We start from the raw sequence: 56,563 nt of genomic DNA, 5'->3' as shown, positions 1-56,563 counted from the left end.
TCGGGCAAGACCCTGACGGCGTTTCTGGCGGTGCTCGATGACTTGGTCCACCAGGGGCTGGCCAACGGCGGCGAACTGCCGGATGAAACCCTGGTGGTGTATGTGTCGCCCCTCAAGGCGCTGTCCAACGACATCCAGATCAACCTGCAAACCCCGCTGGCGGGCATCACCCACCATTTGCAGCAACAGGGCTTGCCACCGCTGGCGATCCGCACCGCCGTGCGCACCGGCGACACGCCGCAAAAAGACCGCGCGCAGATGCGCAAACGCCCGCCGCATATCCTGGTGACCACCCCGGAATCACTCTACGTGCTGCTGGGCTCGGACTCCGGCCGGCAGATGCTCGCCACCACGCGCACGGTGATCGTCGATGAAATCCACGCCATCGCCGCCGGCAAGCGCGGCAGCCACCTGGCCTTGAGCCTGGAGCGTCTGCAAGGCTTGTGCGGCGAACCGCTGATGCGCATCGGCTTGTCGGCCACGCAAAAGCCCATCGAGGCGGTGTCGCGCTTTTTGGTGGGCACGGGCCGGCCCTGCGCCATTGTCGACATCGGCCACGCGCGCCCCCGCGACCTGGACATCGAAGTGCCGCCGGTGCCGCTGTCAGCGGTGATGGCCAACGATGTCTGGGAGCTGGTCTACAACCGCCTCGCCGATCTAGCGCGCGAGCACCGCACCACGCTGATCTTCGTCAACACCCGGCGTCTGGCCGAGCGCCTGGCCCGGCATCTGAGCGAGCGCCTGGGCAAAACCGCAGTGGCCGCCCACCACGGCAGCCTGGCCAAGGAGATGCGCCTGGACGCCGAGCAACGCCTCAAGGCCGGCGAGCTGCAAGTGCTGATCGCCACCGCCTCCCTGGAGCTGGGAATCGATATCGGCGACGTCGACCTGGTGTGCCAGATCGGCTCGCCCGGGTCCATCAACGGGTTTCTGCAACGGGTCGGGCGCTCCGGCCACCACGTGGGTGGCACACCCAAAGGCCGTTTGTTCGCACTCACCCGCGATGATTTGATTGAGTGCGCCGCCCTGCTCGACTGCGTGCGCCGAGGTGAGCTGGACACGCTGCACATCCCCGTTGCACCGCTGGATGTGCTGGCGCAACAGATCATCGCCGAGGTCAGCGCCCAGGAGTGGTCGGAACACGCCTTGCTGGCGCTGATCCACCGCGCCGCGCCTTATGCCGAGCTGGATGAGCGTCACTACCAGGCGCTGCTGCACATGCTCGCCGACGGCTATAACGGGCGCCAGGGCATCCGCAGCGCCTACCTGCACCGCGATGCCGTGACCCACACCCTGCGCGGCCGACGTGGCGCACGGCTGACCGCTGTGACCAGCGGCGGCACGATCCCGGATAACGCCGACTACAGCGTCTTGCTCGAACCCCAGGGCTTGAACATTGGCAGCGTCAACGAGGATTTCGCGGTAGAAAGCATCGCCGGGGATATCTTCCAACTGGGCAATACCTCCTACCGAATTCTGCGGGTCGACGCCGGCAAGGTGCGGGTGGAAGACGCCCACGGCCAACCGCCGACCATTCCGTTCTGGCTGGGCGAAGCGCCGGGGCGCAGCCATGAGTTGTCGGCCGCTGTGGCGCGTTTGCAGGGGCATTTGGACAGCCTGCTCGGCGCCACTCCCGGCGACTTGAGCACGGCCTCGACCTGGCTCACCCAGACCTTGGGCCTGAACCGCGCCAGCGCCGAGCAGATCCTCGATTACCTGGCCCGCGCGCGCCAGGCCCTGAGCGCGCTACCGTCCCAGGACACGCTGATCATGGAGCGGTTTTTCGACGCCTCCGGCGGCACCCAATTGATCATCCACACGCCCTTCGGCAGCCGCATCAACCGCGCCTGGGGCTTGGCCCTGCGCAAACGCTTTTGCCGCACGTTCAACTTCGAATTGCAGGCGGCGGCCAGTGAAAATGCGATCGTGCTGTCGCTGTCCACCAGCCACAGTTTCCCGCTAGACGAAGTATGGCGTTACCTCAACAGCCAGACTGCCGAACACCTGCTGATCCAGGCCGTGCTCGACGCGCCGCTGTTCGGCGTGCGCTGGCGCTGGAACGCCGGCGTGGCCCTGGCGTTACCGCGCTACACCGGCGGGCGCAAGGTGGCGCCGCAGATCCAGCGCATGAAAAGCGAAGACCTGATCGCCAGCGTGTTCCCCGACCAGATCGCCTGCCTGGAAAACCTCGCCGGCGAGCGTGAAGTGCCGGAACACCCGCTGGTGGAACAAACCCTCGATGATTGCCTGCACGACGCCATGGACAGCGCCGGTTGGCTTGCCCTGTTGCGGCGTATGGAAAGCGGCCAAGTGCGCTTGATCAGCCGCGATCTGCCGGCGCCTTCGCCCATGGCCGCTGAAATTCTCAGCGCACGCCCCTACACCTTTCTGGATGACGCGCCGCTGGAGGAGCGACGTACCCAAGCCGTGCTGAACCGCCGCTGGAGCGATCCGCAGAGCACCGACGACCTGGGTGCTCTGGATGCAGAAGCCATCGCTGGCGTACGCGAAGAAGCCTGGCCGGCGCCTCAAGGCATGGATGAGATGCACGAAGCGCTGATGAGCCTGGGCGGCATCGCCCCCAGCGAAATCACACCAGCCTGGGCCACCTGGCTGCAAGCACTGGCCAAAACCGGGCGCGCCCATTGTTTGCCCAACGGTCTGTGGGTGGCGGTGGAGCGCCTGAATATCTGGCAGGCGATCATTCCCCACCACCTGGCGCTGTTGCCCGGTTTCGATGAGCCTTGGATTCATGAGGACGCCCTCGCGGAAATACTGCGCGCACGGCTCAGTGGGTTCGGCCCGCAGACCCTGGCCGAGATCGCCGCGCCCCTGGCCTTGCCGGCCACCGACATCGCTCAGGCCCTGGCTCGGCTGGAACAGGAAGGCTACGTGCTGCGCGGCTACTTCAGCCCCGGGGCCGACGGCGAACAATGGTGCGAACGGCACCTGCTGGCGTGCATCCATCGCTACACCGTCAAGCGTCTGCGCCGGGAAATCGAACCGGTGGCGCTGCAAGACTTCATGCGGTTTCTGTTCGATTGGCAGCACTTGTCCGATGAAACCCGTGGCCAAGGCAGCGCCATGCTGGCGCAGATCGTCGGGCAATTCGAAGGCTATGCCGCCGCCGCGTCAGCGTGGGACAGCGATCTACTCAGCGTTCGACTCAAGGATTACTCGCCGACTTGGCTCGATGAGCTATGCCGCAGCGGCAAATGGGTCTGGATGCGCCTGACCGACAAACACAGCGCCAGCGCCCAACGCAGCACGCCGGTGGTGGTACTGCCGCGCAGCCAGGTGGGCATGTGGAGCGGCCTGACCGATGCGGCCGACAGCAGCACGCTGTCGCCCAAGGCGCAGAAAGTCCACGGAGCGTTGCGTGAATACGGCGCGCTGTTTTTCGACGAGCTGGTGCACGAAGCCCATCTCTTGCGCAGCGAGCTGGAAACCGCGCTGCTGGAACTGGTCGGTGCCGGTTTGGTGAATGCCGACAGTTTTGCCGGCCTGCGCGCACTGACCACCCCCGCCAGCAAGCGCCAGGCGCGCAGCAGCCGACGCGGACGCGGGGCGTTTATCGGCGGCATGGACGATGCGGGGCGCTGGGCGCTGATCCGTCGCCCTCCGAGCGCCGCCGGCCCGCACTCGGCCGAAACCCTGGAGCATGTGGCAATGACCCTGCTGCGTCGCTACGGCGTGGTGTTCTGGCGTTTGCTGGAACGCGAGGCCGATTGGCTGCCAAGCTGGCGCGAACTGCTGCGCACCTTCCACCGCCTGGAGGCCCGAGGGGAGATTCGCGGCGGACGGTTTGTCAGCGGTCTGGCAGGTGAACAATTTGCCTTGCCGGAAGCCATCCCATTACTGCGCGAAGTGCGGCGTCGGCCCCATGATGGGCGCCTGGTGGCCGTGTGCGGTGCGGACCCGTTGAACCTGGTGGGGACGTTATTGCCGGGCAATAAAGTGCCGGCGGTGAGTGGCAATCGCATCGTGTATCGCGACGGGCTGCCGGCAGCGGTGAGGGTCGGCAGCAAGCAGCAATTGCTGGTGGAGGAAGATCAGCTGGCGGTGCAGGAGAAGTTGATCAAGCTGTGAGTGTTAGGGCCCTATCGGGGGCAAGCCCCCTCCCACAGTGGCGGCCAAAATGTGGGAGGGGGCTTGCCCCCGATGAGGCCCTAACAAACACCATCAAGCAACCGGCGCCTCAGCATCCGGCGCATCCAGTTGCACCCTACGATTGGGCAGCAACACCTGCTGTGGATAAGTCTGCGCAAAGTGCACCTCATCACAGTTATCCACAAGCTTTTTCAAGCGCTGGTTGAACGCGCGGCTTACCGCATACTGCCCGCCCGAGACGGTGCGAAATTGCGCGGTCAGCACCACGCCGTTGAGGTCCATTTTGTCGACGCCGAATACTTCCAGCGGGCCTTGCAGGTTGTATTTGAGGAACACGTCGTCGCGGATCGACTGCCCCGCCTCGCGGATCAGCTCCACGGCCTTGTCCACATCGGTGTCATAGGTGAACTGCACCGAGAAAAACGCATAGGCGAATTGCCGCGATTGGTTGGTCACCGCCTTGATCTGCCCGAACGGCACCGAATGCACAAAGCCCTTGCCGTCGCGCAGGCGCAGGGTGCGGATGGTCAGGCCCTCGACGGTGCCGGCATGGCCGGAGTCGAGCACCACCCAATCGCCGATCGACAGCGTGTCTTCGATGATGATGAACAGGCCGGTGATCACATCCTGCACCAACTGCTGGGAACCAAAACCAATCGCCAGACCGACCACACCGGCACCCGCCAGCAGCGGCGCGACGTTGATGCCAAGGTTGGCCATAGTGGTGATCGCGCAGATCACCACCAGGATGATCTTCACCGCATTGCGCAGCAGCGGCAGGATGGTTTTGACCCGTGTGCTGGGTTGGCGGCTGGAGCGTTTGTTTACCGGCGGCTTGAGCGCTTCCTGGATCGCCGTGTCGAGCACCACCCAAAACAGCCATGTCACCAGCAGGATCAGGCCGATGCTGCTTAGGGAGTCACTGATCGCCCGGCCCACCGAATTGCGTTGGGCGAATTCAAACAGCGACACGCCCCAGATGCGCCCAAGAATCTCGATAAAGGCAATCGCCATGACGATGCGCAGGACCGCGTGCAGCAGGCTGAGGAAACGCTCCTTGTAGGCGCTGCTGCGCTGGATTGCCACCTGACTGCGGGACTTGAACAGGTGTTGCAGCACCGTGCTGAGAAACACCGTGCCGATCAACAAAATGGTGGTGAACAGCGCGCAACGCAGGGCTTTCTGGTTATCGTCGCCGGCACCGATCAGGTTGATCGCCGAGACCAACACCATCAACAGGATTGGCCAGTACCACAACCCGGAAAACACCCGCAGCGACTGCTGCAACGCCGGATGCTTGAGGCGCTGGGCCAGCGGCCGATTCCGGATCAGATGCGCCACCGGCCGGCGCAGGCGCACCACCAGCACGCCAAAAATCACCGCCGCGAACAGGCCGGTGAACACCGCGATGCTGCTGGTGATATTGCCGCCGAACTGCCGTGCGATCTGTGGGCTGGTCAGTGCATCGCTGAGCGCGGCGAGAAAACCGATCAGGAACAGCGGCTTTGGGCAGTACTCGCGAATAATCCGCACCGCGCGCCGTTTATGCCCGAGGTTGAACATGACAATCACGCACAGCAGCACCGAGGTAGAGAAGATGCCGCTGCTGGTCGCGTAGGCAAAACACAGCGCCAGCGCGCGACCAATAGACGGAGAAAGAAAATGGCTGACGTAGAGGGTCAGCGGCAGACAGATCAGTGCCGGAATCGTATAGGGCACGACATAACTGAGCACGCCCAACAGGCGCTCACGCCGCTCGAAGAAAGAACGCTGGCCAAGACGCCGCACGATCAGCCGACCGAGTAAGGTCAACAGGGTAAAGGCGCCGATCCACACACCGGACAGCAGCAGAAAGTCCCCGGCGACGCTCCACGGCGAACGTTGCGCGGTCTGGTTGACCAGGCGCCCGACTTCATCGGCAGCGCGGTCCGCGCGCAAGCGCCAGGCATCGATAAGGTTCTGATTGAGATCGAGCTTGTCCTGCACCTCATCGAGGCTGGAGCTGATCGCGCCGAGAAGGCCGCCCTCCACCAGCAATTCCGGCTTGGCCGGGGCTTCGGGTTCAGGCGCGGTAGCCGCGGCGTGCAATGCGCCGCTGCCACACAACAGCAGCGCACCAAGCAGTAATGCAGTCTTTGAATTCAGCAAAACACCGGGCTCCTTCGCGTAGGTCTGTAAGGAACTGACGGGTTTGCTTCCTGATCGTTCCCGAGAATGTGCCGTCTGTAGGAATCGCGAAACTTTCCGCCAAATCCGGCAGTCATCCAACAACGCAGGCAAACCGGCCTGGCATTGACAGGAGCAACCATGGCGGCGATTCACATCGGCATATCCGGCTGGCGCTATACGCCCTGGCGCGGGGACTTCTACCCCGAAGGGCTGCCCCAGAAACGCGAATTGCAGTTTGCGTCACGCGCCGTCAACAGCATTGAGATCAACGGCTCGTTCTATGCGCTGCAAACGCCCAAGCGCTATGCCGAGTGGTACGCCGATACGCCTGAAGGTTTTATGTTCAGCGTCAAGGCCCCGCGCTACATCACCCACATCCTGCGCTTGCGGGATGTGCATAAGCCAATGGCGAATTTTTTTGCCTCCGGGGTGCTGGAGCTGAAAGAAAAACTCGGTCCGGTGCTCTGGCAGTTTCCACCCAGTTTCAAGTTCGAAGCGCCGCTGTTCGAGGCGTTTCTAAAGGAGCTGCCCACCGACACCCAGCAAGCCGCCACCCTCGCCCGCCAGCATGAGGCGCGCCTGAACGGCAAGGCGAGCATGCAGGCCCACGGCAAGCGTGCGCTGCGCCATGCGGTGGAGATCCGGCATAAAAGCTTTGTCACCCCCGAGTTTGTAAAGCTGCTGGCACAGCACAACGTAGCGCTGGTGGTGGCCGACACCGCCGGCAAGTGGCCGTATGCCGAGGACGTGACTGCCGACTTTGTGTACCTGCGCCTGCACGGCGACAAGCAGTTGTACGCCAGCGGTTATACCGATGCAGCACTCAAACGCTGGGGCGAGCGCATCGACTGCTGGCGCCACGGCAAACAGTCTGCCGATGCTCACCTGATCGACCCGCACCACACGCCACCGGCACGTAAGCAACGCGACGTGTTCTGTTTTTTCGACAATGACATCAAGGTGCGCGCGCCTTTCGATGCCCGCCAATTGCTGCAGCGTTTCGCGCTGGACAAACACTTGGCCACCGCACCCGGACAACTGCCGGAACCGGGAGTGTTGCCATGACCCACCCTGAATTGATCCCCATCACCCCCACGGCGCCGATCACGCGCTTTACCGTGCTGACGGTGAATATCCACAAGGGCTTCACCGCACTCAACCGCCGCTTCATCCTGCCCGAGCTGCGCGAAGCGGTGCGTAGCATCGGCGCCGACATGGTGTTTTTGCAGGAGATCCACGGTACCCACGAGCAACACCCGCAGCGCTACAGCAACTGGCCGAACATGCCGCAGTACGAGTTCCTCGCCGACAGCATCTGGCCGCAGTTCGCCTATGGGCGTAACGCGGTCTACCCCCACGGCGACCACGGCAATGCGCTGCTGTCGAAATTCCAGATCGTGCGCTACGACAACCTCGACATCTCCCAGAGCGGCCACGAAAACCGTGGCCTGCTGCATTGCGTGCTGCGCTTGCCGGGCACGGGTCAGGAGGTGCACGCGATCTGCATCCACCTGGGCCTGCGTGAGGTGCATCGTCAGCAGCAATTGCGCCTGCTGGAGCAACGCATCGCGCAAATTCCGGCGGATGCACCGTTGCTGGTGGCGGGGGATTTCAACGATTGGCGGCAAAAAGCCGACTTGAGCCGCAGCGGTCTGACCGAAGTATTCGTCGGCGCCCACGGCAAACCGGCGCGGACCTTCCCGGCGCGCCTGCCGTTGTTGGCGCTGGACCGCATCTACGTGCGCAACCTCACCGCCCATAACCCCCGGGTGCTGACTACACGGCCCTGGTCCCATCTGTCAGATCATGTGCCGCTGTCGGTGGAGATCGAACTATGAACATTGCGGTAGAACACATTTCCACCGATCAGCCGCCGGACGAAGCCAAGGCCCGCGACCTCGATTACGGCTGGCAGAGCGGCAATCAAGTCGAGCTGCTGGAGAATGGCGAAGCGTACTTCCCCAGGGTGTTCGAAGCCATGCGTCAGGCCCAGCGCGAGATCCTGCTGGAGACCTTCATTCTGTTCGAAGACAAGGTGGGCAATGAGCTGCAGAGTATTTTGATCGAGGCGGCGCAACGGGGCGTCAAGGTGGTCGCCAGCCTCGACGGTTTTGGCAGCGGCGAGTTGAGCCCGGCGTTCCTCGGTGCGTTGGCGGATGCGGGCGTGGCGGTGCAGATGTTCGACCCGGCGTCCAAGACGTTGGGCATTCGCACCAACTGGTTTCGCCGTCTGCACCGCAAGATCGTGGTGGTGGACGCTACCGTGGGGTTTATCGGCGGGATCAATTTTTCCGCCGACCACCTCGGCGATTTCGGCCCGGAAGCCAAACAGGATTACGCGGTGCAAATTACCGGCCCGGCGGTTGCCGACCTGCATCATTTCGCATTAGCGCAAAGCGGCCGCCAAGTGCGCACCCGACGTGGCTGGCGGCGGCGCCAGCAACGGCCCTCGGTATGGCCGACCGAGCAAGGTGACGGTCAGGTGCGCCTGATTTACCGCGACAACCTGCAACACCGAGACGACATCGAAGAGGCGTATATCCATGCGTTGAGCAAGGCGCAAAAACGCGCGGTGATCGCCAACGCTTATTTCTTCCCCGGTTACCGGCTGCTGCGTGAGATCCGCAACGCCGCGCGGCGCGGGGTGCATGTGCAATTGATCATGCAGGGCCAACCCGATGTGCTGCTGGCCAAGCTGGCGGCGCGCATGCTCTACGACTACCTGCTCAAGGACGGCGTGGTGATCCACGAATACTGCCAGCGCCCACTGCACGGCAAAGTGGCGCTGGTGGATAACGAATGGAGCACCGTCGGTTCGAGCAACCTGGACCCGCTGAGTCTGGCGCTCAACCTGGAAGCCAACGTGCTGATCCGTGATCGTGCGTTCAACCAGCAGTTGTACGAACGCTTGGAGGCACTGGCGAACAACCACTGCAAGACCATGCCGGAGAACCGCAAGCCACGCCTGTGGCTGTGGCGCCTGACCGTGGGTTTCCTGGTGTTCCATGTGATGCGCCATTTCCCCGTGCTGACGGGTTGGCTGCCGGCCCATAAACCGCGTTTGAAACCTTTCGAGAGCCAGGCCCATGACCACTGAAACCGGCGGTTCACGCTTCAAGCGCTGGAAAAAACCGCTGACCATCGCGTTCTTCCTGCTGCTGATCGTGCTGTTCACGATGCTCGCGCGCCGCATCGACTGGAGCGAAGTGGTGCAGACCTTGGGCGACTTCAAGCTACGCACCCTGCTGATCGCCAGCGCGTTGACCCTATGCAGTTTCATCGTCTACGCCTGCTTCGACCTGATCGGCCGCACCTACATCCGCCAGCCGTTGCGCTGGAAACAGATTTTGCCGGTGGGCATTATCAGCTACGCGTTCAACCTCAACCTCAGTGCGTGGGTGGGCGGTATCGCCATGCGCTATAGGCTGTATTCGCGGCTGGGGGTGAGCACCAGCAATATCGCCAAGATCCTTGGTCTGAGCCTGGCCACTAACTGGTTCGGTTACATGGCCCTGGCCGGCGTGGTGTTCAGTAGCGGTCTGGTGACTCTGCCGCCGGGCTGGAAGTTGAGCAGCGGCGCCTTGCAGGGTGTGGGGGTGTTGCTGGTATTGGCGAGCCTGGGCTACCTGGCGGCCTGCCGGTTCTCGAAGAAGCGCGCGTGGTCGATCCGCGGTATCGAAATCAACCTGCCGTCGCTGCGCATGGCGTGCCTGCAATTGGCATTGGGTGCACTGAACTGGTCGTTGATGGCGGCGGTGATTTTCACCCTGTTGCCGGGCAAGCTGGACTACCCGCTGGTGCTCGGCGTGCTGCTGATCAGCGCGATTGCCGGGGTGGTTACGCATATCCCGGCCGGGCTCGGGGTGCTGGAGGCGGTGTTTATCGCGCTGCTGCAACACGAGGCATCGCGCGGCAGCCTGCTGGCCGGGCTGATTGCGTACCGGGCGATCTATTTTATCTGCCCGTTGCTGATTGCCTTGGTCATGTACTTGGGCGTTGAAGCCAAGGCCAAGGCGCTGCGGGTGAAGAAAACACCCGCATAGGCTTAGCGCGACTGGATGATGCTTAAGCGCTCGCCCACCACCATCTCGGTGATCCAGTCCACCAGGATCGAGGTATAAGCCTGCTGGGACACCGGATCGCTGAGGGAATGGTCGGCACCGTCGATGATGCGGTGGGTCAGCGAGTGAGTATGCCGGCATGCCGCGCGGTAACTCATGATGGTGGCATGGGGCACGTGGTCGTCGGTTTCCGATTCGACGATCAATACATCCCCGGTAAACACCGAGCACGCGTGCAGGGCACGATTGGTCTCGGCCTGCACCAGGGTGCTGCGGTAATCCATCAAATCAGCCTTATCCAGGTCGCGCTTGGGCTTGAGCCACTCCTGATCGCGGTACAGCGCCGGTACCCGCAACGCCAGCCAACGCACCGGGCGTAACGAGGTGAGGATTGCCGCCAAGTAACCGCCGTAGCTGGTGCCTACCACCGCCACCGCCGAGGTGTCGATGGCCGGGTGCGCGATCAGCCGGTCGTAGGCGGCCAGCAGGTCGCGCAGGTTGTCTTCGCGCGTCACCCGCGACAGCGGAATACCGGTGCCGGCGTGACCTCGCAGGTCGAAGGTCAGGCACACACAACCCAGGCCCGCAATACCTTTGGCCCGCTCCAGGTCACGCTCCTGACTGCCGCCCCAGCCGTGCACAAACAACACGCCGGGCACTTTGGATTTGGGGCTCAGGAACGTGCCGCTCATTTGTTCGTCGTCGATATCGATCGCAATGCTTTCGCTTCTAGCCGTCATAAGAATTGACCGTTACGTACTTGAGAAGAAATTCGCTGTGTTCCGCCGGGCCTCGGTACACCTCGATGGCATCCGCCGGCAGCGCTTGATCCTCGTAAGTCTCCACCGAGGACACGTAAATAGCCTTCAGGCCCGGATGGTTGATAAAGCTCTGTAGCGCGGCGACTTCCGCGCTGCTGGCGCCGCCCATGCGCCACGACTGTTCGAGTACGCCGCTGCGGCGCTGGCCCTGGCTATCCAGGCCTTGGGCGATATCGTAGTTGCGCCGCGAGGCGTAGAACCCTGGGTAACATTGGTCGGCGGCGGCGTCGAATACCCTGGCCTGCTCGACCGCCAGGCGCACGTCGTCGGGCAGCGCCAGTGCAAGCAGGTCGGCATAGTCCCCAGGCACCACGAGCAGGTTAGAGCCCCCGTAGACCTCTTCGCCCTGCCCGTCCCGCGTCAGGTATTGCTGGCCGCAGTAACTGAGCACGTAATCGCCGATAAAGCTCTGGCCCACGCTGTGAGTGACGACGTCGTGCAGGTCCTGCTCCAGCACCACGCCGTTGTTGAACATTACCGCTGCTTCCGGGCGCGCCAGCACGGTATCCAGTTCGTCGAGGCTACGGATTACTTGTTGACCGCGCCCTGCGCAGGCATGCACGGGTTTCAGGCGAATCGGCCCGCTGTACAGCAGGCGCGTGGCAGCCTCCCGCGCATCGCCTAAGGCAAATACGCTGAGGCCGTCGAGCACCACATCGCGCACTTGCTCGCAGAACTGCGGCGACCAGCCCTCCGGTGCCTTGGCATCCGGGCCGAGCAAGCCATGGCTGATGGCTTTGGTGCAGATGAAAGCGTGATCCACATATCCGCCCCACAGATCGTCCGGACCTTGGATATTCAAAGCGCGGGCCTGTTCTTGGCCAACAATGGTTTGCGTGGGTAATAAGTAGAGATCGCGCCCCGCATGCTGCTGCGGGTCAAAGCTGCCCGCAAACTTGAGCCCAAGGATTTGCGCCAGCCAACGAGCCAGGGCGCGATTGGTGTCGACTTCATGCTGGGGCGCTCCATCGCGCGTGGAATGCGCCGCCACAGATTTTTTGCGTTGAATCGGGGTCATGCGTCCCCCTTGGCCATCCTGCCATGTGTGTAGAAGGACAGTTGCAGGGATCAGGCCAACCCCAAGTAGAGGGACAGCGCTGGCAAATCAGTCAGTTACGCTCAGAGCGATAGCCATTGGCCTGTTTGATTCTGCACGACCTCTTCTAGCGCCTCCGGCGTTCTGCACGATTCAAACGCCAAAACGACTACGGTAGTCGCTCGGCGCCAGGCCGGTGATCTTCTTGAAGGTGGCGCGAAAGGCACTGGGGTCTTGATAACCCACGGTCCAGGCGATGTGGTCGATGGTGCCATTGGTGAATTCCAGCATTTGCCGCGCCTTGCCAACCCGCAGGTGCTGGCAGTATTCAGTGGGCTTGAGCCCGGTGGCATGGCGAAAACGGCGAAGGAACGTGCGTTCTTCCAGTCCCGCCTGCTGCGCCATGGCTGCAACGGACACATCCACCGCGCCGCTGGCCTGCAACCAATGCTGGACCTTGAGAATCGCCCCATCGCCATGGCTGAGGATCGGCGCAAAGTTGCTGCCGCACTGGCTGGCGCTGTCGCTGTGCTCGATCACCAGGAAACGCGCGGTGTCGGCGGCGATACTCGGCCCCATCAGGCGGTCGACCAGGCGCAAGCCCAATTCGGACCAGGCCATCAGCCCGGCGGTGGTGATGAGGTCGCCGTCGTCCACAATCGGCTTATCCGCCTCCAACCGCACCGACGGGTACAGCGCGGCAAACGACTCGGCGGATGACCAATGGGTGGTGGCGCTGCGCCCGTCCAGCAGGCCGCTGCGCGCCAGCATGATCGAACCGATGCACACGCCACCGAGCACCGTACCGTCGGCATGCCTTTTACGCAGCCACGCCAGTAGAGTCGGCGGCGCCTGGTCGTCAGTGAAGCCACAAATCGAGGGCGGCACCAACACAGCTATCAGCGGCAGTTCCGGGCCGGGCTGGCTGTCGAATACCCGCACAGGTTCACCCTCGGCCTGCACTTGCCAATGGCTGATGCGCAGCAACGGTAGCTGGGTGGACGCATGCTCGGCAGCAATGCGATTGGCCACGCCGAACAGATCGGTCAAACCATGCACCGCGGCCAATTGCGCGCCCTGGTAGATCAGCACACCCAGCTCAACGGTGGAGCGTTCCACGGCCATTGTCAGTTTTCCCCCTGTTATTGTCGGTGCTGCCAATCCTCGGGCGCGGCGCCAGCTAAGATACTGGGCCCATCAACCCATCACGAGGCAACCTCCATGGCCAAGCAGGCGCTCATCCTAATCGATATCCAGAACGACTACTTCCCCCAGGGCAAGTGGCCGCTCGACGGCGTGCAAGCCGCTGCCGACAAGGCGGCGCAGGTGCTGCAAGCCTTTCGCCAGGCCGGCGATGCGGTGATTCATGTGCGTCATGAGTTTACGTCCGAGGATGCACCGTTCTTCACTCCCGGCTCCGAAGGCGCACACCTGCACAGCCAGGTGCTCAATCAAGGCGATGAGCCAGTGGTGCTCAAGCATTTCGTGAACGCGTTTCGCGAAACCAACCTGCGCGCGTTGCTCGAACAACGCAGCATCACCGAACTGGTGGTAGTCGGCAGCATGAGCCATATGTGCATCGACGGCGTGGTGCGGGCTGCGGCAGACATGGGCTACACCGTCACCGTGATCCATGACGCGTGCGCCACCCGCGATCTGGAGTTCAACGGCCAAGTGATTCCCGCAGCGCAGGTGCATGGCGCCTATATGGCGTCACTGGCATTCGGTTATGCGGGTGTGGTGTCGGCGGATGAGTTTCTGACAGCGCAAACGGCGACGGCCTGACCGCCACCGTTAAGGGACGCTTTAGCGCGTGGCGATGATGAACAGGCGCGGGAACGGCAACAGCACGGTGCCGTCAGCCAGAGCCGGATAACCTTGGGTGATCCGCGCCTGGTATTCCTGTAGGAAAGCGACTCTTTCTTCGTCGGTCAACGGCGCAAGAAAAGGTCGCAGCCCTGTGCCCTTGAACCACTCCACCACGGCCCCATGATCGGCCAACGGATGTTGGTAGGTGGTGCGCCATACGTCGACCGTGCTGCAGTGCTTGCTCAGCAGTTCGTAGTAGTAGCCAGGCGCATGCCGCTCGTTGTGTTTGAAGCCACCAATCTTCGCCGCCCACGGGCCATCGGCAGCGACTTCGCGGGCGAGCCGGTGCGCAGGTTCATCAAGGTTGTCCGGCGTCTGCACGGCCAAGGTGCCGCCGGGCGTCAGTTGCTGGATCAGGTGCGGGTACAACGTAGCGTGGTCGGGCAGCCATTGCAGCGAGGCGTTGGCCAGAATCACATCGAAAGACTGGGACGGCTGCCACGCGCCAATATCCGCCAGTTCGAAATTCAAGGCAGGCAAACGCTTACGGGCGTCGATCAACATATCGCCGGAGCTGTCGATACCAGTGATGTGCGCCTGCGGGAAACGCGCCGCCAATACTTCAGTGGAGTTGCCCGGGCCGCACCCCAGGTCAACGGCCGTGCGCACCTCGACGGTGGGGATGGCGGCAACCAGATCACGCACCGGGCGGGTACGTTGCTGTTCGAACATCGTGTATTGCTTGGCTGACCAGGTCATCGCGGCTTTCCTTCGTTTGAGAGGATGGCCACAGCCTAAATCGTGTTAGCTATGAGAACAAACCTAGGATTATTGGCCCTCCCTGCGTGGTAAGGGGGTTGGTACATCAGAAACCCAACGGGGGTTTTCCATCGTGTCGCCCGAGAAACCGATCTAAACTCAGTTCTGCCCCGTGCAGAATCGGCATCAGGGAGGCATTAGTAAAAACTGCCAGCGCAGTGTCCACGGACGATTTTTCTGGCCATCACCGCCAAATTAATCCGCATATCCATGGAGCTATGCCATGTCCTATCTAAAAACTCGCGAAGGCAATGATCTTTATTACAAAGACTGGGGCAGCGGTCAGCCCGTTGTGTTCTGTCATGGGTGGCCACTGAACAGCGACAGTTGGGAATCGCAGATGCTGCATTTCGCTAACAATGGTTTTCGCGCCATTGCACATGACCGCCGGGGGCATGGTCGTTCAAGCCAGCCCTGGGATGGCAATGACATGGACCATTACGCCGATGATTTGGCGGAGCTGATAGAACATCTGGATCTGAAAGAGGTAATTCTTTTCGGGTTTTCTACCGGCGGCGGCGAAGTCGCACGCTACATCGCTCGCCACGGCGTTGCGCGCGTAGCGAAGGCGGGTTTGATTTGCGCGGTCACGCCATTGATGCTTAAAACCGCCAGCAACCCACAAGGAACACCAATCGAAGTTTTCGACGGATTACGTGCCGACTCCATCGCCAATCGCTCGCAGCTTTATCTTGATCTGGCCAGCGGCCCATTTTTTGGATTCAACCGGGCGGGCGTCACACCCTCTCAAGGTTTAATTAATTCATTCTGGGCGCAGGGTGTGATGGGGGGGCATAAAAATACTTTTGATAGCATCAAAGCATTTTCGGAAACCGACTTCCGAGAGGACTTGAAACATTTCAGCATGCCCACACTCATCATCCACGGCAGTGACGATCAAATAGTGCCGATACAGGCCTCTGCGTTGCAGACTAACTTCTTGATCCCGCACTCCGAGTTGCTGATCTACTCACGCGCGCCTCATGGTTTGACGGACACTCATAAGCAGCGGGTCAACACAGACATGCTGGCATTCGCCCTGCGTTAGGCGCAGTCCATACAAAAAAACCGCGCGGCTTTGTCAGCGGCGCGGTTTTTTTCAGCTTGCAGTGTTTGCCTTCAAGACGTCCTAGAACGGAATGTCATCATCAAAGCTGTCGAAATCCGCCGCCGGCTGAGGTGCCGCCTGCTGTGGCGCTGGACGCGACTCACGCTGTGGCTGCTGGCTTGGCTGTGGGCGCGACTGCTGTGGACGCGGTGCCGAGTTGGACATGCCGCCCTGGCCCTGTTGGTCGCCCTGTGGACGGCCGCCCAGCAGTTGCATGGTGCCTTGCATGTCGACCACGATTTCAGTGGTGTAACGCTTGATGCCGTCTTTTTCCCACTCGCGGGTCTGCAATTTGCCTTCGATGTAGACCTGCGAACCTTTGCGCAGGTATTCGCCGGCGATTTCCGCGACCTTGCCGAACATCGACACGCGGTGCCATTCGGTCTTCTCGACCTTCTGGCCGGTCTGCTTGTCGGTCCACTGTTCGCTGGTCGCCAGACTCAGGTTGGTCACGGCATTACCGTTAGGCAAGTAGCGAACTTCGGGATCCTGGCCGCATGTACCGACCAATATGACTTTGTTAACCCCACGGGCCATAACGTTCTCCTAAGCTGGGCGCGCTGTCGGCACTGGGTTGACCAGTTGCTCGAGCGTCGCGCGATCCAATAATTCGGTGTCCAATTTGATGTAGATCGCGGCTTCTTCCGCAACCACTACTGCGTCCGTTACTCCAACGACGGCCTTGAGGCGCTCGACCAAGCCAGCCTCGCGCATCGCTTCAGGCGATAACGGCAGGCGCAGGCTCGTCACATACGGAGGTTCGCGCATGGTAACAGCAAAGGCCAGCCAGAGGGCAGCCAGACCTGCGCACCCAAGGAACACAACCGACAAACCGCCATGCTGGAACATCCAGCCACCCATGATGCCGCCCAATGCGGAGCCCAGGAACTGGCTGGTGGAATACACCCCCATCGCCGTGCCCTTGCCGCCGGCCGGTGAAACTTTACTGATCAGCGAAGGCAGCGAAGCCTCCAACAGGTTGAACGCGGTGAAGAACACCACCGTGCCGATTACCAGCGCCCTCAGGCTATCGCCGAACTGCCAGAAGAATAGTTCAGTGAGCATCAATGTCGCGACGGCGCCCAGCAAAACACGTTTCATTTTGCGTCGCTTCTCGCCATAGATGATGAACGGGATCATGGCGAAGAATGAAATCAGCAACGCGGTCAGGTACACCCACCAGTGCTGCTCCTTGGGCAGACCGGCTTTTTGTACCAGGGCCAGGGGCAAGGCGACGAAGCTGCACATCAGCATGGCGTGTAATACGAAGATACCTAAATCCAGGCGCAGTAAGTCCGGGTGCTTGAGCGTCGGCAACAGCGCCTTGCGCGCAACGCCCGACTCGCGATGCTGCAGCGTGCCGGTGGAGCGCGGCACCATGAACGCCACGATCACGATACCGAACAATGCCATACCACCAGTGGCCAGAAACAAACCATGCAGACCAAAAGCGCGCGTCAGCAGCGGACCCACCACCATGGCCACGGCAAACGACAGGCCGATGGTCATGCCGATCATGGCCATGGCCTTGGTTCGATGCTGTTCGCGGGTCAGGTCCGATAGCAACGCCATCACCGCCGCCGAAATCGCCCCGGCGCCCTGTAGGATGCGGCCAGCGATCACGCCCCATATCGAATCGGATTGCGCTGCGAGTACGCTGCCAAGGGCAAATACGACCAGCCCGAGATAAATCACCGGACGACGACCAATGCGGTCGGAAATGATCCCGAACGGAATCTGAAAAATCGCCTGGGTCAGGCCGTAGGCACCAATGGCCAGACCAATCAAAGCGGGGGTCGCGCCTGCGAGATCCATCCCGTAGGTCGCCAGTACCGGCAATACCATGAACATGCCAAGCATACGGAAGGCGAACACCAGGGCCAGACCGCCTGCCGCGCGGGTCTCGCCGCTACTCATGCGTTCGCTGTGGGGATCGTGCATGGAAAAACCTCGTGTGAACCGGCGGCGATTCTACCAGTCCCATCGATTGAGAGGGTATATGCGGCGGTTTGCCGCGCAGCTTTCATGTAAGGCTGCAAGCGGCCTTTTGACAGTGTATATTCATCCAGTCTTTAGCCGTATACTCCGGCATTATTTACGCCCGCCGTGCGAGGCCATCTTGGACAAGATCCTGATTCGTGGGGCTAGAACCCACAACCTGAAGAACATCGACCTGACCCTGCCACGGGACAAACTGATCGTGATCACCGGCCTGTCCGGGTCCGGCAAATCGTCTCTGGCCTTCGATACGCTGTATGCCGAAGGTCAGCGTCGTTATGTGGAGTCGCTGTCGGCCTACGCCCGCCAGTTCCTGTCGATGATGGAAAAGCCCGACGTCGATACCATCGAAGGCCTGTCGCCAGCCATTTCCATCGAGCAGAAGTCGACTTCCCATAACCCCCGTTCCACCGTGGGCACCATTACCGAAATCTATGACTATCTGCGCCTGCTGTATGCGCGGGTAGGTATCCCCCGCTGCCCGGACCACGACATTCCTCTGGAAGCCCAGACCGTCAGCCAGATGGTCGACCTGGTGTTGGCGCAGCCCGAAGGGGCCAAGCTGATGCTGCTGGCGCCGGTGATCCGCGAGCGCAAGGGCGAACATCTGTCCGTATTCGAAGAGCTGCGCGCCCAGGGTTTCGTGCGAGCTCGCATCAACGGCAAGCTCTATGAACTCGATGAAGCACCGAAGCTCGACAAGCAGAAGAAGCATTCTATCGATGTTGTAGTCGATCGCTTCAAAGTGCGGGCGGACCTGCAGCAACGCCTGGCTGAATCGTTTGAAACAGCGCTGAAACTGGCGGACGGTATTGCCCTGGTCGCACCAATGGATGACGAACCGGGCGAAGAAATCATCTTCTCCGCACGCTTTGCCTGCCCGATTTGTGGCCACGCCATCAGCGAGCTGGAACCCAAGCTGTTCTCTTTCAACAACCCGGCCGGCGCCTGCCCGACCTGCGATGGTCTGGGGGTCAAGCAATTCTTCGACATCAAGCGCCTGGTCAATGGTGAGTTGACCCTTGCCGAAGGCGCGATACGCGGCTGGGATAGGCGTAACGTCTATTACTTCCAGATGCTCGGTTCACTGGCCTCTCACTATAAATTCAGCCTGGAAGTGCCGTTCAACCAACTGCCGGCGGACCAGCAAAAGGTCATCCTCAATGGCAGCGGCTCGCAGAATGTCGACTTCAAGTACTTGAACGACCGAGGCGATATCGTCAAGCGCTCTCACCCGTTCGAAGGCATCGTGCCGAATCTGGAGCGCCGCTATCGCGAGACCGAATCGGCGAGCGTGCGCGAAGAATTGGCGAAGTTCCTCAGCACCCAGCCGTGCCCGGATTGCCGGGGTACGCGCCTGCGACGCGAGGCGCGTCATGTGTGGGTTGGTGAAAAAACCCTGCCGGCGGTGACCAATCTGCCGATTGGCGATGCCTGTGAGTACTTTGGTGAGCTCAAGCTCACCGGGCGTCGCGGGGAAATTGCCGACAAGATTCTCAAAGAGATTCGTGAACGTTTGCAGTTCCTGGTCAACGTCGGCCTGGACTACCTTTCGCTTGATCGCAGCGCGGACACGCTGTCCGGCGGTGAAGCCCAACGGATTCGCCTGGCCAGTCAGATCGGCGCAGGCCTCGTGGGTGTCCTTTATATCCTCGATGAACCTTCGATTGGTTTGCACCAGCGCGACAACGACCGGTTGCTGGGCACCTTGAAACACCTGCGCGATATCGGTAACACGGTGATTGTGGTCGAGCACGATGAAGATGCGATTCGCTTGGCGGATTATGTGGTCGACATCGGGCCGGGTGCAGGCGTGCATGGCGGACATATTGTCGCCGAGGGCACGCCGGCCGAAGTCATGGCTCACCCGGATTCGCTGACCGGTAAATACCTCTCGGGTCGAGTGAAGATCGAAGTCCCGGTCAAACGCACACCGCGCAACAAGAAGATGGCCCTGCACCTCAAGGGCGCGCGTGGCAATAACTTGCGCAATGTAGACCTGGAGATTCCACTGGGCCTGCTTACCTGCGTGACGGGTGTTTCCGGGTCAGGCAAGTCGACGCTGATCAACAACACGCTATTCCCTTTGAGTGCCACCGCCTTGAACGGCGCGACCACTCTGGAAGCGGCGGCACACGACAGCATCAAAGGCCTGGAACATCTGGATAAAGTGGTCGATATCGACCAGAGCCCTATTGGTCGCACGCCGCGCTCTAACCCTGCGACTTACACCGGGCTGTTTACCCCGATTCGCGAACTGTTCGCTGGGGTTCCGGAGTCGCGCTCCCGCGGCTACGGGCCGGGCCGGTTCTCGTTCAACGTCAAGGGTGGCCGCTGCGAAGCCTGCCAGGGCGATGGCTTGATCAAGGTAGAAATGCACTTCCTGCCGGACATCTACGTGCCCTGCGATGTATGCAAGAGCAAGCGCTATAACCGCGAGACCCTGGAGATAAAATACAAGGGCAAGAGCATCCACGAAACCCTCGAAATGACGATCGAGGAAGCGCGGGAGTTCTTCGATGCAGTTCCGGCACTGGCGCGCAAGCTGCAGACTTTGATGGATGTAGGCTTGTCGTATATCAAGCTCGGACAGTCGGCTACTACCCTGTCCGGCGGTGAGGCGCAACGGGTGAAGTTGTCTCGCGAACTATCCAAGCGCGATACCGGCAAGACTTTGTACATCCTGGACGAGCCGACCACCGGCCTGCACTTCGCCGATATCCAGCAACTGCTGGATGTGCTGCACCGACTCCGTGACCATGGCAATACCGTGGTAGTGATCGAGCATAACTTGGATGTGATCAAAACGGCCGACTGGCTGGTGGACCTCGGGCCGGAAGGTGGCTCCAAGGGTGGCCAGATCATCGCAGTGGGCACGCCGGAGCAGGTCTCCGAGATGCCCCAATCCCACACGGGTTACTACTTGAAACCTTTGCTGGCACGCGATCGGGCCTGATTTATCCGGCGCAATAAAAAGCCCCTGTCACCTTATTGGGTGACAGGGGCTTTTTCGTACCGGAAATCAGAACTGCGATTGCAGGTAGTTTTCCAGACCAATCAGCTTGATCAGACCCAGCTGTTTTTCCAACCAGTAGGTGTGATCTTCTTCAGTGTCGTTCAACTGCACACGCAGAATTTCGCGGGTGACGTAGTCGTTATGCTGTTCGCATAACTCAATGCCCTTGCAGAGCGCAGCACGAACTTTGTACTCAAGGCGAAGGTCGGCGGCGAGCATGTCAGGTACCGTCGTGCCCACATCCAGATCATCAGGGCGCATACGTGGCGTCCCCTCGAGCATCAAGATGCGGCGCATCAGCGCATCGGCGTGCTGTGCCTCTTCTTCCATTTCATGGTTGATACGCTCGTAGAGCTCGGTAAAGCCCCAGTCTTCGTACATGCGCGAATGGATGAAATATTGGTCACGAGCTGCCAGTTCGCCCGTCAGCAACGTGTTGAGGTAATCGATTACGTCGGGGTGACCTTGCATCGCCCTACATCTCCCTGCTTTAAAGTCTGTAGTTTGAACCATGATGACCTGGAGGTCACGAGACCAACGGCAGAAAAGTGAAGATTTATCGTAAAAAGTAGCTGAAATAACGCAAAAACCGCCCTAATGAGGGCGGTTCTGCTTCTCGTTTAGAGTCAGTTAAGCGATACACCCAGCGCCTTTGCGATTGCTTCTCCGTAAGCTGGGTCTGCTTTGTAGAAGTGTCGCAACTGACGCTCAACGACATCACTCGAAACCCCAGACATCGCACCGGCAATGTTGTTGGTGAGCAGAGCTTTCTGCTCATCGCTCATCAGCCGGAAAAGCGCACCTGCGTGGCTGTAGTAGTCGGTGTCTTCGCGATGATCGTAGCGGTCCGCCGCACCGCTCAATGCCAACGCGGGTTCAGCATATTGAGGCGCTTGTTTCGGCGCGTCGGAATAGCTATTCGGTTCGTAGTTGGGAGCCGCCCCGCCATTACTACCAAATGCCATGGAGCCGTCACGCTGGTAGCTATTCACCGGGCTGCGCGGCGCATTCACTGGCAGCTGCTGGTGGTTGGTACCGACACGGTAGCGGTGCGCATCTGCGTAAGCGAATACGCGACCTTGCAGCATACGGTCGGGAGACAACCCTACACCCGGAACCATGTTGCTTGGGCCGAACGCAGCCTGCTCTACTTCAGCGAAGTAGTTTTGCGGGTTACGGTTAAGCTCCAGCTCGCCCACTTCGATCAGCGGGAATTCCTTTTGCGACCATGTTTTGGTCACGTCGAAAGGATTTTCGTAATGGGCATTGGCCTGCGCCTCAGTCATGATCTGGATGCACACCCGCCATTTAGGGAAGTCACCGCGCTCGATTGCCCCGAACAGGTCACGCTGAGCGTAATCAGGATCAGTACCCGCTAAACGTGCGGCTTCTGCAGGCGAGAGGTTCTTAATGCCTTGCTTGGTCTTGTAATGCCATTTGACCCAATGCCGCTCACCCTTGGCGTTGATCAAGCTGTACGTATGACTGCCGAAGCCATGCATGTGACGGTAGCCATCAGGGATACCCCGGTCAGAGAACAAAATCGTGACCTGATGCAGCGCTTCGGGAGAATGCGACCAAAAATCCCACATCATTTGCGCGCTTTTCAGGTTGCTTTGCGGCAGGCGCTTTTGAGTGTGGATAAAGTCAGGGAATTTCAACGGATCGCGAATGAAGAATACCGGCGTGTTGTTACCCACGATGTCCCAGTTACCCTCTTCGGTATAGAACTTCAAAGCGAAACCGCGGGGGTCGCGCTCAGTGTCAGCGGAACCACGCTCGCCACCGACCGTAGAAAATCGCAAAAAGGTAGGCGTCTGCTTGCCAACCGCTTCGAAAAGCTTAGCACTGGTGTATTGGGTGATGTCGCGGGTCACGGTAAACGTGCCGTATGCGCCCGAGCCTTTGGCGTGTACGCGGCGCTCAGGAATGTTTTCACGGTTGAAGTGAGCAAGCTTCTCGATCAGATGAAAATCATCAAGAAGCAGAGGACCACGCGGGCCGGCCGAACGAGAGTTCTGGTTATCCGCAACGGGAGCACCGCTCGCGGTGGTAAGGATTTTATCCTGGCTCATGTTCAATTTTCCTCAGGTTAGATGTGGCACTGCCGGCTAATCGGCTTGAAGGAAGTATTGATCATCAACATGAAACTGACAAATTCATTAAATCGTCAGCATCAATAGAAAATATCTACCAACAATTCCTATTCCCATGGTGCCAACTGCAATTTGAGGAAGCTTGTACCCATCGCGCTTTTCTTATGCGCACAAAAAACCGGGCACTAGGCCCGGTTTTTCGTTACAGACTGTCGTCTTACTCGGCGCTTACAGCTTCGCCAGCAGTAGCACGATCAACCAACTCGACGTACGCCATTGGCGCGTTGTCGCCAGCGCGGAAACCGCACTTGAGGATGCGCAGGTAGCCACCCTCACGGGTAGCGTAGCGCTTACCCAGGTCGTTGAAGAGCTTACCAACGATAGCTTTCGAACGAGTACGGTCGAAAGCCAGACGGCGGTTAGCCAGGCTGTCTGTCTTAGCCAAAGTAATCAGCGGCTCAGCAACGCGACGCAGTTCTTTAGCTTTCGGCAGTGTAGTTTTGATCAGCTCGTGCTCGAACAGCGACACCGCCATGTTTTGGAACATGGCCTTGCGGTGCGAGCTGGTACGGCTCAGGTGACGACCACTTTTACGATGACGCATGGTTCATTCCTTACCAAACTCACGTTCGGTGATTACGACGATCAGGCAGTCGCCTTGTCGTCCTTCTTAAGACTTGCAGGCGGCCAGTTGTCGAGGCGCATGCCGAGGGACAGACCGCGGGAGGCCAGAACGTCCTTGATTTCGGTCAAGGATTTCTTGCCCAGGTTCGGAGTCTTCAACAGTTCTACTTCGGTACGCTGAATCAGGTCGCCGATGTAGTAAATGTTTTCCGCCTTAAGGCAGTTAGCCGAACGTACAGTCAGTTCCAGATCGTCAACCGGGCGAAGCAGGATCGGATCGATCTCGTCTTCCTGCTCGATTACCACTGGTTCGCTGTCACCTTTGAGGTCCACAAACGCAGCCAACTGCTGTTGCAGAATGGTTGCAGCGCGGCGGATAGCCTCTTCAGGATCCAGGGTACCGTTGGTTTCCAGATCAATAACCAGCTTGTCCAGGTTAGTACGCTGTTCGACACGGGCGTTTTCCACCACGTATGCGATACGGCGAACCGGGCTGAACGAAGAGTCAAGCTGCAAGCGACCAATGCTGCGGCTTTCGTCTTCATCGCTCTGACGCGAGTCGGCCGGTTCATAACCACGACCACGAGCTACGGTGAGCTTCATGTTCAGGGCGCCGTTAGACGCCAGGTTAGCGATTACGTGATCGGGGTTAACGATCTCGACATCATGATCCAGCTGAATATCGGCAGCGGTAACCACCCCCGAACCCTTCTTCGACAAGGTCAGCGTAACTTCGTCACGGCCGTGCAGCTTGATAGCCAGACCTTTAAGGTTCAACAGGATTTCAATTACGTCTTCCTGTACACCTTCGATGGCGCTGTACTCGTGGAGCACACCGTCAATCTCGGCCTCGACTACTGCACAGCCGGGCATTGAGGACAACAGGATGCGGCGCAGCGCGTTGCCCAGGGTGTGGCCAAAACCACGCTCGAGAGGCTCGAGAGTGATCTTAGCGCGGGTTGGACTGACAACCTGCACATCAATGTGGCGGGGTGTCAGGAACTCATTTACCGAAATCTGCATGGATGCACCTATTTTCTAGCCCTTACTTGGAGTAGAGCTCGACAATCAGGCTTTCGTTGATGTCGGCGGACAGATCACTGCGAGCTGGAACGTTCTTGAAAACGCCCGACTTCTTCTCAGTGTCTACTTCTACCCATTCTACGCGGCCACGTTGGGCACACAGATCGAGAGCTTGGACAATGCGAAGTTGGTTTTTAGCTTTCTCGCGAACTGCGACCACGTCACCAGCACGAACCTGGTAAGACGGAACGTTTACGGTCTGACCGTTAACGCTGATCGACTTGTGCGATACCAGCTGACGGGATTCGGCACGAGTCGAACCAAAGCCCATACGGTATACAACGTTGTCCAGACGGCATTCGAGCAGTTGCAGCAGGTTTTCACCGGTTGCACCTTTCTTGCCAGCAGCTTCTTTGTAGTAGCCGCTGAACTGACGCTCGAGAACGCCGTAGATACGACGGACCTTCTGCTTTTCACGCAGTTGGGTGCCGTAATCGGACTGGCGACCGCGGCGTTGGCCGTGGATACCAGGTGCTGCTTCGATGTTGCACTTCGATTCGATCGCGCGCACGCCGCTCTTCAGGAAGAGATCGGTGCCTTCGCGACGAGCGAGTTTGCATTTTGGACCAATGTAACGAGCCATTCTTTACAATCTCCTGGATTACACGCGGCGCTTCTTCGGCGGACGGCACCCGTTGTGCGGGATTGGCGTCACGTCGGTGATGCTGGCGATCTTATAGCCACAGCCGTTCAAAGCACGGACAGCAGACTCACGACCTGGACCTGGACCCTTGACGTTAACGTCGAGGTTTTTCAGGCCGTATTCCAGCGCAGCTTGACCAGCACGCTCAGCAGCTACTTGAGCAGCGAACGGGGTGGACTTGCGGGAACCGCGGAAACCCGAACCACCGGAGGTAGCCCAAGAAAGCGCGTTACCTTGACGGTCGGTGATGGTCACGATGGTGTTGTTAAAAGATGCATGGATGTGGGCGATGCCATCAACCACTGTCTTTTTAACTTTTTTACGAGGACGAGCAGCAGGTTTTGCCATGATAATTTTCCTGTCGATTCGCGGGGGCGATTACTTGCGGATCGGCTTACGCGGACCTTTACGGGTACGCGCGTTAGTCTTGGTACGCTGACCGCGTACTGGAAGACCACGACGATGACGCAGACCGCGATAGCAACCGAGGTCCATCAAACGCTTGATTTTCATGTTGATTTCGCGACGCAGGTCACCTTCAGTGGTGAACTTCGCCACTTCGCCACGCAGCTGTTCAATCTGCTCGTCGCTCAGATCCTTGATCTTAGCGGCTGGGTTTACCCCAGCAACTGCGCAAATTTTCTGCGCAGTAGTGCGACCAACACCATAGATGTAGGTCAGCGAGATAACAGTGTGCTTGTTATCTGGAATGTTAACGCCTGCAATACGGGCCATTCAGTGGGACTCCAATTGACAGCTACCTACGCCCCGGAAGCCAAGAAATAGGGCGCGAGATAATATCGCTGTAATAACAAATAATCAACCCGGCAGCGCACTAGCTGCCGGGCTTCAAGCGGATCACACTCAGCCTTGGCGCTGTTTGTGACGCGGTTCCGCGCTGCAAATTACTCGAACAACACCTTCGCGGCGAATAATCTTGCAGTTACGGCACAGCTTTTTCACCGATGCACGAACTTTCATCACCAACTCCTCGAACCTTATGGGTACTCAGCGCAACATGCCGCTGCCGTAACCCTTCAGGTTGGCTTTCTTCATCAGGGATTCGTACTGGTGCGAAACGAGGTGCGATTGTACTTGGGACATGAAGTCCATCACAACCACGACCACGATCAGCAACGAGGTCCCGCCAAGGTAGAACGGAACGTTTGCCGCAACCACCAGGAACTGGGGCAACAGGCACACGGCCGTCATATATAGAGCACCGAACAGGGTTAAACGAGTCAAAACGCCATCAATGTAGCGTGCAGACTGCTCACCTGGACGGATACCCGGAATAAAGGCACCGGACTTCTTCAGGTTTTCCGCTACGTCTTTCGGATTGAACATCAACGCCGTATAGAAGAAGCAGAAGAAAATAATCCCTGCACTAAACAGCAGAATATTCAACGGCTGACCAGGAGCGATCGACTGAGAGAGGTCCTGCAGCCAGCCCATATTTTCAGACTGACCAAACCAGGTACCCAACGAAGCCGGAAACAGCAAAATGCTGCTCGCGAAAATTGCCGGAATAACACCGGCCATATTCACTTTCAGCGGCAAGTGGCTAGTCTGCGCGGCAAAAACCTTACGGCCCTGCTGACGCTTGGCGTAGTGAACAGCAATACGACGCTGGCCACGCTCAATGAACACCACAAAACCGATAATCGCTACTGCCAGCAAACCGATGGCAACCAAGGCGAAGATATTGATATCACCCTGACGTGCAGACTCAAAAGACTGCCCAATCGCTCTCGGAAGACCGGCGACGATACCTGCGAAAATCAACATCGAGATACCGTTACCAACACCACGCTCAGTAATCTGCTCACCCAGCCACATCATGAACATTGCACCAGCCACAAAAGTGGAAACTGCAACGAAATGGAAGCCAAAGTCACCAGTGAACGCAACACCCTGCCCGGCCAGGCCAACGGACATGCCGATAGCTTGAACCAGAGCGAGGATGACAGTGCCGTAGCGGGTGTACTGGCTAATCTTGCGACGGCCAGCTTCACCTTCCTTCTTCAACTGCTCCAGCTGCGGGCTGACGGCGGTCATCAGTTGCATGATGATCGATGCCGAAATATACGGCATGATCCCCAGCGCAAAGATGCTCATCCGCTCCAGCGCGCCGCCGGAAAACATGTTGAACAAGCTAAGAATGGTCCCCTCATTCTGTCGAAACAGGTCTGCGAGTCGGTCCGGGTTGATACCTGGAACCGGGATGTGTGCGCCTATTCGGTAGACGATAATCGCCAGGAACAGAAAACGCAGACGAGCCCAGAGTTCAGACATACCGCCTTTGCCGAGCGCAGAGAGAGCACCTTGCTTAGCCATTTATTCCTCGAACTTGCCGCCAGCTGCTTCGATAGCCGAACGCGCACCTTTGGTGGCGCCGATTCCCTTGCCGATAGTGACAGCGCGAGTCACTTCACCGGACAGCATGATTTTCACACGCTGTACGTTGACGTTGATCACGTTGGCATCTTTCAGGGTCTGCAGAGTAACGATGTCGCCTTCCACTTTAGCCAGCTCGGACAGACGCACTTCTGCGCGATCCATGGCTTTTAGGGATACGAAACCGAACTTAGGCAGGCGACGATGCAACGGCTGTTGACCGCCTTCAAAGCCTGGAGCGATGGTACCACCGGAGCGGGAGGTCTGACCTTTGTGGCCACGGCCACCAGTCTTACCCAAACCGCTACCGATACCACGGCCCGGACGATGCTTTTCGCGACGGGAACCCGGCGCTGGACTCAGATCATTGAGTTTCATCGATTAACCCTCGACACGCAGCATGTAGTAAGCCTTGTTGATCATCCCGCGATTCTCGGGAGTATCCTGGACTTCTACAGTGTGACCGATGCGACGCAGACCCAGACCCTTAACACACAGTTTGTGGTTAGGGATGCGGCCGGTCATGCTTTTGATCAGCGTTACTTTAACGGTAGCCATGATCAGAAAATCTCCTGGACGCTTTTGCCACGCTTGGCGGCAATGGATTCAGGGGACTGCATAGCTTTCAAACCTTTGAAAGTGGCGTGAACCACGTTTACCGGGTTAGTCGAGCCGTAGCACTTGGCCAGAACGTTCTGAACACCAGCAACTTCGAGGACAGCACGCATAGCGCCACCAGCGATGATACCGGTACCTTCAGAAGCAGGCTGCATGTACACCTTCGAAGCGCCATGGGCGGACTTCATTGCGTACTGCAGGGTGGTTCCGTTCAGATCAACTTGGATCATGTTGCGACGAGCAGCTTCCATTGCCTTCTGGATCGCAGCAGGCACTTCACGCGACTTGCCACGGCCGAAGCCAACACGCCCTTTACCATCACCAACCACGGTCAACGCGGTGAAAGTGAAGATACGGCCGCCTTTAACGGTTTTGGCTACGCGGTTAACTTGAACCAGCTTCTCAATGTAGCCTTCGTCGCGCTTTTGGTCGTTATTTGACATAACTTAGAACTCCAGCCCAGCTTCACGAGCAGCATCAGCCAACGCTTTAACGCGGCCGTGGTACTTGAAGCCAGAGCGGTCGAAAGCCACTTGCGAGACGCCAGCGGCCTTAGCACGCGTAGCGACCAGCTGGCCAACCTTTGTGGCCGCGTCGATGTTGCCAGTGGCACCATCACGCAGTTCTTTATCCAAAGTCGAGGCGCTTGCCAGGACTTTGTTGCCGTCGGCCGAGATGACCTGGGCGTAGATGTGCTGCGACGAGCGGAACACGCAGAGACGCACGACTTCGAGTTCGTGCATTTTCAGGCGTGCTTTGCGAGCGCGACGCAGTCGAGTAACTTTTTTGTCGGTCATTTGCTATGCCCTACTTCTTCTTGGCTTCTTTACGACGGACGACTTCGTCCGCGTAGCGCACACCTTTGCCTTTGTACGGCTCTGGTGGACGGAAGTCGCGGATCTCAGCAGCCACTTGACCTACCAGCTGCTTATCGATGCCCTTGATCAGGATATCGGTCTGGCTAGGAGTCTCAGCGGTGATGCCTTCCGGCAGTTCGTAATCCACTGGGTGCGAAAAGCCAAGGGCCAGGTTCAAAACCGTGCCTTTTGCTTGCGCTTTGTAACCAACACCGACCAGCTGGAGCTTACGCTCGAAGCCTTGGCTTACGCCTTGGACCATGTTGTTCACCAACGCACGCGTGGTACCGGCCATTGCGCGAGTCTGTTGATCGCCATTGCGAGCAGCGAAACGCAGCTCACCAGCTTCTTCAACGATCTCAACGGACGAATGGATGTTCAGTTCAAGAGTACCCTTGGCACCCTTCACCGAAAGCTGTTGGCCTGCGAATTTGACTTCGACACCGGCTGGCAGCTTAACGGGGTTCTTAGCGACGCGAGACATGCTTATCCCCCCTTAGAACACAGTGCAAAGAACTTCGCCGCCGACACCGGCAGCGCGCGCAGCACGATCCGTCATCACACCTTTGTTGGTGGAGACGATAGACACGCCCAGACCGCCACGAACTTTCGGCAGATCTTCAGCGGACTTGTACTGACGCAGGCCTGGACGGCTAACGCGCTTCACTTCCTCGATGACCGAACGGCCTTCGAAGTACTTCAGCTCGATGGACAGCAGTGGCTTGGTTTCGCTGCTGATCTGATAACCCGCAATGTAGCCTTCGTCTTTCAGGACTTTGGCAACAGCTACCTTCAACTTGGAAGATGGCATGCTTACGACGGACTTTTCAGCCATCTGGGCATTACGGATACGAGTTAGCATGTCCGCTAACGGGTCCTGCATACTCATGGGCTAGACGCTCCTAATACAAAAAAATTAGCCTTGCGGCTACATATGTCGCCGAGAATCTCCGGGCATAGAAAACACGGGCTCAGGCGAGCCGGGTATTCTAGACACACTCCGGAAATGAAACAAGCCCCAAAAGGGGCTTGTTCCAGATTCAAGGTCACCGGCGGTCAGTATCTTGCGATACCAACCGCCTGGACTCTGAAAGTACTTACCAGCTGGCTTTAACAAGACCTGGCACGTCACCACGCATTGCCGCTTCACGCAATTTGTTACGGCCGAGGCCGAACTTGCGGTAAACGCCGTGTGGACGACCGGTCAGGCGGCAGCGGTTACGCATGCGCGAAGCGCTTGCGTCACGTGGCTGCTTCTGCAGAGCTACTGTAGCTTCCCAACGCGCTTCTGGACTTGCGTTCAGATCAACGATGATTGCTTTCAGTGCTGCACGCTTCTTGGCGTACTTGGCAACCGTGAGCTGACGCTTCAGCTCGCGGTTTTTCATGCTCATCTTGGCCATGGTCCTACTCCAATCAGTTGCGGAACGGGAATTTGAAAGCACGCAACAGGGCGCGACCTTCATCATCGTTCTTGGCAGTGGTGGTCAGGGTGATGTCCAGACCGCGGAGAGCATCGATCTTGTCGTAGTCGATTTCCGGGAAAATGATCTGCTCTTTCACGCCCATGCTGTAGTTGCCACGACCATCGAAGGACTTGGCATTCAGGCCGCGGAAGTCGCGAACCCGAGGCAGGGAGATCGACAGCAGACGATCCAGGAATTCGTACATACGCTCACGGCGCAGAGTTACCTTGACGCCGATCGGCCAACCTTCACGGACTTTAAAGCCAGCGATGGATTTCCGAGCGTAGGTCACAACGACTTTTTGGCCGGTGATCTTTTCCAGGTCAGCAACAGCATGCTCGATGACTTTTTTGTCGCCGATCGCTTCGCCCAGACCCATGTTCAGGGTGATTTTGGTAACGCGCGGAACTTCCATCACGTTCCCGAGCTTAAGTTCTTCCTTAAGCTTGGGGGCGATTTCCTTCCGGTAAATCTCTTGTAGTCGTGCCATGGTCTTATCTACCTAGCAGTGTTCAAGCATCAACCGCTTTTTGGGTCGACTTGAAGACACGAATTTTCTTACCGTCTTCTACTTTGAAACCAACACGATCAGCCTTGTTGGTTTCGCCGTTGAAGATGGCGACGTTAGAAGCGTGCAGAGGCGCTTCTTTCTCGACGATACCGCCCTGTACGCCCGACATCGGGTTAGGCTTGGTATGACGCTTGACCAGGTTCAGACCACCTACAACCAGACGGTCGTCAGCGAGAACCTTCAGCACCTTACCGCGCTTACCTTTGTCTTTGCCGGCGATCACGATGATCTCGTCGTCACGACGAATCTTTTGCATGTCGGATCTCCTTACAGCACTTCTGGGGCGAGCGAGACGATCTTCATGAACTTCTCAGTACGAAGTTCACGGGTCACTGGCCCAAAGATACGGGTGCCGATCGGCTCTTGCTTGTTGTTCAGAAGAACAGCAGCGTTGCCATCAAAGCGGATAATGGAGCCATCAGCACGGCGTACGCCGTGACGAGTGCGGACTACAACAGCAGTCATCACTTGGCCTTTTTTCACCTTACCGCGAGGAATTGCTTCCTTCACGGTAACTTTGATGATGTCACCGATACCAGCGTAACGACGATGGGAGCCACCCAGCACCTTGATGCACATAACACGGCGAGCGCCGCTGTTATCGGCCACATCGAGCATGGATTGAGTCTGAATCATATAATTTCTCCGACCCCTAGTCCTTAGACTTCCACAGCGCGTTCGAGAACATCAACCAATGCCCAAGACTTAGTCTTGGCAAGCGGACGAGTTTCACGAATAGTGACTTTGTCGCCGATGTGGCACTGATTGGTTTCGTCGTGCGCGTGCAGCTTAGTCGAACGCTTAACATATTTACCGTAGATCGGGTGCTTAACGCGACGCTCGATCAGAACGGTGATGGTTTTGTCCATCTTGTCGCTGACAACACGGCCAGTCAGCGTACGGACAGTCTTTTCGGCTTCAGCCATGATCACTTACCTGCCTGCTGGTTGAGCACAGTCTTCACGCGAGCGATGTCACGCTTAACTTGCGAGAGCAGATGAGACTGCCCCAACTGGCCAGTTGCTTTCTGCATGCGCAGATTGAACTGGTCGCGCAGCAAGCCGAGCAGTTGCTCGTTCAGCTGCTGTGCGGATTTTTCACGAAGTTCATTCGCTTTCATCACATCACCGTCCGTTTAACAAAGGAGGTGGCGAGTGGCAGCTTTGCAGCAGCCAGGGCGAAAGCCTCACGCGCCAGCTCTTCAGAAACACCCTCGATTTCATACAGGACTTTGCCTGGCTGAATCTGGGCTACCCAGTACTCCACGTTACCCTTACCTTTACCCATCCGCACTTCGAGAGGCTTCTTGGAGATCGGCTTGTCCGGGAATACACGGATCCAGATCTTGCCGCCACGTTTTACGTGACGGGTCAGAGCACGACGTGCTGACTCGATCTGACGAGCGGTGAGACGACCACGAGCTACAGACTTCAGCGCGAACTCGCCGAAGCTGACTTTGCTACCGCGCTGAGCCAGACCACGGTTGTGGCCTGTCATCTGCTTGCGGAACTTCGTACGCTTAGGTTGCAACATTTGGCGTACCCCTTACTTAGCAGCTTTTTTACGAGGCGCTGGTGCTTGTGGTTTCAGTTCTTCTTGGCGACCACCAATTACTTCGCCTTTGAAGATCCAAACCTTTACACCGATCACACCGTAAGTGGTGTGAGCTTCGTAGTTGGCATAGTCGATGTCGGCACGCAGGGTGTGCAATGGCACACGACCTTCGCGATACCATTCAGTACGTGCGATTTCAGCACCGCCGAGACGACCGCTCACTTGGATTTTGATGCCTTTGGCACCAATGCGCATGGCGTTCTGTACGGCGCGTTTCATAGCGCGACGGAACATTACGCGACGCTCCAGCTGCTGAGCTACGCTCTGCGCAACCAGCATACCGTCGAGCTCCGGCTTGCGGATCTCTTCGATATTGATGTGCACAGGCACACCCATTTGCTTGGTCAGGTCCTGACGCAGTTTCTCAACATCTTCACCTTTCTTCCCGATAACGATACCTGGACGAGCGGTGTGAATGGTGATACGTGCAGTTTGCGCCGGACGATGGATATCGATACGGCTTACGGACGCGCTTTTTAGTTTGTCTTGGAGATACTCACGCACCTTCAGATCAGCGAACAAATAGTCCGCATAAGTCCGACCGTCTGCGTACCAGACGGAGGTGTGCTCCTTGACGATTCCCAGGCGAATGCCAATGGGATGTACTTTCTGACCCATCTCTTCGACTCCGTTACTTGTCAGCAACCTTGACAGTGATATGGCAAGACCGCTTGACGATGCGATCAGCACGGCCTTTGGCACGTGGCATGATGCGCTTCAGCGAACGCCCTTCGTTGACGAAAACGGTGCTGACTTTAAGGTCATCAACGTCTGCGCCTTCGTTATGCTCGGCGTTGGCTACGGCCGACTCCAGCACTTTCTTCATGATCTCGGCGGCTTTCTTACTGCTGAAAGCCAACAGGTTGAGCGCTTCGCCCACCTTCTTCCCGCGGATCTGGTCGGCGACCAAGCGGGCTTTCTGGGCGGAGATTCGAGCGCCCGACAACTTAGCGGCTACTTCCATTTCCTTACCCCTTAACGCTTGGCTTTCTTGTCTGCCACGTGCCCACGATAAGTGCGGGTACCGGCAAACTCGCCCAGTTTGTGGCCGACCATGTCTTCGTTAACGAGAACGGGGACGTGTTGACGACCGTTGTGTACTGCGATGGTCAAACCGACCATTTGTGGCAGGATCATCGAGCGACGCGACCAGGTCTTAACTGGTTTGCGATCGTTCTTTTCCGCCGCCACTTCGATCTTCTTCAGTAGGTGAAGATCAATAAAAGGACCTTTTTTCAGAGAACGTGGCACTGTCGTATCCCTCTATTTACTTGCGACGACGGACGATCATTTTGTCGGTACGCTTATTACCACGAGTCTTCGCGCCCTTAGTCGGGAAGCCCCATGGCGATACCGGATGACGACCACCAGAGGTACGACCTTCACCACCACCGTGTGGGTGGTCAACCGGGTTCATGGCAACACCACGAACGGTTGGGCGAACGCCACGCCAGCGTTTGGCACCAGCTTTACCCAGCGAACGCAGGCTGTGCTCGGAGTTCGAGACTTCGCCCAGGGTCGCACGGCATTCAGCCAGTACTTTACGCATCTCACCAGAACGCAGACGCAGGGTCACGTAGACACCTTCACGAGCGATCAGCTGTGCAGAAGCACCAGCGGAACGAGCGATTTGCGCGCCTTTACCTGGCTTCAATTCGATGCCGTGTACGGTGCTACCAACTGGAATGTTACGCAGCTGCAGAGCGTTGCCCGGCTTGATCGGTGCCAAAGCACCTGCGATCAGCTGGTCGCCAGCGCTCACGCCTTTAGGGGCGATGATGTAGCGACGCTCGCCATCTGCGTACAGCAGCAGAGCGATGTGAGCAGTACGGTTTGGATCGTATTCGATACGCTCGACAGTGGCAGCGATGCCATCTTTGTCGTTACGACGGAAGTCGACCAGACGATAATGCTGCTTATGGCCACCACCGATGTGACGAGTGGTAATACGACCATTGTTGTTACGACCACCAGACTTCGATTTCTTCTCGAGCAGCGGTGCGTGAGGAGCGCCTTTATGCAGCTCCTGGTTGACCACCTTGACCACAAAACGGCGGCCAGGGGAAGTCGGTTTGCATTTAACGATTGCCATGATGCACCCCTTCCTTACTCAGCACTGCTGCTGAAATCGAGATCTTGGCCTGGCTGAAGGGAGATAACTGCCTTCTTCCAGTCATTACGCTTGCCCAGACCGCGAGCAGTGCGCTTGCTCTTACCCAGAACGTTCAGGGTAGTAACACGCTCTACTTTCACGCTGAACAGGCTTTCGACGGCCTTCTTGATTTCCAGCTTGGTTGCGTCAGTTGCAACCTTGAAAACGAACTGGCCTTTCTTGTCAGCCAGAACCGTAGCCTTTTCGGAAACGTGCGGGCCAAGCAGAACTTTAAATACGCGTTCCTGGTTCATCCCAGCAGCTCCTCGAATTTCTTCACGGCCGACACGGTGATCAACACCTTGTCGTATGCGATCAGACTAACTGGATCGGAACCTTGCACGTCACGTACATCAACGTGTGGCAGGTTACGAGCAGCCAGGTACAGGTTCTGATCAACAGCTTCAGACACGATCAATACGTCGGTCAGGCTCATGTTGTTCAGTTTGCCCAGCAGATCTTTGGTTTTTGGACTTTCAACAGCGAAGTCCTGAACCACGACCAGGCGATCAGTACGCACGAGTTCAGCAAGGATGGAGCGCAGAGCTGCGCGATACATCTTCTTGTTGAGCTTCTGAGAATGATCCTGCGGACGAGCTGCAAAAGTAGTACCGCCGCCGCGCCAGATTGGGCTACGGATAGTACCGGCACGAGCACGGCCAGTACCTTTCTGACGCCAAGGGCGCTTACCGCCACCACGAACGTCGGAACGGGTCTTTTGCTGCTTGCTACCTTGACGGCCGCCGGCCATGTAGGCCACGACTGCTTGGTGAACCAGCGTCTCGTTGAATTCGCCGCCAAATGTCAGTTCGGAAACTTCGATCGCTTGAGCGTCATTTACATTTAATTGCATGTCAGCTTCCCCTTAACCGCGAGCCTTGGCCGCTGGACGTACAACCAGGTTGCCGCCAGTAGCGCCAGGAACAGCACCCTTGACCAACAACAGATTGCGTTCAGCGTCGACGCGCACTACTTCGAGGGACTGCACGGTCACGCGCTCAGCGCCCATATGACCGGACATTTTCTTGCCCTTGAATACACGACCAGGAGTCTGGCACTGGCCAATAGAGCCCGGGACGCGGTGGGAGACGGAGTTACCGTGAGTGTTGTCTTGGCCACGGAAATTCCAACGCTTGATCGTACCCTGGAAGCCTTTACCTTTGGACTGACCGGTTACATCAACCAGTTGACCAGCAGCGAAGATTTCAGCGTTGATCAGATCGCCAGCCTGGTAGTCGCCATCTTCAAGACGGAACTCCATAACAGTACGACCAGCTGCAACGTTCGCTTTAGCGAAGTGACCTGCTTGAGCAGCAGTCACGCGCGAAGCACGACGCTCGCCTACAGTGACTTGCACTGCACGATAGCCATCGGCTTCTTCAGTTTTGAACTGGGTGACGCGATTCGGCTCGATCTCAATGACCGTGACCGGAATGGAGACACCTTCTTCGGTGAAAATACGGGTCATACCGCATTTACGACCGACTACACCAATAGTCATGTTGTAAACCTCATGAGTGTACGGGGCTTTCACCCGCTATGGCCGCCCATTTCAGAGCGTTACACGACTAAGACCCAAGTCTTAGCCGAGGCTGATCTGTACTTCCACACCGGCCGCCAGATCGAGCTTCATAAGAGCATCAACGGTTTTATCCGTTGGCTGGACGATGTCCAGTACGCGCTTATGAGTACGGATCTCGTACTGGTCACGCGCGTCTTTGTTGACGTGCGGAGAGACCAGAACGGTGAACCGCTCTTTACGGGTAGGCAGTGGAATTGGACCACGCACTTGAGCACCAGTACGTTTCGCGGTTTCCACGATTTCCTGGGTGGATTGGTCGATCAGGCGATGGTCAAAAGCCTTCAACCTGATACGGATTTGCTGATTTTGCATTGGATTTCAGACTCCGGCTGCTATTCCCACCGAGCGCAATACGCCCGTTAAAAGGAGGCGCAATTCTATAGACGGCCCCGATAGGTGTCAACCCAATAAAAAAGCCCCCGCTGAGCGGGGGCTTTTTCAAAGCATCAAAGCAAACTCTAAAAGAGCTTACTCGATGATTTTAGCTACAACGCCAGCACCAACGGTACGGCCGCCTTCACGGATAGCGAAGCGCAGACCGTCTTCCATTGCGATGGTTTTGATCAGGGTAACAGTCATCTGAATGTTATCGCCTGGCATTACCATTTCAACGCCTTCTGGCAATTCGCAGTTACCGGTCACGTCAGTAGTACGGAAGTAGAACTGTGGACGGTAGCCTTTGAAGAACGGAGTGTGACGGCCGCCTTCTTCCTTGCTCAGAACGTAAACTTCTGCAGTGAACTTGGTGTGCGGCTTAACCGAACCCGGCTTAACCAGAACCTGACCACGCTCAACGTCGTCACGCTTGGTACCACGCAGCAGAACACCGCAGTTCTCGCCAGCACGACCTTCGTCGAGCAGCTTACGGAACATCTCAACACCGGTGCAGGTGGTGACGGTGGTGTCACGCAGACCAACGATTTCCAGTGGATCCTGAACGCGAACGATACCGCGCTCGATACGACCAGTCACAACGGTACCACGACCGGAGATCGAGAATACGTCTTCGATTGGCATCAGGAACGGCTTGTCGGTCAGACGAACTGGCTCTGGGATGTAGGTATCCAGAGTTTCAACCAGCTTACGAACGGCAGTGGTGCCCATTTCGTTGTCGTCTTTGCCTTCCAGAGCCATACGAGCAGAACCGATGATGATCGGAGTGTCGTCGCCTGGGAAGTCGTAAGTGCTCAGCAGATCGCGCACTTCCATCTCAACCAGTTCCAGCAGCTCAGCGTCGTCTACCAGGTCAGCCTTGTTCAGGAAAACCACGATGTACGGAACGCCTACCTGACGGGACAGCAGGATGTGCTCACGGGTTTGTGGCATCGGACCATCAGCGGCCGAGCAAACCAGGATCGCGCCGTCCATCTGGGCAGCACCGGTGATCATGTTCTTCACATAGTCAGCGTGACCTGGGCAGTCAACGTGAGCGTAGTGACGAATAGTCGAGTTGTACTCAACGTGCGCGGTGTTGATGGTAATACCACGAGCTTTTTCTTCTGGAGCGCTGTCGATCTTGTCGAATTCAACTACGGCCGAACCGAAAACTTCGGAGCAGACGCGAGTCAGAGCAGCGGTCAGAGTGGTTTTACCGTGGTCAACGTGGCCGATGGTGCCAACGTTTACGTGCGGTAGGGAACGATCAAATTTTTCTTTAGCCACGACAATTAACTCCTTGCCTAAAGGACTGAATCAGCCTTGTTTTTTGGATACAGTTTCAGCGATGTGCGCCGGAGCTGTGTTGTATTTTTTGAATTCCATAGAGTAGCTTGCGCGACCCTGAGACATGGAACGAACGTCGGTCGCATAACCGAACATCTCACCCAACGGAACCTCGGCGCGAATCACTTTGCCGGAAACCGTATCTTCCATACCCAAGATCATGCCGCGACGACGGTTAAGGTCGCCCATGACATCACCCATATAGTCTTCAGGTGTAACAACTTCTACCGCCATGATTGGCTCAAGCAACTCACCACCGCCCTTCTGGGCCAGTTGCTTGGTTGCCATGGAAGCAGCCACCTTAAACGCCATCTCGTTGGAGTCGACGTCGTGGTAAGAACCGTCAAAAACGGTTGCTTTCAGGCCGATCAGCGGATAGCCGGCAACAACACCGTTCTTCATCTGCTCCTCGATACCCTTCTGGATAGCAGGGATGTATTCCTTAGGAACAACACCACCTACTACTTCGTTCACGAATTGCAGACCTTCCTGACCTTCGTCAGCAGGTGCAAAACGGATCCAGCAGTGACCGAATTGACCACGACCGCCGGACTGCCGAACGAATTTGCCTTCGATTTCACAGTTCTTCGTGATGCGCTCACGATAGGAAACCTGAGGCTTACCGATGTTGGCTTCGACGTTGAACTCACGGCGCATCCGGTCTACCAGGATGTCCAGGTGCAGCTCGCCCATGCCGGAGATGATCGTTTGACCAGTCTCTTCATCAGTCTTGACGCGGAAAGATGGATCTTCCTGAGCAAGCTTGCCCAGAGCGATACCCATTTTTTCCTGGTCATCCTTGGTCTTAGGCTCTACCGCAACCGAGATAACCGGCTCCGGGAAGTCCATGCGAACCAGGATGATTGGCTTAGCAGCGTCGCACAAAGTTTCACCAGTGGTGACATCCTTCATGCCGATCAGGGCCGCGATGTCGCCAGCGCGAACTTCCTTGATCTCTTCACGGGCGTTTGCGTGCATCTGCACCATACGGCCCACACGCTCTTTCTTGCCTTTAACCGAGTTGATCACGCCGTCGCCGGACGCCAACACGCCCGAGTAAACGCGGACAAAGGTCAAAGTACCCACGAATGGGTCGGTAGCGATCTTGAACGCCAGAGCCGAGAACGGCTCGCTGTCGTCAGCGTGACGCTCCATCTCTTCTTCCTCGTTATCAGGGTTAGTACCCTTGATAGCAGGAATGTCAGTAGGGGCAGGCAAGAAGTCGATAACGGCGTCGAGAACCAGGGGAACACCCTTATTCTTGAAGGAAGAACCACAAACAGCCAAGACGATCTCACCAGCGATAGTACGCTGACGAAGAGCGGCCTTGATTTCCACGTTGGTGAGTTCTTCACCTTCGAGGTACTTGTTCATCAGTTCTTCGCTGGCTTCGGCAGCAGCCTCGACCATGTTGTTGCGCCACTCATCAGCCAGTTCCTGCAATTCAGCAGGGATAGACTTACGAACAGGAACCATACCCTTGTCGGCATCGTTCCAGTAGACAGCTTCCATGTTGATCAGATCAATCTGACCCTGGAAGTTATCTTCGGAACCGATAGCCAACTGGATCGGCACCGGAGTGTGACCCAAACGCTGCTTGATCTGACCGATCACGCGCAGGAAGTTGGCACCAGCACGGTCCATCTTGTTTACGTAAACAAGACGCGGCACGCCGTATTTGTTGGCTTGACGCCATACAGTTTCCGACTGAGGCTCAACACCCGAAGTACCGCAGAACACAACGACAGCGCCGTCGAGCACACGCAGGGAACGCTCAACTTCAATGGTGAAGTCCACGTGGCCCGGGGTATCGATTACGTTGAAGCGATGCTCGTCTTTGTACTGCTTCTCAGAACCTTTCCAGAAGGCGGTAATAGCAGCAGAAGTAATGGTAATACCACGCTCCTGCTCCTGAACCATCCAGTCTGTGGTCGCGGCGCCGTCATGCACCTCGCCCATTTTGTGACTTTTGCCGGTGTAAAACAGTACGCGCTCAGTGGTGGTGGTTTTACCAGCATCCACGTGTGCGACGATACCGATGTTACGGTAGCGGCTAATCGGAGTAGTACGAGCCATAAAGCCCTCGCAAAATTAGTGAAGCTAAAATTAGAAGCGGTAGTGCGAGAAAGCTTTGTTGGCTTCAGCCATACGGTGCACGTCTTCACGCTTCTTAACAGCAGCACCTTTACCTTCAGCAGCGTCCAACAGTTCGCCGGCCAAACGCAGAGCCATAGACTTCTCGCCACGCTTACGGGCGAAGTCTACCAACCAGCGCATTGCCAGAGCGTTACGACGGGACGGACGAACTTCAACCGGAACCTGGTAAGTAGCACCGCCTACACGGCGCGACTTCACTTCGACCAGCGGAGCGATGGCGTCGAGAGCTTTCTCGAAGATTTCCAGGGGGTCGCTGTTCTTGCGTTCTTTAACCTTTTCCAGCGCGCCATAAACGATACGCTCGGCAACGGCTTTCTTGCCGCTTTCCATTACGTGGTTCATGAACTTGGCCAGAATTTGGCTTCCGTATTTTGGATCGTCAAGCACTTCGCGCTTGGCTGCTACGCGTCTTCTTGGCATGGATAAGCCCTCAAACGGTCTTCAGGTTCGCTCGGAATCGGTGCCCTTTCGGGACGCCTCCGACCTTACTCTTATCGACTCAGAAAATAAGATGATTCAGGTTTGCAAAAAGCCGCTACTACTTAGGCTTCTTGGTACCGTACTTCGAACGACCCTGGTTACGACCCTTAACGCCGGAAGTATCCAAGGAACCGCGTACGGTGTGGTAACGAACACCTGGCAAGTCTTTTACACGACCGCCGCGGATCAGTACCACGCTGTGCTCTTGAAGGTTGTGGCCTTCACCGCCGATGTACGAGGAAACCTCGAAACCGTTGGTCAGACGCACACGGCATACTTTACGCAGTGCCGAGTTAGGTTTTTTCGGCGTAGTGGTATACACACGAGTGCATACGCCACGACGTTGCGGGCAGTTCTGCAGCGCAGGCACGTCGGATTTCTCGACGATACGCTTACGCGGCTGACGTACCAGCTGGTTGATAGTTGCCATCTACTAGCTCCACTGTTGTCTTGCGACGCTATTGTCTTGCAAGAAAAGCAAAATGGCAGGAACGAATTCCCGCCAAATTTAGGGGTACAAGAGTCTAAAGAGGATCTTGCCCCCAGTCAAGGCAAGGCCCCGACCTCCCCACCCATCGAACTGAAGCAAAATTGCCTCAATCCGACGAACGGAGCTGTCAGGGCCTAGACTCATCTATCGCAGAACTCAGTTACCGCTTGAGTTCAGCGCTTCGGTCAGTGCAGCTTCCACTTCACTGGCGCTTACGCGCAACGGCTTGTCGGCATCACGACGACGCTTGCGCTCGCTGTGATAAGCCAAACCGGTACCGGCTGGGATCAAACGACCCACAACCACGTTTTCTTTCAGACCGCGCAGGTAGTCGCGCTTGCCGGTTACCGCTGCTTCGGTCAGTACGCGGGTGGTCTCCTGGAAGGAGGCCGCCGAGATAAACGACTCAGTGGACAACGAGGCCTTGGTGATACCCAGCAGTACGCGAGTGAACTTGGAAACGAACTTATCTTCGTTCGCCAGACGCTCGTTTTCCACCAGCACATGAGTCAGTTCCATCTGGTCGCCCTTGATGAAACTGGAATCGCCGGATTCAGCGATTTCAACTTTACGCAGCATCTGACGCAGGATGGTCTCGATGTGCTTATCGTTGATCTTCACGCCCTGCAGACGGTAAACGTCCTGGATCTCGTTCACGATGTACTTGGCCAGCGCACTTACACCCAGCAGACGCAAGATGTCATGTGGATCGCTTGGACCGTCGGAGATAACTTCGCCGCGGTTTACCTGCTCGCCTTCGAACACGTTCAGGTGACGCCACTTCGGAATCAGCTCCTCATATGGATCACTACCGTCGTTCGGGGTAATGACCAGACGGCGCTTGCCTTTGGTCTCTTTACCGAACGCGATGGTGCCGCTGACTTCAGCCAGAATCGACGCCTCTTTCGGACGACGAGCTTCGAACAAGTCGGCAACACGCGGCAGACCACCGGTGATGTCGCGAGTCTTCGAAGTTTCTTGCGGGATACGCGCGATAACATCACCGATCGCGATCTTAGCGCCGTCAGCCACACCGACGAGGGCGTTTGCTGGCAGGAAATACTGAGCGATTACGTCAGTGCCTGGCAGCAACAGATCCTTGCCGTTGTCATCGACCATCTTCACGGCTGGACGGATATCTTTACCGGCAGCTGGACGGTCTTTCGCGTCAAGTACTTCAATGTTGGTCATACCGGTCAATTCGTCAGTCTGACGCTTGATCGTGATGCCTTCTTCCATACCCACGTAGGTCACGGTACCTTTCATTTCGGTAACGATTGGGTGAGTGTGCGGATCCCACTTGGCCACGATTGCGCCAGCGTCGACCTTGTCACCTTCTTTAACCGAAATCACAGCACCGTACGGCAGCTTGTAACGCTCACGTTCACGACCGTAGTCATCAGCGATTGCCAGCTCACCGGAACGGGACACCGCAACCAGGTGACCATCCACTCGCTCAACGTGCTTGAGGTTATGCAGGCGGACAGTACCGCCATTCTTCACCTGAACACTGTCAGCCGCGGAGGTCCGGCTTGCCGCACCACCAATGTGGAACGTACGCATGGTCAACTGAGTACCCGGCTCACCGATGGACTGGGCAGCGATAACGCCGACCGCTTCACCGATGTTCACCTGATGACCACGAGCCAAGTCACGGCCATAGCACTTGGCGCAAATGCCGTAGCGGGTTTCGCAGCTGATCGGCGACCGAACAATCACTTCGTCGATGCTGTTGAGCTCGATGAACTCAACCCACTTCTCATCTACCAGAGTGCCGGCAGGAACGATAACTTCCTCGGTACCTGGCTTGAATACGTCACGGGCAATAACACGACCCAATACGCGCTCACCCAACGGCTCTACAACGTCACCGCCTTCAATGTGCGGAGTCATCAGCAGGCCGTGCTCGGTGCCGCAATCGATCTCGGTTACAACCAGATCTTGTGCAACGTCTACCAGACGACGAGTCAGGTAACCGGAGTTAGCGGTTTTCAACGCGGTATCCGCCAGACCTTTACGAGCACCGTGAGTGGAGATGAAGTACTGAAGTACACTCAACCCTTCACGGAAGTTCGCGGTAATCGGCGTTTCGATGATGGAACCGTCCGGCTTGGCCATCAGACCACGCATACCGGCGAGCTGACGGATCTGCGCAGCAGAACCCCGTGCGCCCGAGTCGGCCATCATGTACATCGAGTTGAAGGACTCCTGGTCAACTTCGTCGCCGTGACGGTCGATGACTTTCTCTTTCGAGAGGTTGGCCATCATCGCCTTGGAAACTTCATCGTTGGCCTTGGACCAAAGGTCGATCACCTTGTTGTACTTCTCGCCCTGGGTTACCAGGCCGGAGGCGTACTGGCTTTCGATCTCTTTCACTTCGTCGGTGGCTGCACCGATGATGCGGGCTTTTTCATCCGGGATAACGAAGTCGTTAACACCGATGGAAACGCCGGAAATGGTCGAATAAGCAAAACCGGTGTACATCAACTGGTCAGCGAAGATAACGGTCTCTTTCAAGCCAACCACGCGGTAGCACTGGTTGATCAGCTTGGAGATCGCCTTTTTCTTCATTGGCAGGTTGACGACATCGTACGACAGACCTTTTGGCACAACCTGATACAACAGCGCACGGCCGACAGTGGTGTCGACGATACGGGTGTTGGTCACGCTGCCGCCATCACGGTCGTTGACGGTTTCGTTGATCCGCACTTTAACCTTGGCGTGCAGTGCGGCTTCGCCGGCACGGAACACACGGTCAACTTCCTGCAGGTCAGCAAACACACGACCTTCGCCTTTGGCGTTGATCGCTTCACGCGTCATGTAGTACAGACCCAATACAACATCCTGCGACGGAACGATGATTGGCTCACCGTTGGCTGGCGACAGAATGTTGTTGGTCGACATCATCAACGCACGCGCTTCCAACTGGGCTTCCAGGGTCAGCGGTACGTGCACGGCCATTTGGTCGCCGTCGAAGTCGGCGTTGTACGCAGCACAGACCAGGGGGTGCAGCTGGATAGCCTTACCTTCGATCAGTACCGGTTCAAACGCCTGGATACCCAGACGGTGAAGGGTCGGTGCACGGTTGAGGAGAACCGGGTGTTCGCGAATCACTTCAGCGAGAACGTCCCAAACCTCTGGCAGTTCGCGCTCGACCATTTTCTTGGCCGCTTTGATGGTGGTTGCGAGACCGCGCATTTCCAGCTTGCCGAAGATGAACGGCTTGAATAGTTCAAGCGCCATTTTCTTAGGCAGACCGCACTGGTGCAGACGCAGGGTCGGGCCTACGGTAATTACCGAACGACCGGAGTAGTCAACACGCTTACCGAGCAAGTTCTGACGGAAACGACCTTGCTTACCCTTGATCATGTCAGCCAGGGATTTCAGAGGACGCTTGTTCGAACCGGTGATAGCGCGGCCACGACGACCGTTGTCGAGCAATGCATCGACAGCTTCCTGCAACATACGCTTTTCGTTGCGCACGATGATGTCCGGAGCGGACAAATCGAGCAGGCGCTTCAAGCGGTTGTTACGGTTGATCACGCGACGGTACAGGTCGTTGAGGTCGGACGTTGCGAAACGACCACCATCCAACGGTACCAGCGGACGCAGGTCTGGCGGCAGAACCGGCAGAACGGTCAGCACCATCCATTCTGGCAAGTTGCCGGAACCTTGGAAGGCCTCCATCAACTTCAGACGCTTGGACAGCTTCTTGATCTTGGTTTCGGAGTTGGTTTGCGGAATTTCTTCGCGCAGACGGCCAATCTCGTGCTCCAGGTCGATAGCGTGCAGCAGTTCGCGGACAGCTTCGGCACCCATGCGAGCATCGAAATCATCGCCGAACTCTTCCAGCGCTTCGAAGTACTGCTCATCGTTCAGCAACTGACCTTTTTCAAGGGTGGTCATGCCTGGATCGATAACGACATAGCTCTCGAAGTAGAGAACGCGCTCGATATCACGCAGGGTCATGTCCATCAGCAAGCCGATACGGGACGGCAGCGATTTCAGGAACCAGATGTGGGCAACCGGCGAAGCCAGTTCGATGTGCGCCATGCGCTCACGACGAACCTTGGCCAGCGCAACTTCAACGCCGCACTTCTCGCAGATCACACCGCGGTGCTTCAAGCGCTTGTACTTACCGCACAGGCACTCGTAATCTTTTACCGGGCCAAAGATCTTGGCGCAGAACAGACCGTCACGCTCAGGTTTGAACGTACGGTAGTTGATGGTTTCCGGCTTTTTAACTTCACCGAACGACCACGAACGGATCATCTCAGGCGATGCCAATCCAATACGGATGGCGTCGAACTCTTCGACTTGACCCTGGTTTTTCAGCAAATTCAGTAGGTCTTTCAAGGCCTTTCCTCCTGGCGGAGCAGAGAGCGGGCATCACTGCCACGCTCTCGATTCGCGTCACGTGTTATTCGGTTTCCAGATCGATATCGATGCCGAGGGAACGAATTTCTTTGATCAACACGTTGAAAGACTCGGGCATGCCCGGCTCCATACGGTGATCGCCGTCCACGATGTTTTTGTACATCTTGGTCCGACCGTTCACATCGTCCGACTTCACTGTGAGCATTTCTTGCAGAGTGTAAGCAGCACCGTATGCTTCCAGTGCCCAGACCTCCATCTCCCCGAAACGCTGACCACCGAACTGAGCCTTACCACCCAGCGGCTGCTGGGTAACGAGGCTGTACGATCCGGTAGAACGGGCGTGCATCTTGTCGTCTACCAAGTGGTTCAGCTTCAGCATGTACATGTAGCCAACAGTAACCGGGCGCTCGAACTTGTTACCGGTACGGCCGTCGAACAGCTGCATCTGGCCACTTTCCGGCAGGTCAGCCAGTTTCAGCATGGCCTTGATTTCGCTTTCCTTGGCACCGTCGAACACCGGGGTAGCCATTGGAACGCCGCCGCGCAGGTTCTTCGCCAGATCCAGGATTTCCTGATCGGAGAAGGTGTCCAGCTCTTCGTTGCGACCGCCGATCTCGTTGTAGATCTCGTGCAAGAACTTACGCAGGTCAGCAACCTTGCGCTGCTCTTCGATCATACGGTTGATCTTCTCGCCCAGACCTTTAGCCGCGAGGCCCAGGTGAGTTTCGAGGATCTGACCAACGTTCATACGCGAAGGTACGCCCAGCGGGTTGAGGACCACATCGACCGGGGTGCCATTGGCATCGTGCGGCATGTCTTCAACCGGCATGATCACGGAGACCACACCTTTGTTACCGTGACGACCGGCCATCTTGTCGCCCGGCTGGATGCGACGGCGGATTGCCAGGTAAACCTTGACGATTTTCAGCACACCTGGAGCCAGGTCATCGCCCTGCTGCAGTTTGCGCTTCTTATCTTCGAACTTGTCATCCAGCAGACGGCGACGATCAACGATGTAGGCCTGGGCCTTCTCGAGCTGCTCGTTCAAAGCATCTTCAGCCATACGCAGTTTGAACCACTGGCCGTGCTCAAGACCGTCGAGGACTTCATCAGTGATGTCTTGACCTTTCTTCAGACCGGCGCCGCCTTCAGCTTTGTGACCTACCAAAGCGGAGCGCAGACGTTCGAAGGTCGCGCCTTCAACGATACGGAACTCTTCGTTCAGATCCTTACGGATCTCGTCGAGTTGGGTCTTCTCAATGGACAGAGCACGAGCATCACGCTCAACGCCGTCACGGGTGAAGACCTGTACGTCGATGACAGTACCCTTGGTACCGGTAGGCACGCGCAAGGAAGTGTCTTTAACGTCGCTGGCTTTTTCACCGAAGATGGCACGCAGCAGCTTCTCTTCTGGCGTCAGTTGGGTCTCGCCTTTCGGAGTAACCTTACCAACCAGAATGTCGCCTGCACCAACTTCAGCGCCTACGTAAACGATACCGGCTTCGTCCAGCTTGTTCAGTGCAGCCTCACCCACGTTCGGGATGTCTGCAGTGATTTCCTCAGGCCCAAGCTTGGTGTCACGCGCCACACAGGTCAGTTCCTGAATGTGGATCGTGGTGAAGCGATCTTCTTGAACAACACGCTCGGACAGGCAGATGGAGTCTTCGAAGTTGAAGCCGTTCCACGCCATGAAGGCGATGCGCATGTTCTGACCCAGCGCCAGTTCACCCATATCGGTGGACGGGCCGTCGGCCATGATGTCGCTGCGCTGAACACGATCACCCTTGCTCACCAGCGGACGCTGGTTGATGCAGGTGTTCTGGTTCGAGCGGGTGTATTTGGTCAGGTTGTAGATGTCGACACCGGCTTCGCCAGTTTCAACTTCGTCATCGGCAACACGAACCACAATACGGCTAGCATCAACGGAATCGATTACACCGCCACGACGCGCCACGACGCAAACGCCGGAGTCACGCGCTACGTTGCGCTCCATGCCGGTACCTACCAGCGGCTTGTCAGCGCGCAGGGTTGGTACAGCCTGACGCTGCATGTTGGAACCCATCAATGCGCGGTTGGCGTCATCGTGCTCCAGGAACGGAATCAGAGACGCTGCAACCGAAACTACCTGCTTCGGCGAAACGTCCATCAAGGTGACGTCTTCCGGCGCCTTGACGGTGAACTCGTTCAAGTGACGAACAGCTACCAGCTCATCGATCAGGACTTTCTTGTCGTTCATCGTGGCCGAAGCCTGAGCGATCACGTGATCAGCTTCTTCGATGGCGGACAGGAACACGATCTCGTCGGTGACCAGAGCGTCTTTCACCACACGGTACGGGCTCTCGAGGAAACCATATTGGTTGGTGCGCGCATAGGCGGCCAAGGAGTTGATCAGACCGATGTTCGGACCTTCCGGCGTTTCGATCGGACAAACACGACCGTAGTGCGTCGGGTGTACGTCACGAACTTCGAAGCCAGCACGCTCACGAGTCAGACCGCCCGGGCCCAGTGCCGAAACACGGCGCTTGTGGGTGATCTCGGAGAGCGGGTTGTTCTGGTCCATGAACTGGGAAAGCTGGCTGGAGCCGAAGAACTCTTTCACCGCTGCGGCCACTGGCTTAGCGTTGATTAGGTCTTGCGGCATCAGGCCTTCGCTTTCAGCCATCGACAGACGCTCTTTGACCGCACGCTCAACACGTACAAGGCCAACGCGGAACTGGTTCTCGGCCATTTCGCCTACGCAGCGAACACGACGGTTACCCAGGTGGTCGATGTCATCGACGATGCCTTTGCCGTTACGGATGTCGACCAGAGTCTTCAGTACCGCGACGATATCTTCCTTGCACAGCACGCCCGAACCTTCGATCTCGGTACGACCGATACGACGGTTGAACTTCATCCGACCGACCGCAGACAGGTCGTAACGCTCAGGGCTGAAGAACAGGTTGTTGAACAGGGTTTCGGCAGCGTCTTTGGTTGGTGGCTCACCAGGACGCATCATGCGATAGATCTCGACCAGCGCTTCCAATTGGTTGCTGGTGGAGTCGATCTTCAGAGTGTCGGAGATGAACGGACCACAGTCGATATCGTTGGTATACAAGGTCTCGATGCGAACGACCTGAGCCTTGGCGATTTTGGCCAGGATCTCGGTGTTCAGCTCGGTGTTGCACTCGGCCAGGATTTCGCCTGTGGCTGGGTGAACGATAACCTTGGCGGTCGTGCGACCCAGGACGTAGTCCAGAGGCACTTCCAGCTCTGTAATACCGGCTTTTTCGATTTGATTGATATGGCGCGCAGTGATACGACGGCCAGCTTCAACAATAACCTTGCCTTTTTCATCCTGGATATCCAGAACGGCAATTTCACCACGCAGACGCGACGCGATCAGTTCCAGCTTGAGGGTTTCATCCTTCAGACTGAATACGTTGGTGGTGTAGAAGGCATCAAGCACTTGCTCAGTGGTGTAGCCGAGCGCACGCAGCAGTACCGAAGCCGGCAATTTACGACGACGGTCGATACGCACGAACACGCAGTCTTTAGGGTCGAATTCGAAGTCCAACCACGAACCACGGTACGGAATGATCCGCGCGGAGTACAAGAGCTTACCGGAGCTGTGCGTCTTGCCGCGGTCGTGGTCGAAGAACACGCCCGGGGAACGGTGCAGCTGGGAAACGATAACACGCTCGGTACCGTTGATAACGAAGGTACCGTTTTCAGTCATCAATGGGATTTCGCCCATGTAGACTTCTTGCTCTTTGATGTCCTTGATCGCTTTGTTCGACGATTCTTTGTCGAAAATGATCAGACGGACTTTTACCCGCAAAGGTACGGCGTACGTAACGCCACGCAACACACATTCTTTGACATCAAATGCCGGTTCGCCCAGGCGATAACCCACGTACTCCAGCGCAGCATTGCCGGAGTAGCTGATGATCGGGAAAACGGATTTGAAGGCCGCATGCAGGCCCACGTCGCGGAACTGATCTTTGGTCGCTCCCGCCTGCAAGAATTCACGATACGAATCCAGCTGGATAGCCAGAAGGTACGGGACATCCATGACGTCCGGCAACTTGCTAAAGTCCTTGCGGATACGTTTTTTCTCAGTATATGAGTAAGCCATCAGCGTTCCCCAGCTTGGTCACCTGCTTGTTTGGCCCCTCCGACGGGAGCAGCCAGAAAATCTTGCAAACCCCATGGTTTGCACCACCGCATCGGGTGGCTACAGCGCGTTAATGGCGGCGACCGAGTCGACAGCCAAGAACGGAAAAAGGCCGGTGGCAAGAGCCACCAGCCATCAGCCTTCAGCTTAACGCTTGGGCTGGAGACGCAAGGTCGATGCTTACTTCAGCTCGACTTTAGCGCCTGCTTCTTCCAGAGTTGCTTTGGCTTTGTCAGCTGCGTCTTTGGCAACAGCTTCCAGAACCATGGCAGGAGCGCCGTCAACTACAGCCTTGGCTTCTTTCAGGCCCAGACCGGTCAGTTCACGTACTGCCTTGATCACGTTAACTTTCTTCTCGCCAGCTTCGGTCAGCATGACGTTGAATTCGGTTTGCTCTTCAACAACGGCAGCAGCAGCAGCTGGGCCAGCGGAAGCAGCAGCAGCAGTAACACCGAATTTTTCTTCGAAAGCTTTGATCAGCTCAACAACTTCCATTACGGACATGCTGCCAACTGCTTCAAGGATATCGTTCTGAGAGATAGACATGAATCTAATTCCTGATATTGGGGACGGCCTACGCGACCATCGAAAAAAACAAAAAACGCGAGAAGTTGAAGAGCCTTAGGCTGCAGCAGCTTCTTTTTGGTCGCGAATTGCCGCCAGAGTACGAGCCAATTTGCTGGTAGCGCCTTGAATCACGCTCATCAGCTGGGAGATTGCTTCGTCACGGGTCGGCAGAGTTGCCAGCACGTCGATTTGGTTAGCTGCGAGGTACTTGCCCTCGAACGCAGCTGCCTTGATCTCGAACTTATCCTGACCTTTAGCAAACTCTTTGAACAAACGGGCAGCAGCGCCTGGATGTTGGGTGGAGAATGCAATCAAGGTCGGGCCGGTGAACACGTCGTTGAGAACACTGTATTCAGTGTCAGCAACAGCGCGCTTGAGCAGTGTGTTACGTACAACACGTACGTATACGCCAGCTTCACGAGCCTCTTTACGGAGTCCGGTCATAGCGCCTACTGTCACACCACGGGCATCAGCCACGACAGCGGACAGAGCAGCTTTGGCAGCCTCGTTGACTTCAGCGACGATGGCCTTCTTGTCTTCGAGATTAATTGCCACGGGTTTAACTCCTGCTTGTTACCGTTTCATCTGGCCGGAGCCGGATGTCGTTTTGGTGTCTGATTCGGTAAGGAACCGGGAGCACCATCTGCGTAGGCTTGTGGTTTAAGACTTACGTCGCCTACGGTCTTGGATAGCCCCCGCCAGGCAGGGACCCCAATTTTTTAATTGGCGCAATTGCTTGCGCCAATTTGTGTCTTATACGTCCAGCGAACCTTGGTCGATGACCAGACCTGGGCCCATAGTGGTGCTCAGGGTAACGCGCTTGACATAGATGCCTTTCGAAGAAGCTGGCTTGATACGCTTCAGATCCGCGATCAGGGCTTCAACGTTTTCCTTCAGCTTGACGGCGTCGAAACCAACCTTGCCTACGGATGTGTGAATGATGCCGTTTTTGTCGGTGCGATAACGAACCTGACCAGCTTTGGCGTTCTTAACCGCGGTAGCTACATCCGGAGTTACGGTGCCGACTTTTGGGTTAGGCATCAGGCCACGTGGACCCAGAATCTGACCCAACTGACCTACAACACGCATTGCATCAGGAGAAGCGATGACTACGTCGTAGTTCAGGTCGCCGCCTTTCATTTCGGCAGCCAGGTCGTCCATGCCAACGCGATCAGCGCCGGCGGCCAGAGCAGCTTCAGCAGCAGGACCCTGGGTGAAGACAGCTACACGTACAGTCTTGCCAGTGCCGTGTGGCAGCACAGTAGCGCTGCGAACGACCTGGTCGGATTTACGTGGGTCAACGCCGAGATTCACAGCAACGTCAACGGACTCGCTGAACTTGACAGTCGACAGCTCGGTCAGCAGAGCGGCGGCGTCTACAAAGTTGTAGGACTTGCCTGCTTCGATTTTGCCGGCGATAGCCTTTTGGCGCTTGGTCAGCTTAGCCATTACACACCCTCCACGTTAAGGCCCATGCTACGAGCAGAACCGGCGATGGTACGCACGGCTGCATCCATATCAGCTGCGGTCAGATCAGCGTTTTTGGTTTTCGCGATCTCTTCCAGCTGAGCACGAGTGACGGTGCCAACCTTAACAGTGTTAGGACGAGCGGAGCCGCTGGTCAGGCCAGCAGCTTTCTTCAGCAGAACCGAAGCCGGAGTCGACTTGGTTTCAAAAGTGAAGCTACGGTCGCTGTACACAGTAATGATCACTGGAGTCGGCAGACCTGGTTCAAGACCCTGAGTACGGGCGTTGAAAGCCTTGCAGAATTCCATGATGTTCACGCCGTGCTGACCCAGAGCAGGGCCGACAGGTGGACTAGGATTGGCCTGAGCGGCCTTTACTTGTAGCTTGATGTAAGCGGTAATCTTCTTGGCCATGAGGCACTCCAATTACGGGTTCAGACGCCTCGAAAGGCTCCCCGGTTACTTGCGCGTTTATCCCAGTGACGACAAAACCCCACAGCCTAAGACTGCGGGGTTGGGATTCTTGCTCAGCTAGACCTTCTCGACCTGACTGAACTCCAGCTCTACCGGGGTAGAGCGACCGAAAATGAGCACCGCCACCTGGATCCGGCTCTTTTCGTAGTTAACCTCTTCGACAGTACCGTTAAAATCAGCAAACGGACCATCAGTGACACGAACAACCTCACCCGGCTCGAACAACGTCTTTGGCTTAGGCTTGTCGCTACCATCAGCAACACGACGCAGAATCGCTTCTGCCTCTTTATCAGTAATAGGCGCAGGCTTATCAGCAGTACCGCCGATAAAACCCATGACACGAGGAGTATCCTTGACCAAATGCCAAGTACCCTCATTCATGTCCATCTGAACCAGCACATAGCCAGGGAAGAACTTGCGTTCGCTTTTACGCTTCTGACCATTCCGCATTTCAACCACTTCTTCAGTGGGAACCAGAATTTCGCCGAAGCCATCTTCCATGCCTGCAAGCTTTACGCGCTCCAGCAAAGAGCGCATAACATGCTTCTCGTAACCCGAGTAAGCATGCACAACGTACCAACGCTTAGCCACGGGACACCCTTAGCCAACAATCAAGGAAACAAGCCAACCGAGCAGGGAATCAAGACCCCACAACAGCAACGCCATAACGAGAACGACAGCCACAACAATCAGCGTGGTCTGCGTGGTTTCTTGGCGAGTCGGCCAAACGACTTTACGAATTTCGGTGCGAGCTTCCTTCACCAGGACTGCAAACGACTTACCCTTTGCAGTCTGCAAACCCACAAAGGCAGCAACAGCAGCAAGAGCGAGCAATGCAAGAACTCGATACAGGATCGGCGAAGCAGAATAGTACTGATTGCCAACAACGCCTACGACCACCAAAGCAACTACAGCGAGCCACTTGACTAGATCGAAACGAGAGCTTTGAGCTTCAGCCTTAGGAGTCATCTATGAAGATCCTGTGAAAAGAAAGCCAGACACACCACGCGAATCTGGCAGGTCAGGAGGGAATCGAACCCCCAACCTACGGTTTTGGAGACCGTCGCTCTGCCAATTGAGCTACTGACCTAAAACAAAATCAGGCCGACCATTATGCAGGCCTGAAAAAGACTTTACAACAACCAACCCTACCAAACCTGGAAACACCCGGCAAAACAGCCAAGCAAACACCAGCAAATCAGGGCAGCCGTTAAAACAAAGGCAGATATTTTCATATCTGCCTTGTTATATGGAGCTCTTGAGCGGATTTGAACCGCTGACCTCACCCTTACCAAGGGTGTGCTCTACCAACTGAGCTACAAGAGCAAAACACTTTGCACGACCTACAAACATGGAGCGGGTAGCGGGAATCGAACCCGCATCATCAGCTTGGAAGGCTGAGGTTCTACCACTAAACTATACCCGCGGAGCCTGCAGCTCACGCTAAAAATGGTGGAGGGGGAAGGATTCGAACCTTCGAAGTCGTAGACGTCAGATTTACAGTCTGATCCCTTTGGCCGCTCGGGAACCCCTCCTAAGCGAGCCGGCATTCTACATCATGCCAGCCTTCTGTCAACAACTTTCTCATTTAAAAATATGAGGTTAGCAGCGTCGACCTCCGCTTCACACCGCAAACCTTAAAAGTCTTCACTGCGAAGCGGGCGCCATTCTATTCAAACTATTGGGCAGTTGCAACGCCTTCGCACAACATTATTTTATGTTTTAACTCATTGAATTCCCTAGCAAGGTTTTCAAATGGCAGATCATCAGCCAGGCGCCGGCTTTCAGGGGCAATTCTTAGCCAGTAGCGGGAGGCATCCGCCCCCTTCAACGACTGTACCCGGACCTTTATATCTAAACTAGTGAGGCGCTGCTCCAACGCCAGTGCTTGGCGCTGATCAGCAAATCCACCGATATACAAACAGGCATCCTGCGCCTCAGGCTCCCTGGCCGGATTCCGGCGAACGGCCGCGTCAGAGGACTCGCTGAGCAGTCGAATATCCTGGGCTGAGCCACGATATAGATTAAGAGGCGTAACATCCTTGGCGCGCAACGGCGCCTCTTGCTGATGCCAGATGTAATAGAAGACATTCAGAACAAGCAGAAGCAGAAAAAGCCAACGCATAGACAGGACACCTTAAGGCAAGGGACACGCCATCGCCAAACCAACGAAAACCAAGTCTGGTACAAGCCGAGCGCCAGGGACAGCGTCAGCAACTAACTCTGCATCGCCCCCCGTGAGAAACACAGTGAATTCGTCTCCCCAGTAGCTGCGAGCTAGCTCCAGCTGCGTCGACACGAATCCTCTCAACATCAATGTACAACCACGCTCCACAGCCTCCGCGGTTGTACGCCCTGGCGAGAGGCTTTCGTGAGCTCGCTCAGCAGCAATATCGTCATAACGTATCTTGCGCGTATGAGTGCGTAATTGATTCCGCATCAGCGGCATCCCGGGACAGATAAAGCCTCCTATGTGCTCGCCCCCCTTGGAAATGTAATCTGCTGTCGCCGCCGTGCCGAAGTCGAGCACAAGGCAAGCTCGAGATGCTAACTTGAATGCCCCCAGCATTGCCAACCAACGGTCGAGGCCAAGACGCTCGAACTCCTCATAACCATTTTGCACTCCAGCCATTTCTCGCGCAGACGCCGCCACCGAGACAGTAACGCCAAAGGCATGCTTGAGAGAATCGATGAGCTTATCGGTCTCCTCTACGGCACGGACACTTACTAGTCGGCAATGCGTCAGAATCAAACCAGGAACCGCTGCCAGACCTTCAATTAGAGCCGTGTCCGATCCGACCACCCCCTCAGCGTAGGTTGATATACTTATAGGCTCGAGAACACGCCATTTGATGAAGCTATTCCCACAGTCCAGCTCAAGAATCATCACGCAACCTCAGGCTTAGCTCACCACCACTGTAGGTTTTTTCGACGCCAGCCACGCTCAAGCGCAAGGCCCCTTGACTATCGATACCCAGCACATGCCCGTGAATTTGGTTGACACCCGCAACGAGAGTGACCGAGCGCCCCTGCCAAAGATGATTCAGCTCCCATTCCTCCTGCAAAGCCACAAAACCAAATTCTTGGTGGGATTTAAGGTAGCGCTGTAGCTGCATCCCAAGCTGAGCAATAAGAATATTACGATTGACAGCCCCCCCTGCCTCCAACTGCACGGACGTCCATTGCTGGTCGACACCTGTCACGTCTTGCATATTGACATTGATGCCAATACCCAAGACTACATGACAGATATCCGCGGGATCTCCCACCAGCTCCAGTAAAATGCCAGCAATCTTCTTTCCGTCCACCAGAACGTCGTTCGGCCACTTCAAACCAGCCCTATCCACGCCAAAATCACGCAAAGCCTGCATGACAGCCAAGCCAACCGCGAGGCTAAGCCCCTCTAATTGACGCAGTCCACCCTCCATACGCAGCACTAGGCTGTAATAGATATTTTGTGCGAACGGACTCACCCATTTGCGCCCCCGCCGGCCTCTCCCCGCCGATTGCCGCTCTGCGAGCACCAGAAAAGGCGCTGAATGGCCAGCCGCAATCAAGCGAAGAGCTTCAGCGTTAGTTGAGTCAATAGATTCTGATATATGGATAGGCCAGGCCAAGAGCGGTGCACGCTTAACAATGTCTTCAGCATCAAGCAGGTACAGCGGCACCGCCAACTTATACCCTCGCCCTCGAACCTTGTGTATAGGTAGATTCAACTCCACCTCTAGATTCTGAAGCTGTTTCCACACCGCACTTCGACTCACCCCCAGGGCCGTGCCGAGATCCTCGCCCGAATGAAATCGACCATCTTTAAGAAGCTTCAACAACGTCAACATGCAAGTATCGCCTCACAATGAGGCACGCATGATAGCCATGCGCAAGGTGATTGCATAGAAAGGGAAAAATTTAGCACTGCGATCTACAAGGGAAATGCTCATGGCTTTTCGAGCGCGCAAAACAAAACCCCAATTGCTTTCGCAATTGGGGTTTCGGAATTTAATCTTGACGATGACCTACTCTCACA

The 56,563-nt window shown here is 56.9% G+C and carries 60 protein-coding genes and 4 tRNA genes (1 of these 64 cut by a window edge); 8 read left to right on the top strand and 56 right to left on the bottom strand.

Annotated features, from left to right (window positions below; translation table 11 throughout):
- Positions 1-4,089: the 3' portion of a DEAD/DEAH box helicase gene (locus ACFZPT_RS24455; protein WP_034115248.1), read on the top strand. It extends 159 nt beyond the left edge of the window; the window shows 4,089 of its 4,248 coding nt (coding positions 160-4,248); its start codon lies beyond the left edge, outside the window; its stop codon occupies positions 4,087-4,089.
- 93 nt (positions 4,090-4,182) lie between these two features.
- Here ACFZPT_RS24455 and ACFZPT_RS24450 read toward each other — a convergent pair whose 3' ends face one another.
- On the bottom strand, positions 4,183-6,258 hold the full coding sequence (locus ACFZPT_RS24450; protein WP_034115249.1) for a mechanosensitive ion channel family protein: 2,076 nt from the start codon (positions 6,256-6,258) through the stop codon (positions 4,183-4,185).
- Between the two features lie 159 nt (positions 6,259-6,417).
- On the opposite strand from ACFZPT_RS24450, the gene ACFZPT_RS24445 reads away from it, so the two are divergent.
- Genes ACFZPT_RS24445 through ACFZPT_RS24430 form a run of 4 tightly spaced genes read left to right on the top strand, consistent with a single transcriptional unit; the run spans position 6,418 to position 10,322 of the window.
- Positions 6,418-7,344: a DUF72 domain-containing protein gene (locus tag ACFZPT_RS24445; protein WP_034115250.1), complete on the top strand. Its 927-nt coding sequence runs from the start codon at positions 6,418-6,420 to the stop codon at positions 7,342-7,344.
- Positions 7,341-8,117 (top strand): endonuclease/exonuclease/phosphatase family protein, encoded by a 777-nt coding sequence (locus ACFZPT_RS24440; RefSeq protein ID WP_034115251.1) that lies wholly within the window; start codon positions 7,341-7,343, stop codon positions 8,115-8,117. Before ACFZPT_RS24445 ends, ACFZPT_RS24440 begins: the two co-directional genes overlap by 4 nt.
- Positions 8,114-9,376 (top strand): cardiolipin synthase ClsB, encoded by a 1,263-nt coding sequence (gene clsB / locus ACFZPT_RS24435; protein WP_034115252.1) that lies wholly within the window; start codon positions 8,114-8,116, stop codon positions 9,374-9,376. Before ACFZPT_RS24440 ends, clsB begins: the two co-directional genes overlap by 4 nt.
- Complete coding sequence (locus tag ACFZPT_RS24430; protein ID WP_034100985.1) at positions 9,366-10,322, top strand: lysylphosphatidylglycerol synthase domain-containing protein; 957 nt, start codon at positions 9,366-9,368, stop codon at positions 10,320-10,322. The genes clsB and ACFZPT_RS24430 overlap by 11 nt, the downstream gene beginning before the upstream one ends.
- A 2-nt stretch (positions 10,323-10,324) precedes the next feature.
- Here the strand turns inward: ACFZPT_RS24430 and ACFZPT_RS24425 are convergent, their stop codons facing one another.
- The 3 genes from ACFZPT_RS24425 to ACFZPT_RS24415 all read right to left on the bottom strand — a co-directional run bounded on the left by ACFZPT_RS24425 (position 10,325) and on the right by ACFZPT_RS24415 (position 13,322).
- Positions 10,325-11,080 (bottom strand): S9 family peptidase, encoded by a 756-nt coding sequence (locus ACFZPT_RS24425; protein WP_034100986.1) that lies wholly within the window; start codon positions 11,078-11,080, stop codon positions 10,325-10,327.
- A complete protein-coding gene (locus ACFZPT_RS24420) occupies positions 11,070-12,179 on the bottom strand; it encodes a DUF3182 family protein (RefSeq protein ID WP_034115253.1) in 1,110 nt (369 codons plus the stop codon). Before ACFZPT_RS24420 ends, ACFZPT_RS24425 begins: the two co-directional genes overlap by 11 nt.
- A gap of 171 nt (positions 12,180-12,350) precedes the next feature.
- Entirely contained in the window at positions 12,351-13,322 is a 972-nt protein-coding gene (locus tag ACFZPT_RS24415) for a GlxA family transcriptional regulator (RefSeq protein WP_034115254.1), read from the bottom strand.
- A 96-nt stretch (positions 13,323-13,418) separates the two neighbouring features.
- Here ACFZPT_RS24415 and ACFZPT_RS24410 point away from each other — a divergent pair, with 96 nt between their 5' ends.
- Positions 13,419-13,982: a cysteine hydrolase family protein gene (locus ACFZPT_RS24410; protein ID WP_034100989.1), complete on the top strand. Its 564-nt coding sequence runs from the start codon at positions 13,419-13,421 to the stop codon at positions 13,980-13,982.
- Between the two features lie 21 nt (positions 13,983-14,003).
- Here the strand turns inward: ACFZPT_RS24410 and tam are convergent, their stop codons facing one another.
- Positions 14,004-14,765 (bottom strand): trans-aconitate 2-methyltransferase, encoded by a 762-nt coding sequence (gene tam / locus ACFZPT_RS24405; protein ID WP_099312849.1) that lies wholly within the window; start codon positions 14,763-14,765, stop codon positions 14,004-14,006.
- A gap of 283 nt (positions 14,766-15,048) precedes the next feature.
- Between tam and ACFZPT_RS24400 the strand changes: the two genes are divergently transcribed.
- Positions 15,049-15,873 (top strand): alpha/beta fold hydrolase, encoded by an 825-nt coding sequence (locus tag ACFZPT_RS24400; protein ID WP_034115256.1) that lies wholly within the window; start codon positions 15,049-15,051, stop codon positions 15,871-15,873.
- Between the two features lie 81 nt (positions 15,874-15,954).
- On the opposite strand, the gene ACFZPT_RS24395 is transcribed toward ACFZPT_RS24400, so the two are convergent.
- Both ACFZPT_RS24395 and ACFZPT_RS24390 read right to left on the bottom strand, forming a co-directional pair.
- Positions 15,955-16,470, bottom strand: coding sequence for a single-stranded DNA-binding protein (locus tag ACFZPT_RS24395; protein ID WP_017849542.1), 516 nt, complete (start codon positions 16,468-16,470; stop codon positions 15,955-15,957).
- Between the two features lie 9 nt (positions 16,471-16,479).
- Positions 16,480-17,874, bottom strand: a complete 1,395-nt coding sequence (locus ACFZPT_RS24390; protein ID WP_034115257.1) for an MFS transporter — start codon at positions 17,872-17,874, stop codon at positions 16,480-16,482.
- Between the two features lie 178 nt (positions 17,875-18,052).
- Here ACFZPT_RS24390 and uvrA point away from each other — a divergent pair, with 178 nt between their 5' ends.
- Entirely contained in the window at positions 18,053-20,887 is a 2,835-nt protein-coding gene (gene uvrA, locus ACFZPT_RS24385) for an excinuclease ABC subunit UvrA (protein WP_034115258.1), read from the top strand.
- Between the two features lie 66 nt (positions 20,888-20,953).
- On the opposite strand, the gene bfr is transcribed toward uvrA, so the two are convergent.
- From bfr to birA, 49 genes are all read right to left on the bottom strand, one after another.
- Complete coding sequence (bfr, locus tag ACFZPT_RS24380) at positions 20,954-21,418, bottom strand: bacterioferritin (RefSeq protein WP_003176400.1); 465 nt, start codon at positions 21,416-21,418, stop codon at positions 20,954-20,956.
- A 155-nt stretch (positions 21,419-21,573) separates the two neighbouring features.
- Entirely contained in the window at positions 21,574-23,022 is a 1,449-nt protein-coding gene (locus ACFZPT_RS24375; RefSeq protein WP_034115259.1) for a catalase, read from the bottom strand.
- 238 nt (positions 23,023-23,260) lie between these two features.
- Positions 23,261-23,647, bottom strand: coding sequence for a 50S ribosomal protein L17 (rplQ, locus tag ACFZPT_RS24370; protein ID WP_003176402.1), 387 nt, complete (start codon positions 23,645-23,647; stop codon positions 23,261-23,263).
- A 41-nt stretch (positions 23,648-23,688) separates the two neighbouring features.
- Positions 23,689-24,690 (bottom strand): DNA-directed RNA polymerase subunit alpha, encoded by a 1,002-nt coding sequence (locus tag ACFZPT_RS24365; protein WP_003176403.1) that lies wholly within the window; start codon positions 24,688-24,690, stop codon positions 23,689-23,691.
- 22 nt (positions 24,691-24,712) lie between these two features.
- Positions 24,713-25,333: a 30S ribosomal protein S4 gene (rpsD, locus tag ACFZPT_RS24360; protein WP_003176404.1), complete on the bottom strand. Its 621-nt coding sequence runs from the start codon at positions 25,331-25,333 to the stop codon at positions 24,713-24,715.
- A gap of 18 nt (positions 25,334-25,351) precedes the next feature.
- Positions 25,352-25,741 (bottom strand): 30S ribosomal protein S11, encoded by a 390-nt coding sequence (gene rpsK, locus ACFZPT_RS24355; RefSeq protein ID WP_002555466.1) that lies wholly within the window; start codon positions 25,739-25,741, stop codon positions 25,352-25,354.
- A gap of 30 nt (positions 25,742-25,771) precedes the next feature.
- Positions 25,772-26,128, bottom strand: a complete 357-nt coding sequence (gene rpsM, locus ACFZPT_RS24350; protein WP_003194635.1) for a 30S ribosomal protein S13 — start codon at positions 26,126-26,128, stop codon at positions 25,772-25,774.
- Between the two features lie 129 nt (positions 26,129-26,257).
- The gene (rpmJ, locus tag ACFZPT_RS24345) at positions 26,258-26,374 is read right to left on the bottom strand and encodes a 50S ribosomal protein L36 (protein ID WP_002555468.1); all 117 of its coding nucleotides are present in this window, start codon (positions 26,372-26,374) and stop codon (positions 26,258-26,260) included.
- 27 nt (positions 26,375-26,401) lie between these two features.
- The gene (secY, locus tag ACFZPT_RS24340) at positions 26,402-27,730 is read right to left on the bottom strand and encodes a preprotein translocase subunit SecY (RefSeq protein ID WP_003176406.1); all 1,329 of its coding nucleotides are present in this window, start codon (positions 27,728-27,730) and stop codon (positions 26,402-26,404) included.
- Positions 27,731-28,168: a 50S ribosomal protein L15 gene (rplO, locus tag ACFZPT_RS24335; protein ID WP_016969471.1), complete on the bottom strand. Its 438-nt coding sequence runs from the start codon at positions 28,166-28,168 to the stop codon at positions 27,731-27,733. It lies immediately after the preceding gene.
- Between the two features lie 3 nt (positions 28,169-28,171).
- Positions 28,172-28,348 carry a 50S ribosomal protein L30 gene (gene rpmD / locus ACFZPT_RS24330; RefSeq protein WP_003176408.1) on the bottom strand — a complete coding sequence of 59 codons (177 nt, stop codon included), beginning with the start codon at positions 28,346-28,348 and terminating at the stop codon, positions 28,172-28,174.
- A gap of 2 nt (positions 28,349-28,350) precedes the next feature.
- The gene (rpsE, locus tag ACFZPT_RS24325) at positions 28,351-28,851 is read right to left on the bottom strand and encodes a 30S ribosomal protein S5 (protein WP_010566852.1); all 501 of its coding nucleotides are present in this window, start codon (positions 28,849-28,851) and stop codon (positions 28,351-28,353) included.
- A gap of 3 nt (positions 28,852-28,854) precedes the next feature.
- A complete protein-coding gene (rplR, locus tag ACFZPT_RS24320) occupies positions 28,855-29,205 on the bottom strand; it encodes a 50S ribosomal protein L18 (RefSeq protein WP_003186037.1) in 351 nt (116 codons plus the stop codon).
- 10 nt (positions 29,206-29,215) lie between these two features.
- Positions 29,216-29,749, bottom strand: coding sequence for a 50S ribosomal protein L6 (rplF, locus tag ACFZPT_RS24315; RefSeq protein ID WP_003176412.1), 534 nt, complete (start codon positions 29,747-29,749; stop codon positions 29,216-29,218).
- Positions 29,750-29,761: 12 nt separating this feature from the next.
- Positions 29,762-30,154, bottom strand: a complete 393-nt coding sequence (gene rpsH / locus ACFZPT_RS24310; RefSeq protein WP_010566853.1) for a 30S ribosomal protein S8 — start codon at positions 30,152-30,154, stop codon at positions 29,762-29,764.
- Between the two features lie 208 nt (positions 30,155-30,362).
- On the bottom strand, positions 30,363-30,668 hold the full coding sequence (gene rpsN, locus ACFZPT_RS24305; RefSeq protein WP_003176414.1) for a 30S ribosomal protein S14: 306 nt from the start codon (positions 30,666-30,668) through the stop codon (positions 30,363-30,365).
- Between the two features lie 13 nt (positions 30,669-30,681).
- Positions 30,682-31,221: a 50S ribosomal protein L5 gene (gene rplE, locus ACFZPT_RS24300; RefSeq protein ID WP_003194642.1), complete on the bottom strand. Its 540-nt coding sequence runs from the start codon at positions 31,219-31,221 to the stop codon at positions 30,682-30,684.
- A 22-nt stretch (positions 31,222-31,243) separates the two neighbouring features.
- Positions 31,244-31,558, bottom strand: coding sequence for a 50S ribosomal protein L24 (gene rplX / locus ACFZPT_RS24295; protein ID WP_007896770.1), 315 nt, complete (start codon positions 31,556-31,558; stop codon positions 31,244-31,246).
- An 11-nt stretch (positions 31,559-31,569) separates the two neighbouring features.
- Complete coding sequence (gene rplN, locus ACFZPT_RS24290; protein ID WP_002555479.1) at positions 31,570-31,938, bottom strand: 50S ribosomal protein L14; 369 nt, start codon at positions 31,936-31,938, stop codon at positions 31,570-31,572.
- Positions 31,939-31,961: 23 nt separating this feature from the next.
- Positions 31,962-32,228 carry a 30S ribosomal protein S17 gene (gene rpsQ, locus ACFZPT_RS24285; RefSeq protein ID WP_003176419.1) on the bottom strand — a complete coding sequence of 89 codons (267 nt, stop codon included), beginning with the start codon at positions 32,226-32,228 and terminating at the stop codon, positions 31,962-31,964.
- A 2-nt stretch (positions 32,229-32,230) separates the two neighbouring features.
- Positions 32,231-32,422 carry a 50S ribosomal protein L29 gene (rpmC, locus tag ACFZPT_RS24280; RefSeq protein ID WP_002555481.1) on the bottom strand — a complete coding sequence of 64 codons (192 nt, stop codon included), beginning with the start codon at positions 32,420-32,422 and terminating at the stop codon, positions 32,231-32,233.
- On the bottom strand, positions 32,422-32,835 hold the full coding sequence (gene rplP, locus ACFZPT_RS24275) for a 50S ribosomal protein L16 (protein ID WP_003176421.1): 414 nt from the start codon (positions 32,833-32,835) through the stop codon (positions 32,422-32,424). Before rplP ends, rpmC begins: the two co-directional genes overlap by 1 nt.
- A 12-nt stretch (positions 32,836-32,847) precedes the next feature.
- Complete coding sequence (gene rpsC / locus ACFZPT_RS24270; RefSeq protein WP_003176422.1) at positions 32,848-33,534, bottom strand: 30S ribosomal protein S3; 687 nt, start codon at positions 33,532-33,534, stop codon at positions 32,848-32,850.
- A gap of 13 nt (positions 33,535-33,547) precedes the next feature.
- Positions 33,548-33,880 carry a 50S ribosomal protein L22 gene (gene rplV / locus ACFZPT_RS24265; RefSeq protein WP_003103908.1) on the bottom strand — a complete coding sequence of 111 codons (333 nt, stop codon included), beginning with the start codon at positions 33,878-33,880 and terminating at the stop codon, positions 33,548-33,550.
- A gap of 11 nt (positions 33,881-33,891) precedes the next feature.
- Positions 33,892-34,167 (bottom strand): 30S ribosomal protein S19, encoded by a 276-nt coding sequence (rpsS, locus tag ACFZPT_RS24260; protein ID WP_002555486.1) that lies wholly within the window; start codon positions 34,165-34,167, stop codon positions 33,892-33,894.
- Between the two features lie 16 nt (positions 34,168-34,183).
- Positions 34,184-35,008: a 50S ribosomal protein L2 gene (rplB, locus tag ACFZPT_RS24255; protein WP_003186055.1), complete on the bottom strand. Its 825-nt coding sequence runs from the start codon at positions 35,006-35,008 to the stop codon at positions 34,184-34,186.
- Positions 35,009-35,022: 14 nt separating this feature from the next.
- Positions 35,023-35,322 carry a 50S ribosomal protein L23 gene (gene rplW, locus ACFZPT_RS24250; RefSeq protein ID WP_002555488.1) on the bottom strand — a complete coding sequence of 100 codons (300 nt, stop codon included), beginning with the start codon at positions 35,320-35,322 and terminating at the stop codon, positions 35,023-35,025.
- Positions 35,319-35,921 (bottom strand): 50S ribosomal protein L4, encoded by a 603-nt coding sequence (gene rplD / locus ACFZPT_RS24245; RefSeq protein WP_003176424.1) that lies wholly within the window; start codon positions 35,919-35,921, stop codon positions 35,319-35,321. Before rplD ends, rplW begins: the two co-directional genes overlap by 4 nt.
- 12 nt (positions 35,922-35,933) lie before the next feature.
- Complete coding sequence (gene rplC / locus ACFZPT_RS24240; protein WP_379555912.1) at positions 35,934-36,569, bottom strand: 50S ribosomal protein L3; 636 nt, start codon at positions 36,567-36,569, stop codon at positions 35,934-35,936.
- 81 nt (positions 36,570-36,650) lie between these two features.
- The gene (gene rpsJ, locus ACFZPT_RS24235; RefSeq protein WP_003186070.1) at positions 36,651-36,962 is read right to left on the bottom strand and encodes a 30S ribosomal protein S10; all 312 of its coding nucleotides are present in this window, start codon (positions 36,960-36,962) and stop codon (positions 36,651-36,653) included.
- Positions 36,963-37,118: 156 nt separating this feature from the next.
- Positions 37,119-38,312, bottom strand: a complete 1,194-nt coding sequence (gene tuf, locus ACFZPT_RS24230; protein WP_008374172.1) for an elongation factor Tu — start codon at positions 38,310-38,312, stop codon at positions 37,119-37,121.
- 30 nt (positions 38,313-38,342) lie between these two features.
- A complete protein-coding gene (gene fusA / locus ACFZPT_RS24225; RefSeq protein ID WP_379555913.1) occupies positions 38,343-40,448 on the bottom strand; it encodes an elongation factor G in 2,106 nt (701 codons plus the stop codon).
- A 30-nt stretch (positions 40,449-40,478) separates the two neighbouring features.
- Positions 40,479-40,949, bottom strand: a complete 471-nt coding sequence (gene rpsG, locus ACFZPT_RS24220; protein WP_002555493.1) for a 30S ribosomal protein S7 — start codon at positions 40,947-40,949, stop codon at positions 40,479-40,481.
- Between the two features lie 118 nt (positions 40,950-41,067).
- Positions 41,068-41,439 carry a 30S ribosomal protein S12 gene (gene rpsL, locus ACFZPT_RS24215; RefSeq protein WP_002555494.1) on the bottom strand — a complete coding sequence of 124 codons (372 nt, stop codon included), beginning with the start codon at positions 41,437-41,439 and terminating at the stop codon, positions 41,068-41,070.
- A gap of 216 nt (positions 41,440-41,655) precedes the next feature.
- Entirely contained in the window at positions 41,656-45,855 is a 4,200-nt protein-coding gene (rpoC, locus tag ACFZPT_RS24210; protein WP_034100999.1) for a DNA-directed RNA polymerase subunit beta', read from the bottom strand.
- Between the two features lie 64 nt (positions 45,856-45,919).
- Positions 45,920-49,993 carry a DNA-directed RNA polymerase subunit beta gene (gene rpoB, locus ACFZPT_RS24205; RefSeq protein ID WP_034101000.1) on the bottom strand — a complete coding sequence of 1,358 codons (4,074 nt, stop codon included), beginning with the start codon at positions 49,991-49,993 and terminating at the stop codon, positions 45,920-45,922.
- A 219-nt stretch (positions 49,994-50,212) separates the two neighbouring features.
- A complete protein-coding gene (rplL, locus tag ACFZPT_RS24200; RefSeq protein WP_034101001.1) occupies positions 50,213-50,578 on the bottom strand; it encodes a 50S ribosomal protein L7/L12 in 366 nt (121 codons plus the stop codon).
- Between the two features lie 75 nt (positions 50,579-50,653).
- Complete coding sequence (gene rplJ, locus ACFZPT_RS24195; RefSeq protein ID WP_034101003.1) at positions 50,654-51,154, bottom strand: 50S ribosomal protein L10; 501 nt, start codon at positions 51,152-51,154, stop codon at positions 50,654-50,656.
- A gap of 198 nt (positions 51,155-51,352) precedes the next feature.
- A complete protein-coding gene (gene rplA / locus ACFZPT_RS24190; protein ID WP_003176434.1) occupies positions 51,353-52,048 on the bottom strand; it encodes a 50S ribosomal protein L1 in 696 nt (231 codons plus the stop codon).
- Complete coding sequence (gene rplK / locus ACFZPT_RS24185; RefSeq protein WP_003176435.1) at positions 52,048-52,479, bottom strand: 50S ribosomal protein L11; 432 nt, start codon at positions 52,477-52,479, stop codon at positions 52,048-52,050. Before rplK ends, rplA begins: the two co-directional genes overlap by 1 nt.
- 117 nt (positions 52,480-52,596) lie before the next feature.
- Positions 52,597-53,130 (bottom strand): transcription termination/antitermination protein NusG, encoded by a 534-nt coding sequence (gene nusG / locus ACFZPT_RS24180; protein WP_003176436.1) that lies wholly within the window; start codon positions 53,128-53,130, stop codon positions 52,597-52,599.
- 9 nt (positions 53,131-53,139) lie between these two features.
- On the bottom strand, positions 53,140-53,508 hold the full coding sequence (gene secE / locus ACFZPT_RS24175; protein WP_003194658.1) for a preprotein translocase subunit SecE: 369 nt from the start codon (positions 53,506-53,508) through the stop codon (positions 53,140-53,142).
- Between the two features lie 45 nt (positions 53,509-53,553).
- Positions 53,554-53,629 (bottom strand) — tRNA-Trp (locus ACFZPT_RS24170).
- Positions 53,630-53,789: 160 nt separating this feature from the next.
- Positions 53,790-53,865, bottom strand: a tRNA-Thr gene (locus ACFZPT_RS24165).
- Positions 53,866-53,891: 26 nt separating this feature from the next.
- Positions 53,892-53,965 (bottom strand) — tRNA-Gly (locus ACFZPT_RS24160).
- Positions 53,966-53,989: 24 nt separating this feature from the next.
- Positions 53,990-54,074: transfer RNA gene (locus tag ACFZPT_RS24155), tRNA-Tyr, on the bottom strand.
- A 143-nt stretch (positions 54,075-54,217) separates the two neighbouring features.
- Entirely contained in the window at positions 54,218-54,664 is a 447-nt protein-coding gene (locus ACFZPT_RS24150; protein WP_034101004.1) for a hypothetical protein, read from the bottom strand.
- Between the two features lie 12 nt (positions 54,665-54,676).
- Positions 54,677-55,426 (bottom strand): pantothenate kinase, encoded by a 750-nt coding sequence (locus ACFZPT_RS24145; protein WP_034101005.1) that lies wholly within the window; start codon positions 55,424-55,426, stop codon positions 54,677-54,679.
- On the bottom strand, positions 55,416-56,375 hold the full coding sequence (birA, locus tag ACFZPT_RS24140; RefSeq protein ID WP_034115260.1) for a bifunctional biotin--[acetyl-CoA-carboxylase] ligase/biotin operon repressor BirA: 960 nt from the start codon (positions 56,373-56,375) through the stop codon (positions 55,416-55,418). The genes ACFZPT_RS24145 and birA overlap by 11 nt, the downstream gene beginning before the upstream one ends.
- Positions 56,376-56,563: the final 188 nt, after the last annotated feature.

The organism is Pseudomonas sp. MD330_10 (assembly GCF_042610415.1).
GTDB lineage: Bacteria > Pseudomonadota > Gammaproteobacteria > Pseudomonadales > Pseudomonadaceae > Aquipseudomonas > Aquipseudomonas rhodesiae.
Note: the sequence above shows the minus strand (reverse complement) of the source record. Positions and strands in the feature narration are given on the sequence as shown.

Bases quoted from the DNA above. Each gene is read 5' to 3' on its own strand.
- rpsE (WP_010566852.1), bottom strand. From the start codon at position 28,851: ATGTCAAATAACGACCAAAAGCGCGACGAAGGCTACATTGAGAAGCTG.
- rplW (WP_002555488.1), bottom strand. From the start codon at position 35,322: ATGAACCAGGAACGCGTATTTAAAGTTCTGCTTGGCCCGCACGTTTCC.
- rplQ (WP_003176402.1), bottom strand. From the start codon at position 23,647: ATGCGTCATCGTAAAAGTGGTCGTCACCTGAGCCGTACCAGCTCGCAC.
- rpmD (WP_003176408.1), bottom strand. From the start codon at position 28,348: ATGGCTACCGTTAAAGTAACGCTGATCAAAAGCATGACCGGCCGCATC.
- rplF (WP_003176412.1), bottom strand. From the start codon at position 29,749: ATGTCTCGCGTCGCTAAGAACCCCGTTAAGCTGCCAGCCGGTGTCGAA.
- rplR (WP_003186037.1), bottom strand. From the start codon at position 29,205: ATGACCGACAAAAAAGTTACTCGACTGCGTCGCGCTCGCAAAGCACGC.
- rpsQ (WP_003176419.1), bottom strand. From the start codon at position 32,228: ATGGCTGAAGCCGAAAAGACTGTCCGTACGCTGACTGGCCGTGTTGTC.
- rpmC (WP_002555481.1), bottom strand. From the start codon at position 32,422: ATGAAAGCGAATGAACTTCGTGAAAAATCCGCACAGCAGCTGAACGAG.
- secE (WP_003194658.1), bottom strand. From the start codon at position 53,508: ATGACTCCTAAGGCTGAAGCTCAAAGCTCTCGTTTCGATCTAGTCAAG.
- rplV (WP_003103908.1), bottom strand. From the start codon at position 33,880: ATGGAAGTAGCCGCTAAGTTGTCGGGCGCTCGAATCTCCGCCCAGAAA.
- ACFZPT_RS24425 (WP_034100986.1), bottom strand. From the start codon at position 11,080: ATGACGGCTAGAAGCGAAAGCATTGCGATCGATATCGACGACGAACAA.
- rplP (WP_003176421.1), bottom strand. From the start codon at position 32,835: ATGTTGCAACCTAAGCGTACGAAGTTCCGCAAGCAGATGACAGGCCAC.
- ACFZPT_RS24430 (WP_034100985.1), top strand. From the start codon at position 9,366: ATGACCACTGAAACCGGCGGTTCACGCTTCAAGCGCTGGAAAAAACCG.
- ACFZPT_RS24365 (WP_003176403.1), bottom strand. From the start codon at position 24,690: ATGCAGATTTCGGTAAATGAGTTCCTGACACCCCGCCACATTGATGTG.
- rplC (WP_379555912.1), bottom strand. From the start codon at position 36,569: ATGACTATTGGTGTAGTCGGTCGTAAATGCGGTATGACCCGTATTTTC.
- ACFZPT_RS24395 (WP_017849542.1), bottom strand. From the start codon at position 16,470: ATGGCCCGTGGGGTTAACAAAGTCATATTGGTCGGTACATGCGGCCAG.
- ACFZPT_RS24415 (WP_034115254.1), bottom strand. From the start codon at position 13,322: ATGGCCGTGGAACGCTCCACCGTTGAGCTGGGTGTGCTGATCTACCAG.
- rpsN (WP_003176414.1), bottom strand. From the start codon at position 30,668: ATGGCCAAGATGAGCATGAAAAACCGCGAGCTGAAGCGTCAGCTCACG.
- fusA (WP_379555913.1), bottom strand. From the start codon at position 40,448: ATGGCTCGTACTACTCCGATTAGCCGCTACCGTAACATCGGTATCGTC.
- birA (WP_034115260.1), bottom strand. From the start codon at position 56,375: ATGTTGACGTTGTTGAAGCTTCTTAAAGATGGTCGATTTCATTCGGGC.
- rpsC (WP_003176422.1), bottom strand. From the start codon at position 33,534: ATGGGTCAGAAAGTACATCCCATTGGCATTCGCCTGGGAATCGTCAAG.
- ACFZPT_RS24440 (WP_034115251.1), top strand. From the start codon at position 7,341: ATGACCCACCCTGAATTGATCCCCATCACCCCCACGGCGCCGATCACG.
- ACFZPT_RS24400 (WP_034115256.1), top strand. From the start codon at position 15,049: ATGTCCTATCTAAAAACTCGCGAAGGCAATGATCTTTATTACAAAGAC.
- rpoB (WP_034101000.1), bottom strand. From the start codon at position 49,993: ATGGCTTACTCATATACTGAGAAAAAACGTATCCGCAAGGACTTTAGC.
- rpsH (WP_010566853.1), bottom strand. From the start codon at position 30,154: ATGAGTATGCAGGACCCGTTAGCGGACATGCTAACTCGTATCCGTAAT.
- rplL (WP_034101001.1), bottom strand. From the start codon at position 50,578: ATGTCTATCTCTCAGAACGATATCCTTGAAGCAGTTGGCAGCATGTCC.
- rpmJ (WP_002555468.1), bottom strand. From the start codon at position 26,374: ATGAAAGTTCGTGCATCGGTGAAAAAGCTGTGCCGTAACTGCAAGATT.
- rplO (WP_016969471.1), bottom strand. From the start codon at position 28,168: ATGAAACTCAATGATCTGAGTCCAGCGCCGGGTTCCCGTCGCGAAAAG.
- rpsD (WP_003176404.1), bottom strand. From the start codon at position 25,333: ATGGCTCGTTACATTGGTCCAAAATGCAAACTCGCTCGTCGCGAAGGC.
- rplN (WP_002555479.1), bottom strand. From the start codon at position 31,938: ATGATTCAGACTCAATCCATGCTCGATGTGGCCGATAACAGCGGCGCT.
- ACFZPT_RS24445 (WP_034115250.1), top strand. From the start codon at position 6,418: ATGGCGGCGATTCACATCGGCATATCCGGCTGGCGCTATACGCCCTGG.
- rplX (WP_007896770.1), bottom strand. From the start codon at position 31,558: ATGCAAAAGATTCGTCGTGACGACGAGATCATCGTGATCGCCGGCAAA.
- tam (WP_099312849.1), bottom strand. From the start codon at position 14,765: ATGACCTGGTCAGCCAAGCAATACACGATGTTCGAACAGCAACGTACC.
- bfr (WP_003176400.1), bottom strand. From the start codon at position 21,418: ATGCAAGGTCACCCCGACGTAATCGATTACCTCAACACGTTGCTGACG.
- ACFZPT_RS24390 (WP_034115257.1), bottom strand. From the start codon at position 17,874: ATGCACGATCCCCACAGCGAACGCATGAGTAGCGGCGAGACCCGCGCG.
- clsB (WP_034115252.1), top strand. From the start codon at position 8,114: ATGAACATTGCGGTAGAACACATTTCCACCGATCAGCCGCCGGACGAA.
- ACFZPT_RS24150 (WP_034101004.1), bottom strand. From the start codon at position 54,664: ATGCGTTGGCTTTTTCTGCTTCTGCTTGTTCTGAATGTCTTCTATTAC.
- ACFZPT_RS24145 (WP_034101005.1), bottom strand. From the start codon at position 55,426: ATGATTCTTGAGCTGGACTGTGGGAATAGCTTCATCAAATGGCGTGTT.
- rpsK (WP_002555466.1), bottom strand. From the start codon at position 25,741: ATGGCAAAACCTGCTGCTCGTCCTCGTAAAAAAGTTAAAAAGACAGTG.
- secY (WP_003176406.1), bottom strand. From the start codon at position 27,730: ATGGCTAAGCAAGGTGCTCTCTCTGCGCTCGGCAAAGGCGGTATGTCT.
- rpsL (WP_002555494.1), bottom strand. From the start codon at position 41,439: ATGGCAACTATCAACCAGCTGGTACGTCAGCCGCGTAAGCGTATCGTC.
- rpsJ (WP_003186070.1), bottom strand. From the start codon at position 36,962: ATGCAAAATCAGCAAATCCGTATCAGGTTGAAGGCTTTTGACCATCGC.
- rpsM (WP_003194635.1), bottom strand. From the start codon at position 26,128: ATGGCCCGTATTGCAGGCGTTAACATTCCAGATAACAAGCACACTGTT.
- rplK (WP_003176435.1), bottom strand. From the start codon at position 52,479: ATGGCCAAGAAGATTACCGCTTACATCAAGCTACAAGTAAAGGCCGCT.
- ACFZPT_RS24375 (WP_034115259.1), bottom strand. From the start codon at position 23,022: ATGAGCCAGGATAAAATCCTTACCACCGCGAGCGGTGCTCCCGTTGCG.
- rplB (WP_003186055.1), bottom strand. From the start codon at position 35,008: ATGGCAATCGTTAAATGCAAACCGACTTCCCCTGGCCGCCGTTTTGTG.
- ACFZPT_RS24420 (WP_034115253.1), bottom strand. From the start codon at position 12,179: ATGACCCCGATTCAACGCAAAAAATCTGTGGCGGCGCATTCCACGCGC.
- rpsG (WP_002555493.1), bottom strand. From the start codon at position 40,949: ATGCCAAGAAGACGCGTAGCAGCCAAGCGCGAAGTGCTTGACGATCCA.
- rplA (WP_003176434.1), bottom strand. From the start codon at position 52,048: ATGGCTAAGCTGACCAAGCGCCAAAAGGCTATCGCCGGCAAAATCGAA.
- ACFZPT_RS24410 (WP_034100989.1), top strand. From the start codon at position 13,419: ATGGCCAAGCAGGCGCTCATCCTAATCGATATCCAGAACGACTACTTC.
- rplD (WP_003176424.1), bottom strand. From the start codon at position 35,921: ATGCAATTAAATGTAAATGACGCTCAAGCGATCGAAGTTTCCGAACTG.
- rplE (WP_003194642.1), bottom strand. From the start codon at position 31,221: ATGGCACGACTACAAGAGATTTACCGGAAGGAAATCGCCCCCAAGCTT.